This is a genomic window from Propionivibrio pelophilus DSM 12018 (assembly GCF_059569095.1).
This window is the reverse complement of the sequence record NZ_JCANUT010000028.1, coordinates 1-47,158: the sequence shown is the minus strand read 5'-3', so window position 1 is coordinate 47,158 and position 47,158 is coordinate 1. Positions and strand designations below refer to the sequence as shown.

Here is a 47,158-nt window from a genome sequence, read left to right as displayed (position 1 = left end):
AGAAGGTCTTCCTGATCCTCGACAACTTGCGTGTCCATCACAGCAAGCCGGTGAAAAAATGGGTGACCGAACACGCCGAGCAGATCGAACTGTTTTACCTGCCGAGCTACAGCCCGGAATTAAACCCCGAGGAACGATTGAATGCCGATCTCAAACAGGCGATGGGGTCAAAAGTCCCAGCCCGTACCAAAGCCAAACTCCGCTCCGCCGCGACCCAGCACATGACCGAACTTGAGCGTTCGCCTGAACGCATCAAGGCCTTCTTTCAGGACAAACAGGTTCGCTATGCCGCGTAAAAACTTATTCGGGCCTGATCAATAATAGCCACTCTACTGCCGGATGAACGCCAGCCCCTAAATAGCCGCCCCCATCGCCACTGATGTTTCCGTTTTTTTGAACCACCGTTCAATGCCGATAAACTGGTTTGGTATGAAAGGCCCAACTTATGGTGGCCTCACCGACCTCAGGAAGAGTCCGGTGAGAATGATGACCTTGGCTGTCGTATCGCTCGAAAGCACTACCGTTCGGTCCGACCGTCCTCAATGAGTTCCCTCATGTTCACGTTGTCCATCGGCTCGGCGTTTTGGATAAAGTCGTGCATCTCTTCTACCGCCGCACCGGCGTTGTCCAGTTCGGGCCTGGTTTTAGCGACTCCTCGTCGCAAGGCTTCAAGCTCAGCGCGCGCAGAGTCGCGCATGGCTTCTCGCGTTGGTGCAGTCGAATCGTCGTCGAATAGGTAATCAATCTCGATAGCGCCGGTGTCCATCGTATCAACTGCGTAGTCGAGCCACGATGCGTAACCTGTTGGCGGCGGTAGTATCTTTGGCGTAGTCATGGTGTGGTACGCGGCTGTTGATGACAGCTTAGTCTCTCATATCCGTGTTGCGATGGACCAGGCGGGGCTGTAGCGATTGGACCAAGAGGCTGCCCAAAGTATCCTCGACGAGGTACGCGACGCCATTGCAGGCTGCCGCACCGAGTCCGGGAGATTGCAGCTGCCCGCCGGCGAAGTGCAGCGCATGGAGTCCGTCATTCAGGCCTGAATCGGGAAACCTCTTGCTCGCATGAGCCCCGCAAGAGAAGAAAGAAGCGCCCCATCGGGATGGGGCGCTGAATCATTTTGAATCAGCCTATCGGCCTGCGTCAGTGAATGCTACCTGTGCTCGGGGACTCTGGTTCAACGAGATGAAACGGACCGTCGCGCTCAACACGTTCTCGCAAGTCCGACGGAAAAATGTACGAAACGCATACGTGACGAACTTCGAAACCTGAATCTATCGTCCGAAAGAGTTCCGGCTTCAACAGCGCGTCTATCAGCGATGACATCACAGCAACGACCTCGTTCGTATCAAACTCGGCTTGAACACGCATTGCGCTGAGCTCGGTCAGTGAAGAATTCGACCCCACGGTCAGCTGACTTACAATCGCATTGTCATTATCTCCGTCGGCCAGCGACACCTGCAACGCGTCGCCGCGACGCAATGACTCAAGAAATTCCTCGACGATACTGCCTACCATCGGCAAAATCATCCGCGATTGCCAGTCGCGACACTGTTGCACGACAACCATAAACTGGAGTCTATGGCCCGTGCCAAGCGGCAGCAGCAGCGTGTGAATTGCCTCCGTGGCGCAACAACTGAACATGGCCGGATGCGCTGTCCCGCAAAGAAACCAACCAGCCACTCTCGCATCCTTGGTAACGGCAGCGTTTTGCGCTTGAGCAGTCTCGTCCGGTGACATCAAACGCCCGCCCCAGAGCCGTTTTTCTTGAGTCGCACGAAGAAGGGTTTCAATCACGCCACGCTCGGTCTTGTCTTGCATAAGTTCCTCCTGAATTTCCGACGCTAAAAATGCGTCGTAACTTGTATAGGAACGAAGCAAAATCCCCCGGGGCAATGCTCTCTGGCGTGCGACAGTCTTCTGTCTCGAGGGCATCGTTGTTGCAACCGCTCGAATCGGCGCGACGCCGACCAGTCAGCGCTGGCCGGCGTTTTTCTACATTACGCCGCGGAACGTCGGGAGAAATCGACTCGCACGACGTTTGCCGCCAGCGCGGCCCCGGTATCGCTCTGGGACGCCGTATCGGACACGGGTATCTCTTTCGCAGTACGACGCCGGACGACGCGCACCAGTTTTCTGGCCTTCGGCAGGGCAGGAACCTGCGTTTCTACCGCAGGCATCGGTGCAGCAGGCGCTGGGACGTCGGGCGCTGGCTCGGTCGCATCCAGTGCCGCCAGCGCATCCTTTGTTGTCGGATTGACATACCGCTTTAACATGGAAAGTGATTTGTGCCCGGTAATAAGCTGCAGCAGGAAGATGTTTCCATTCAAGCGCTTCGCATGGCGCGTTGCTGACGTATGCCGCAAGTCATGAATGTGCAGATTCTCGATGCCCGCGCGCTTGCACGCACGCTCCCACGCCGAGTCAATCGCATTCTCGGTCACCGGAAAAATCGGCCCCGAGGTCCCGAAATTCGGCATGCTTTTCAGCAGGTTTATCGCAGCCCAGGTGAGTGGCACATCGCGTTTCCCACCTTTCGCGGTCGGGAGACGCACCACTCGTTCCTGCCAATCAACCATCTCCCATCGAGCGGTCTTCAACACCTCACCCTTGCGCATCGCGGTTTCGATGGAGAACCAGACGAACGGCGCGATGTACCGGTTGTCACACGTAGCGAGCGCGTTGGCGAGCGCCTCTTGCTCGCCCTGCGATAAAACGCGGTTACGCTCGTTGTTAACTTTTCGGTACTTGACGGCCGCACACGGATTGGGCAGCGGCGACCAGTTCCATACTTTGTTCGCGTAAACAAAAAACGGGCTCAAAATCGACAACTCGTTATTGATGCTCGAGTTGCTAAAGCGGTCATCTATCATCGCATTCTTCAGCGCCTCAATATCATGCGCAGCGATATCGCGGACGCGCATGGTCGCCAGCGCCTTGCGCTGAGCAGCGGTGCGAGGGCGCTTTTCGAGCCGCGCGGTGCGGTACGCGTCGAACGTTCGCGGCAGGCGACGTTCACTGACAGGCCGCTCGGTGATTTTGAACGCCAACGGGATGTCCTTGCCTTCCTCCGGGGGTATTTCTTCGGCGTGCAGCAATGCGAGCCCGGCACTTTCGAGGTACACGTTGACGCGCGAAACAACCGCCTTGCAGCCTTTCTGCGTGGCGACGCATTCTTTGACATAGTCCAGCAGCGCAAGCGCGAGGGGGGTATCGCGCCCCATGCCCCGGGGAGCCTTTTGTTCGTCAAGCTCGGTTTCCTGGTCGCGCGCCCATTTTTTTGCGCTCTTTTGCGAGTCAAAACCGCCCTTGTAGACGCTTTTCCCGTTCATGCGCACCCGCGCCGACCAACCGGCTCCCTCGCGATAAATGCTGGCCATGATTACTTCCCTCCCGGCACGGATAAACGCCGCATGAAGGCGAAGCCCGTCCCAAGCGGGGCCTGCGAGCAACGGTGCATAGAACGACGTGTGTGGACCGGCGCGCCGGTGTCCGGTGTAGCTACGAGGGGATTGACTGAATCTTGAATTTCGAGGGTCATACTCAACTCCAAAAAAATGAATCGGAGTTGAGTGAAGCGAGCGCGCTGGCCTATGGATTTTAGGCCCTTTAAACACCGCACTCGAGCGCAGTCAGTGGCGGTCATCCACGCTGACACACCGTCGCTGTGTCAGAAGCCGTGTCAGAGCGGACGCCTTCTGCCCATTTTTTACGCAAAAAAACAGGGGCCTGGTTGCCCAGGCCCCTGATTCTTTTGAGAAATCGTTGGTGGTGATGGGCAGAATTGAACTGCCGACCTATGGGTTATGAATCCATCGCTCTAACCAACTGAGCTACATCACCGTTAGGGCGCGAGATTATAAAGTCGCTTCCTGCGGAAGGTCAACTTCAATGGCACCCCATTCGCTAAAAGCTTGTTTATAATGCGCCGATGCCACTACCTGCATCCCTTGTTGCCTCCATCGTCAGCGCCGTCATCGAAACGGTCGTGCAATCGGCGGGTACCGTTTCGACGACGCAATACGATACGTACATCGCCAGGCGCACGCTGCCTCCCGAGGTAAAGCAGGGAATCATGCAGCCGCCCCCGGGCGATGGCACCGTCACCATCAGCGGCAGCACCCTCACCCTGTCGCCGGTCGCGCAGTTCCGCAACCAGCAGAACCTGATCGTCATGCCCATGGCCATTCAGCAAGCGACCGACGTGGTGTATCTCAACGACAACTTCGGCGCCGTGCATCGCATCTGGCTGATCAGCCAGGCAGAAGCCGATTCCCTGAAGAAAAACTGACTCCGCTCCAATGGTAAAAAAACTGTTCATCCGCACTTTCGGGTGCCAGATGAACGAGTACGACTCGGACAAGATGGCCGACGTGCTCGCTGCTTCTGAAGAAATCGTCAAGACCGACACACCCGACGACGCCGATATTATTCTCTTCAACACCTGCTCGGTGCGCGAGAAGGCGCAGGAACGCGTCTTCCACGACTTGGGCCGCGTGCGCCTGCTGAAGAAGGAGAAACCGGACTTGATCATCGGCGTCGGCGGCTGTGTCGCCAGCCAAGAGGGCGATGCCATCGTCGCCCGCGCGCCGTTCGTCGATGTCGTATTCGGCCCGCAGACGCTGCACCGCCTGCCGCAATTGATTGCTGACCGGCGCCGTGCCGGCAAGGCACAGGTCGACGTCTCCTTCCCGGAAATCGAGAAATTCGACAACATGCCGCCGGCCAAGGTCGAGGGCGCCGCAGCGTTCGTCTCGATCATGGAGGGCTGCAGCAAGTTCTGCACGTATTGCATCGTCCCCTTCACCCGCGGCGATGAGGTATCGCGCCCGTTCGACGACGTGCTGACCGAGGTTGCCGGACTGGCCGCGCAAGGCGTCGGCGAAGTCACGCTGCTCGGCCAGAACGTCAATGCCTACCGCGGTGCGATGACGGACAGTGAGGAGAAGGCGGACCTCGCGATGCTCATCGAGTACATCGCGGAGATCCCCGGCATCGAGCGCATCCGCTACACCACGTCGCATCCGCGCGAACTGACGCAGCGGCTGATTGACACCTACCTCACGGTGCCGAAGCTGGTTTCGCACCTGCACCTGCCGGTGCAATCCGGCTCAGACCGCATTCTCGCGGCGATGAAACGTGGCTACACCGCGCTCGAATACAAGAGCCTGGTACGCAAGCTGCGCGCCGCCCGGCCGGACATTTCGCTCTCGTCCGACTTCATCGTCGGCTTCCCCGGCGAAACGGCCGAGGATTTCGAGAAGACGATGAAGCTGATCGACGACATCGGCTTCGATGCCTCGTTCTCGTTCGTCTTCAGCCCACGCCCCGGCACGCCGGCAGCGGAGATGCACGACGACACGCCGCGTGAAGTCCAGATCGAACGACTGACACGCCTGCAGCGTCGCATCGACGAACTGGCACAGGCCGTCTCGCAATCGATGGTCGGCACCGTGCAGCGCGTGCTGGTCGAGGGCATCTCGAAGAAGGACGAGCACGAACTTGCCGGGCGGACCGACAACAACCGCGTCGTCAACTTCCAGGGCAACCCGCGCTTGGTCCACAAGTTCATCGACTTGCGCATCACCTCGGCCATGCCGCACTCGCTACGCGGCGAGGTCGTCACCCGCGAATCATGAAAACCCGATCTTCATCCGGCGCCCCCGCCAAACCGAAGGCCGTCGACCTGCTGCTCTCGCCGGTCAACAACAGCCAGCTGGCCAACCTCTGCGGCGTGCTCGACGAAAATCTGCGCCAGATCGAAACGGCGTTCGACGTTTCCATCGCCCGGCGCGGCGAACGCTTCACGCTGCGCGGAGAAAAGGAACAGACGGCGAAAGCGTCCGAAGCGCTGCAGCTGTTCTACGCCCGGGCGAAAAACACGCTGTCCGTCGACGAAATCCAGCTCGGCCTTATCGAACTGCTCAACCGCCCGGCGCGCAAGGACGTGGTGCGCGACGACGACATGCCGACGCTGATGACGCGCAAGGCGGAACTGCACGGCCGCACGCCGCGTCAGGTGGAGTACCTGCGCCAGATCCAGGAACACGACATCACCTTCGGCACCGGCCCCGCCGGCACCGGCAAGACCTATCTCGCCGTGGCCTCCGCCGTCGACGCCTTCGAGCGCGAACTGGTGCAGCGCATCGTCCTCACCCGTCCCGCCGTGGAAGCCGGCGAACGCCTCGGTTTCCTGCCCGGCGATCTGTCGCAGAAGGTCGATCCCTACCTGCGCCCGCTCTACGACGCGCTCTACGACCTGATGGGCTTCGACAAGGTCGGCAAGCTGTTCGAGCGCGGCGCCATCGAGATCGCGCCGCTCGCCTACATGCGCGGACGCACGCTGAACCACGCCTTCATCATCCTCGACGAAGCGCAGAACACGACGCCCGAACAGATGAAGATGTTCCTCACGCGCATCGGCATCGGCGCCAAGGCGGTGGTCACCGGCGACGTGACCCAGATCGACCTGCAGCGCGGGCAGAAGAGCGGACTGGTCGAGGCGCGCAAGATCCTTCGCGACGTGCGCGGCATCGCCTTCACCGAATTCCAGAAGGAGGACGTCGTGCGCCACCCGCTGGTCGCGCGCATCGTTTCGGCGTACGAGGCCTATACCGCCCAGGAGGAAAAGAATGGACACGCCGGCAGCAAGTAGGCGGCTCAACCTCAGCGTGCAATACGCCTGTAACACGGACGGTGTACCGTCCCGCCCGCAGTTTCGCGCCTGGGCGCGGGCCGCGCTTAATGCCGATGGAATGCGTGGTGGGCAGATCACCCTCCGTCTGGTCGAGGCCGACGAGGGGCAGACGCTGAACCGCGACTATCGCGGCAAGGACCTCGCCACCAACGTGCTGTCGTTTCCGTACGAAACCGAGCCCGTCGTCATCGGCGACCTGGTCATCTGCCATCCCGTCGTCGTCCGCGAAGCCGCAGAGCAGGGCAAGACGCTCGAAGCACATTACGCGCACCTGGTCGTGCACGGCTTACTGCACTTGCAGGGCTACGATCATGAAACCGGCGAGGCCGACGCGGAGACGATGGAAGACAAGGAACGCGAGATACTGGCATCATTGGGCTTCGCCGATCCGTACAACACAGGGAAAGCGTAGCCGCCCGGCCAAACTTTCCTCAAAACGACAATGGACCCAGACAGACCGACTTTCTTCGAACGCCTCTCTTCCCTTCTCCTGCGCGAGCCAGAAGATCGTGAGCAACTGATTCAGTTGCTGCACTCCGCCCACGAAAGAAACCTGCTCGACGCCGACGCCCTGTCGATCACCGAAGGTGCACTGGCCGCATCGGAAGTCGTGGTTCGCGACGTGATGGTACCGCGGGCGAAAATGGAATTCGTCGACATCGAGGATCCGCTGGAAAAGGTCATCGAGCAGATCAACCGCACGGCGCATTCGCGCTTCCCGGTGATCGACGACAACCGCGACAACGTCATCGGCATCCTGCTTGCCAAGGACCTGCTGCGCATCCGCAAGGAAAAGCTGTTCAGTCTGCGTGACTGGCTGCGTCCCGCCGTATTCATCCCCGAATCGAAGCGCCTCAACGTCCTGCTGCGCGAATTCCGCGTCTCGCACAACCACATGGCCGTGGTCGTCGACGAATACGCAGGCGTCAGCGGCCTCATCACCATCGAGGACGTCCTCGAACAGATCGTCGGCGAAATCGAGGACGAATACGACTTCGACGAAACCGAGGACAACATCCGCCAGGACCAGTTCGGCCGCTTCCGCGTCAAGGCGCAAACGGCGATCGAAGACATCAACGCCGAGTTCGGCACCAACTTCAGCGACGAGGAATACGACACCCTCGGCGGTCTCATCCTCAATCAGCTGGGCCGCGTTCCCCGGCGCAAGGAAGAGCTTGACCTCGACGACCTGCACATCCAGGTCCTGCGCGCCGACCGGCGGCGGTTGTACACCTTGCTCGTCACCCGACGTTCGCAGATGCCGGATGCATTGGACTGAATCTCCCCGGAGAGACCGGGCGATCGCCCTGCTGCTGGGCGCGGTGAGCGTTGCTGCCTTCGCCCCGTTCGGCGCGTTTCCTGTCCTCTGGTGTTCCCTCGCCGGGCTGTTCGCCCAGCTATCCCGACTCACTGACACGAACGCGCCCGCGCGCGACGGGGCGATCCTCGGCGGCTGTTTCGGCGCCGGCTTCTTTCTCGCCGGGGTCTCGTGGGTCTATGTCAGCCTCAGCGTCTTCGGCGGAATGCCCGCCCCGGTCGCCGGGCTCGCCACCCTGCTGTTCTGCCTCGGAATGGCGCTCTACCCGGCGCTGGCCGGCGCGCTGTTCGTTCGCTTCGCCCCCGATGGATGGCAGCGCGTGCTGTTCTTCGCCGCGGCGTGGGCGCTCACCGAATGGCTGCGCGGCTGGTTTCTCACCGGTTTCCCGTGGCTGGCCGCCGGCTATTCGCAAACGCCGCCCAGCCCGCTCGCCGGCTTCGCGCCGATCGTCGGCGTCTACGGCGTTTCCTGGCTGACGGCGCTCCTTGGCGGGCTGTTCGCCCTGGCAATCCGCCCAGCCACGCGCTGGAAAAGCCTCGGCGCGATCGCCGTAGTGATGCTCGGCGGCCATCTTTCTCTCCAATACCCATGGACCACGCCGCACGGCGAGCCGGTTCGCGTTGCCCTGCTGCAGGGCAATGTCGCCCAGGACCTCAAATGGCGGCCGGAAAAGTTCGAGGAATCGCTGCGCACCTACTACCACCTGATACATGACAACCCGGCGCAACTGACCGTGCTGCCGGAAACCGCGCTGCCGGTTTTCCTGAGCGAGGTTCCGCCGGATTACCTGGAGGCGCTGACCTCGCTGGCCGCCCGCCAACGCGGCGACCTGCTCTTCGGCATCGTCACCGGCGACCGCCACGAGTACGCCAACAGCGCCGTCAGCCTCGGCGCCTCGGGTAAGCAGCGTTACGAAAAGTCGCATCTCGTTCCCTTCGGCGAATTCATTCCGCCGGGCTTCGCCTGGTTCATGGCCATGGCGAGCATCCCGATGTCCGAGTTCACCCGCGGCACGGCAGAGCAGAAACCCCTGCGTCTCGCCGGACTGAACGCGGCGATCAATATCTGCTACGAGGACGCCTTCGGCGAGGAAATCATCCGCGCACTGCCGGAGGCCGACGTGCTGATCAACATCTCCAACGTCGCCTGGTTCGGCGATTCGCTGGCCCCGCCGCAGCACCTGCAGATCGCCCGGATGCGCGCGCTGGAAACCGGACGGATGATGCTGCGCGCCACGAACACCGGCATGACCTCGATCGTCGGCGCCGACGGCCGAGTGAATCACGTTCTCCCGCCATTCACCCGGGCGGCGCTGAGCGGCAACGTCCGCGCCTACACCGGCAGCACGCCGTATGTCCGCTGGGGCAACCTGCCGGTTGTCGTCCTGGCATTGTTGATCCTCTGTTTCATGCGACGGCGCAACGCGCTATCCTGACCGTCCTTGCCACACCGGATCGATTCCGCCATGAACGAACAACAACTCGAACAACAGCTTCTCGCCGCCGGCATCCGGCGCGTCAACTCCACCGAACTCTACCCGGCCCATCACCAACCCGGCGACGCCGGCCTGCCGATGCTGATCGTCGAGAATCCGCTCGGCCGGAGCGTCATCGCCCTGCACGGCGCGCACGTCATGTCCTTTCTGCCGGCGGGTGGCCGCGAGATGCTGTGGACCTCGCCGAAGACCCTGCTGCAGGATGGCGTGCCGATTCGCGGTGGCATCCCGCTGTGCCTGCCCTGGTTCGGCCCGGGGCCGGACGGCAAGACGATGCACGGCTTTGCCCGAATCAGGGAGTGGACCATCACGGCGGTGGAGCGACTGGACACCGGCGCCACCCGCCTGACGCTGGAACTGGCCGGCGACGAGACGACCAGCGCGCTGTGGCCGCACACTTTCGCCTTCCGTCTGGAGATCGAAACGGGAAGCCGCCTGACGATGACGCTGCGCGTCGAGAACCGCGGCATCACCCCGGCGCCGCTGGCCTTTGCCTTCCACACCTACTTTGCTGTCCCCGACGTCGCCCAGACCCGTGTTGCCGGCCTGGAGGGAAGCACATTCATCGACAAGATGAACAATTTCCTGAAGAAGCAGCAGAGCGGCGAAGTAACGATCGACAGCGTGACCGACCGCATCTACCTCGACGTGCCGAGACGGCAAACGATCACCGCGGGTTCGACGTACGTCGGCATCGAGTCCGAGGCTCGATGCGCCGTCGTGTGGAACGCCTGGAGCAACGACAGGAATATCCCCGACCTCGGCGAGGGCAACCATGTCGGCTACCTGTGCGTGGAACGCGGCGACGTCGCCGACCATGCGTTGACGCTGGCGCCGGGAGGCGTTTACACAACGTCGATGACGCTGTCCGCCTGACTCTTCCCGCGCTTTCTTGCCGGGGTGAAAAGCAAGTAAAATCGCGCTTTGTCACGTCTTTTTCACGTTTTTCCGAAGCCTTACATGCCCACATTTCAGGAAGTCATTCTGCGTCTCCAGAATTTCTGGGACAAACAGGGGTGCGCGCTGCTCCAGCCTTACGACATCGAAGTCGGTGCCGGCACCTTCCACACCGCCACATTCCTGCGCTCCATCGGCCCGGAGCCGTGGAACGCCGCCTACGTGCAGCCCTCGCGCCGGCCGAAGGACGGCCGTTACGGCGAGAACCCCAACCGCCTGCAGCACTATTACCAGTATCAGGTGGTACTGAAACCCTCGCCCGACAACATTCAGGAGCTCTACCTGCAGTCGCTCGAAGCGCTGGGCATCAACCTCCAGGAACACGACATCCGCTTCGTCGAGGACGACTGGGAATCGCCGACCCTCGGCGCCTGGGGCCTCGGCTGGGAAGTCTGGCTCGACGGCATGGAAGTCACCCAGTTCACCTACTTCCAGGAAGTCGGCTCGCTGACCTGCAAGCCGGTGCTCGGCGAGATCACCTACGGCCTGGAGCGGCTGGCGATGTACCTGCAGGGCGTCGAGAATGTCTATGACCTGGTGTGGACCAATGCCGGCGGCCGGGTTCTGACCTACGGCGACGTTTACCACCAGAACGAAGTCGAGCAGTCGAAGTACAACTTCGAGCATTCGAACGTCGAAATCCTTTTCCGCCACTTCGCCGACCACGAGTCGGAAGCGAAACGCCTGATGGGCCTCGATCTCGCCCTGCCCGCGTTCGAACAGGTGATGAAGTGCTCGCACTGTTTCAACCTGCTCGACGCGCATGGCGCCATCTCGGTCACCGAACGTGCCGCCTACATCGGCCGCGTCCGCGCTCTGGCCCGCGAAGTCGCCCAGTCCTACTACAACTCCCGCGAAGCGCTCGGCTTCCCGATGTGCAAGGGGAGCAAATAAGATGACAACTGCCACACTCCTCGTTGAACTCCTCACCGAAGAACTGCCGCCGAAGGCGCTTTCCCGCCTCGGCGAGGTCTTCGCCAAGCAGATCCACATCGGCCTGTCCGACCGCAACCTCGTCTCCGCAACGGGCAGCTACGAATGGTTCGCCACGCCCCGCCGGCTGGCCATCCTGGTTCCCGGCGTACTCGCCGTGGCGCCGGACGCCACCGCGTTCGAGAAGATCATGCCGGTTTCCGTTGCCCTGGACGCCAACGGCCAGCCGACCGCCGCGCTGAAGAAAAAGCTCGAAGCCAAGGGGATCCCGCTCGATGCCGTCGCGCAGTTCGAAAAGCGCATGGACGGCAAGTCCGAGACCTTCTTCTACAAGGCGACCGTGCAGGGCGCGAAGCTCGATGACGTGCTTGCCGGCATCGTCGCCGAGGCGCTGAAGAAACTGCCGATTCCGAAGGTGATGCGCTGGGGCGACTCCGACCACCAGTTCGTGCGCCCGGTGCATGGCCTCGTGCTGCTGCACGGCGCGCGTCTGGTTCCCGGCGAAGTGCTCGGCCTCACCAGCCGCAACATCACCCGCGGTCACCGTTTCCTGTCCTCGGGCGACATCGTCCTCGGCTCCGCCGACGCTTACGCTGACGCATTGAAGGCCCAGGGCAAGGTCGTCGCCAGCTTCGCCGAGCGCCGCGCCTCGATCGCCGCGCAACTCGACGCCAAGGCCAAGGAACTGAACGCCACGATCAACCCCTCCGAAGGCCTGCTCGACGAAGTCACCGCGCTGGTCGAATGGCCGGTGATCTACATCGGCGAATTCGAGGCCGAGTACCTCGACGTGCCGCAGGAATGCCTGATCCTGACGATGCAGCAGAACCAGAAGTACTTCCCGCTGCTCGACGCGTCGAAGAAGCTGCTCAACAAGTTCCTGATCGTCTCCAACATGCAGGTTGACGACCCGAAGCACATCGTCGGCGGCAACGCCCGCGTCGTCCGCCCGCGCCTCTCGGACGCTCGCTTCTTCTTCAACCAGGACCGCAAGGCGCCGCTCGCCTCGCGCCTGGAGAAGCTCGGCAACGTCGTCTATCACAACAAGATCGGCTCGGTACTGCAACGCGTCGAACGGCTGGAAGCGCTGGCCGGCAAGATAGCCCACCGCCTCGCGGCCAACGCTGAACTGGCCGCGCGCGCCGCGCGCCTGGCCAAGGCCGACCTCGTCACCGACATGGTCGGCGAGTTCCCCGAACTGCAGGGGATCATGGGCCGCTACTACGCGCTGCACGACGGCGAGGACAAGCAGGTCGCCGACGCCATCCAGGCACACTACCAGCCCCGCTTTGCCGGCGACGTGCTGCCGGCCGGCAACATCGCCTGCGCCGCCGCGCTGGCCGACAAGCTCGACGCCCTCACCGGCTTCTTCGGCATCGGCCAGATCCCGACCGGCGACAAGGACCCGTTCGGCCTGCGCCGCGCCGCGCTCGGCGTGCTGCGCATCCTGATGGAAACGCCGCTGCCGCTCGACCTCGCCGAACTGATCGCCGACGCGCAAGCCGGCTTCGCCGCCGGCGTGCTGACGCAGCCGGTCGCCGAGCCGCTGCTCGACTTCATGCTCGACCGCCTGCGCGGCCTGCTCAAGGACGCCGGCCACGGCCAGGACGTCGTCGAAGCGGTGCTGACCCAGCGTCCGACGCGCATCGACCTCGTGCCAGCCAAGCTCGCCGCCGTGCGCGACTTCCTGCACCTGCCGGAAGCGCTGGCGCTGGCCGCCGCCAACAAGCGGATCGGCAACATCCTGAAGAAGGCCGAAGGCAGCCTGCCCGAACCGGACGTCGCCCTGTTGCAGGAACCTGCGGAAAAAGCGCTGTTCGAACGCGTGGTGCTGATCGCCCCCGTTGTCAAGTCGCACGTCGCCAACGAGGACTACGCCGACGCGCTGAAGGTGCTCGCTTCGGTGCACGCCGAAGTCGACCGGTTCTTCGAGGACGTGATGGTCAACGTCGATGAGCCGCTGATCCGCGCGAACCGCCTGGGCCTGCTCAAGTCCCTGTTCGATCAACTCAATGCTGTAGCCGACATCTCGAAACTGGGCGTATGAAACTCGTCATCCTCGACCGCGACGGCGTCATCAACTTCGACTCGGACCACTTCATCAAGTCGCCTGCCGAATGGAAACCCATTCCCGGCAGCCTGGAAGCCATCGCCCGCCTGACCCAGGCGGGCTTCAAGGTCGTCGTGGCGTCGAACCAGTCGGGGATCGACCGCGGCCTCTTCGACATGGACACGCTGAACGCCATCCATGACAAGATGCATCGCGCCGTGAAAGCTGTTGGCGGGCGGATCGACGCGATCTTCTATTGCCCGCACTCGGCCGACTCGAACTGCAGTTGCCGCAAGCCCAAGCCGGGCATGTTCGAACGTATCGCGGCCTGTTTCAATGCCGACCTGAGCAACGCCTACGCGGTCGGCGACTCGCTGCGTGATTTGCAGGCAGCGGCGAGCGCCGGCGCCAAACCGGTTCTGGTGCTTTCCGGCAAGGGCAAGGGCACCCAGGCCGACGGCGGCATGCCCGAAGGCACGCTGGTTTTTGACGATCTCGCGGCCGTGGTCGATTTCATCCTCGCCTCATGATTGCCCTGCTTCGTTCCGCGCTCTTCCTCCTGCTCGCCACCCTGATCACCGCCCCGGCGGGGCTGCTCGTCACGCTGGCGGTCGTCCTGCCGATGCGCACGCGCTTCGCCATCATCGCCTTCTGGCGCGCCGGCTTCATGGCGCTTTGCGATCACGTGCTGGGCTTGCGCTATCAGGTCATCGGCCGCGAAAACATCCCGGCAACGCCGTCCGTCATTCTCTCCAAGCACCAGTCGGCCTGGGAGACAATCGGCTTGCAGGCCATCTTTCCGCCGCTTGTCTTCGTGCTGAAACGCTCGCTGCTGATGATTCCCTTCCTGGGCTGGGCATTCGCGGCGGTCAAGATGATCTCCATCGACCGTGCTGCCGGCAAGAACGCGCTAAAGCAGGTCGAGAAACAGGGCCGCGACCGCCTCGCCGCGGGCTACTGGGTAATCATCTTTCCCGAAGGCACGCGCATCGCTCCCGGCGAGACGCGGCGCTTCAAGACCGGCGGCGCACACCTCGCGGTTTCGGCGGGCGTTCCGGTCGTCCCGGTGGCCCACAACGCCGGCGAATTCTGGGCGAAAAACGCTTTCGTCAAGAAACCCGGACTGATCACCGTCAGCATCGGGCCGGCAATCGACACCCGAGGCAAGACCGCCGAGCAGGTCACGGCGATCGCCGAACAGTGGATCGAGGCTGAAATGCGCCGCCTTTCGCCGCACCGTTATCCCGACAGCGCCCATGCCGTGGCAAGCTGAGCTGCCGCTTGACCCAGCCCCATCAGCCGCCGGCGAGACACCCCGAACCATCGCCCTCGGCGACCGCATCGTACCCTACATCCTGCGACGCGCGCGGCGCCGCACCATCGGACTGACCATCGACCATCGCGGCCTGCGCGTCGGCGCGCCGCATCGGGCGCCGCTGATCGAGGTCGAAACGCTGATCCGCAAGCACGGCGACTGGGTCAGGCAAAAGCTCGACGAGTGGCGTAGCCGCCGCTCTCCGGAACCGCTGCGCCTGAGCGACGGCACGCGTCTGCCCTGTCTCGGCGGCGAGGTGGAAATCCGACTTGCCGAAGGCAACAACCGGGCCGTGTGGAACACCGACAGCACGCTGATGCTTTGCCTGCGCGCGCCCGACCATGCCGGCAGCGTCCTGCAGAAGGCGCTCAAGGCACGGGCGCTCGAACACTTCCATGCCGCGCTGACACATCACGCTGCCCGATTCGGCCTGGCGACACCGCCGCTACGACTCTCCTCCGCCCGCACGCGCTGGGGCAGCTGCAGCCAGCGCAGCGGCATTCGCCTGAACTGGCGGCTGATCCATTTCCCGCCGCAGATCATCGAGTACGTGATCGTGCATGAACTGGCACATCTGCGCGAGATGAACCACAGCCCCCGCTTCTGGGCCATCGTTGCGCACTATTGTCCGGATTTCCGGGCTGCTCGCGACCAGCTGAAGCAACTTTCCGCCACCGTGCCGACGTTCGCCTGAACGCCCGCTCTCACTCTTTCCCGAGGAACCGCCATGCGCATCGAACAGGACATCAAGCTCGACTTCAAGGACGTGCTCATCCGCCCGAAACGCTCCACCCTGACCTCGCGTTCCGAAGTCGACATCTCGCGCGACTATGTCTTCCTGCATTCGCAGAAAACCTACCACGGCATCCCGATCATCGCCGCCAACATGGACACCACCGGCACCTTCGAGATGGCCCGCGCGCTGGCCCGGCATAAGCTCGCCGTCGCACTGCACAAGCACTACGACGAGTCCGATCTGCTGTCCTTCTTCACCGAGCCGCCGGCGGGCGGCAGCACGTTCTATTCGATGGGCATTACCACGCCCGACTTCGAGAAGTTCCAGCGGGTGATGGATCAAGCCAACGGCACGATCGAAAACGTCTGCGTCGACGTCGCCAACGGCTACACCAAGGCGTTCATCAGCTTCATCCACAAGCTGCGCAGGGCGTTCCCGACGATCACCATCATGGCCGGCAACGTGGTCACCGGCGAGATGACCGAGGAGCTGATCCTCGACGGCGTCGACATCGTCAAGGTCGGCATCGGCCCCGGCTCGGTGTGCACCACGCGCAAGATGTCCGGCGTCGGCTACCCGCAGCTGTCGGCGATCATCGAATGCGCCGACGCCGCGCACGGCCTGCGCGGCCTGATCTGCGCCGATGGCGGCTGCACCTCGCCGGGCGACCTCGCGAAGGCCTTCGGCGCCGGCGCCGATTTCATCATGCTCGGCGGCATGCTGGCCGGACACGACGAATGCGCCTCGGAACTCGTCGAAGTCGATGGCGAGCGCAAGATGCGCTTCTACGGCATGAGTTCGCGCGAGGCGATGAACAAGTACGCCGGCGGCGTCGCCGGCTACCGCGCCTCGGAGGGCAAGGAAGTACTGCTCGACTACCGCGGCCCGGTCGAGAACACCCTGCAGGACATCCTCGGCGGCGTGCGCTCGGCGTGTACCTACGTCGGTGCCCGCAAACTCAAGGAATTGTCCAAGCGCACGACCTTCGTCCGCGTCACCCAGCAGCTGAACGAGGTATTCGGCGCTTCCTGATTCACCTCATTCAAGCTGCAATGCAGCATAAAGCATCAGCCGGTCGTCGATCCGCGCAAGATCGAGACCGGTAGTTTCACTGATCCGGCGCAAGCGGTAATCCAGCGTGTTGCGATGAATCCCCAAGTGCCGTGCGGAGGACTCCGCCAAGCAATCCTGCGCGAACCACGCGACTAGCGTGGCACGCAGGGTGCCACGCCCGTCCCCCGCAGCAAGGCGCTCCAACGGCAAGCGCAGTTGTTCCGCCTGCCATCCGGCACCAAGCCCGGACAACAGCACGGGGAAGCTCAGGTCGTAATAGGAAAACAGTCGGCCACTCCCGTCGCGGCTCCGGCCAACCCGGGCCGTCCGCTTCGCGCATTGATACGACAGGGGGACACCATCGATTCCGGACAGGGCCACCCCGATGCTCAAAATCACCGGACTCTGCAACGCGGGACGCATCGCCGCCTCCAGTTCGAACAGCCTCGTCTTTGCCCGCGCGGCAAGCCCGCCCGCATCATCGCCACCGACGATAACCGGCAACATCACCAGTTCACGCGGCGACACGGCCGACATCAACAATGCCGGTTCCGTCGCGGCCAGCTGCTGCTGGCAGCGTTGCAATTCGGCCATCGCGCGATCCGGAGCAATCGTCTCGTCGAGCAGTTCCAGCACCACGGCCGCGCGGCGTTCCCGAAAATCGACACCAAGCCGGCCACCCCAGCGCTCCAGGTCGGCGCGTGAAGTCGCCCCCGGCGAAATGAGCTGATCGACGAATTCCTCCCGGTAACGCTTCTCGTGCTGCAGTTCGCGCAGCAACTGCGCCTGTTCGAGGATCATTTCGGCCATCACCCGCACGAGTTCGCCGACCTGGCGCACCTCGTCGGGCGCACCGGAAACCCCGACCACGCCGCAGAGTTGGCCGCGCACCGCCAGGGGAATATTGACCCCCGGCTTCGCACCTTCCAGGCCGCGCGCCACCGCCACATCGACCTCCACCGTGCGCGACTGGGCCAGCGCCCGACGTGCGCCGGCATGCAGTTCGCCGATGCGCTCCGGGTTGCCGCTACCCAGGATGACGCCGTGGACATCCATCACGTTGACGTTGAACGGAACGATCTTCATCGTCCGCTCGACGATTTCCTGCGCCAGGGCGCGCTCCAGCAGAACCATGAGAATTCACGCTTAAAACGGGAGAAAACACAGCTTATACACGAAAAACGAACGATAAATTGTGCAATCGCACGATGAATCTTCCCCCCGTCCCCGCTACGATAGGGCACTTTTCCAGGGAGGCTATCGTGCAAATTATCGTCGCACCGGATTCATACAAGGGCAGCGTTTCGGCCATCGGCGTCGCGGACGCCATGGAACGTGGTATTCACAAGGTTTTCCCGCAAGCGACGGTCAGGAAGATCCCGATCGCCGACGGCGGTGAAGGCACCGTCGAGCCGATGGTCAGCGCCACCGGCGGCGAAATCCGCTACGCGGAGGTCACCGGCCCGCTGGGCGATCGCATCAGGGCCCACTGGGGCATCCTTGGCGACGGGAAAACGGCGGTCATCGAAATGGCGGCCGCGTCCGGCCTGCCGCTCGTGCCGAAGGACAAGCTCGACGCGCGCAACGCCACTTCCTACGGAACCGGCGAACTGATCCTCGCCGCGCTCGACGCCGGATTGCGCCGGATCATCATCGGCATCGGCGGCAGCGCCACCAACGACGGCGGTGCCGGCATGGCGCGGGCGCTCGGCATCCGCTTCCTCGACGCCAACGATCAGGAACTCGCACCGGGTGGCGCGGCGCTGGCGCAACTGGCAAGCATCGAGATGCAGGGACTGGATACGCGCATTGCGGATGTCGAACTGATCGTCGCCTGCGACGTAGACAATCCGCTGTGCGGGCCACGCGGCGCCTCCGCGGTATTCGGTCCGCAAAAGGGGGCCACGCCGGAAATCGTCGCCGAACTCGACGGAAAGCTGGCGCACTTCGCCAAAATCGCGAAGCAGACCACCGGCCGCGACGTTGCCGAATTCCCCGGCGCCGGCGCGGCGGGCGGACTCGGCGCCGGCCTGATGTTCTTCACCCCGGCGAAATTGCGCCCCGGGGTCGAGATCGTTCTGGAGGCCGTCGGCTTCGCCGATGTCGTCAAGGACGCCCTGTTCGTGATCACCGGCGAGGGGCGGACCGACTTCCAGACCGCCTACGGCAAGGCGCCGGTCGGCGTGGCCAAGGTCGCCAAAACGTTCGGCGTGCCGGTTTTCTGCCTGTCCGGCGGGCTTGGCCAAGGCGCCAACGACGTCCTCGAGCAGGGGATCGACGCGGTCATGAGCATCTGCGACCGGCCGCTCTCGCTCGAAGAATGCATGCGTGACGGCGCAACGCTGATCGAGGCCGGCACGGAGCGCCTGTGCCGGATTCTCAAGGCAGCGCCTGCCCTGCGCTGAACCAACGATCAAAAACAGAAGGGGCGCGTCGTTATCCACGACGCGCCCCTTCTTTTGAACTTCGACTGCAGGGACGTCAGGTGTTCTGCACCACGATGTTCGGGAACTTGCTGCTCATGTCCTTGGCCCGCTCGGCGATCTTGACGCCGACGCGGCGGGCGATCGCCCGGTAGATCTCCGCGGCGCGGGAATTCGGCGCACCGACGACGGTCGGCTTGCCCGCATCGGTCAGTTCACGGATCTCCAGTTCCAGCGGCAGGGCGCCCAGCAGTTCGGCACCGTAGTCCTGCGCCATGCGCTCGGCGCCACCGTGGCCGAAGATGTGCTCTTCGTGCCCGCACTTCGAGCAGATGTGGATGCTCATGTTCTCGACCAGGCCGAGGATCGGGATGCCGACCTTCTCGAACATCTTGAACCCCTTGCGCGCGTCGATCAGCGCGATGTCCTGAGGCGTGGTAACGATCACGGCGCCGGTCACCGGCACTTTCTGCGCCAGCGTCAACTGCGTATCGCCGGTCCCCGGCGGCATGTCGACGACCAGATAATCAAGATCCTGCCAGTTGGTCTGGCTGAGCAACTGCTCCAGCGCCTGCGTGACCATCGGGCCACGCCAGACCATCGGCGAATCGATGTCCACCATGAAGCCGATCGACATCGCCTGCAGGCCGAAGGCCTGCATCGGCTCCATCGTCTTGCCGTCTTCCGACTCCGGTTGCTGACCGGTCAGCCCGAGCATCTGCGGCACCGACGGGCCATAGATGTCGGCATCGAGCAGACCGACCTTCGCGCCTTCGGCGGAGAGTGCCAAGGCGAGATTAACCGCCGTCGTGCTCTTGCCGACACCGCCCTTGCCCGAAGCGACGGCGATGATGTTCTTCACGCCCGGCAGCGGCTTGAGATTGCGCTGCACCGCGTGCGCGACGATCTTCACGGAAACGTTGGCCTCGACACCGGTCACGCCCGGCACCGCCTTCACGGCATCGACGACAGCCGACTTGATCAACTCGATCTGCGTCTTCGCCGGGTAACCCAGTTCGATGTCAAACGAGACCTTGCCGTCCTCGACCTTGAGGTTCTTGACCGCGCGGGTCGAAACGTAATCCTTCTGTGTATTCGGATCAACGAAGCTGCTGAGCGCCGCCTGGACGGCCTCGACGGTAACTGCCATTTTGAGACTCCTTGCTGAGATACCCGAGTAATTTTGTCCAGTTTACCCGAAAACGGGCAGGGCTGCACTTTGCTAGAATGCTCATTTTTCCGCGTTTCGCCGAAACCCAACAAAATCAAGGACCGCAGCCCATGTCCCGCAAAATTCTCGTCACCTCCGCCCTGCCCTATGCCAATGGCGCCATCCACCTCGGTCACCTCGTCGAATACATCCAGACCGACATCTGGGTGCGCTTCCAGAAGATGCAGCCGAAGGACAAGGTTGCGGAGTGCTGGTACTGCTGCGCCGACGACACGCACGGGACGCCGATCATGCTGCGCGCCGAGAAAGACGGCATAACGCCCGAGGCCCTGATCAATCGGGTGCACGGCGAACATTCGCGGGATTTCGCCGGCTTCCACGTCGCCTTCGACAATTTCTACAGCACGCATTCGCCCGAAACGCAGGAATGCTCGAACACCATCTACGGTCGCCTGAAGGATGCTGGCCTGATCGAGAAGCGCACGATCGAGCAGTACTTCGACCCGGTCAAGCAGATGTTCCTGCCCGACCGCTTCATCAAGGGCGAGTGCCCGAAATGCGGCGCCAAGGACCAATACGGCGACAACTGCGAGTCCTGCGGCGCAGCGTACACGCCCAACGAGCTGAAGAACCCGTACTCCGCCGTTTCCGGCGCAACGCCGGAACTGCGCAATTCCGACCACTATTTCTTCAAGCTCTCCAGCGAGACCTGCCAGAGCTTCCTGCGCCGCTGGACGCGCGAACCGGGACGCCTGCAATCCGAAGCCTCGAACAAGATGCAGGAGTGGCTCGGCACGGAGGGCGAGAACAAGCTGACCGACTGGGACATCTCGCGCGATGCGCCCTATTTCGGCTTCGAGATCCCCGATGCGCCGGGCAAGTACTTCTACGTCTGGCTCGACGCGCCGATCGGCTACATGGGCTCGTTCAAGAACCTCTGCGGCAAGCAAGGGCTCGACTTCGACGAGTACTTCAAGCCGGACAGCCAGACCGAGCTGTATCACTTCATCGGCAAGGACATCCTGTACTTCCACGCGCTGTTCTGGCCCGCCGAGCTGCAGCACGCCGGCTACCGCACGCCGAGCGGCCTGTTCGTGCATGGTTTCCTGACCGTCGACGGCGCCAAGATGAGCAAGTCGCGCGGCACCTTCATCACCGCCGAGAGCTACCTGAAGACCGGGCTCAACCCGGAGTGGCTGCGCTATTACTACGCCGCCAAGCTGAACGCCACGATGGAGGACATCGACCTCAACCTCGACGACTTCATCGCCCGCGTCAATTCCGACCTCGTCGGCAAGTACGTCAACATCGCCAGCCGTTGCGCCGGGTTCATCGGCAAGAAGTTCGACGGCAAGCTCGCCGCCACGGACGCCGAGTGGCTGAAGCCGCTGCGCGAAGCCGCCGCGTCGATCGCCCAGGCCTACGAGGCGCGCGAATTCAGCCGCGCCCTGCGCGAAATCATGGCGCTGGCCGACACCGCCAACGTCTTCGTCAACGACAGGAAGCCGTGGGAACTCGCCAAGCAGGAAGGCAAGGAGGCCGAACTGCACGCCGCGTGTTCCGAAGCCATCGAAGCCTTCCGCCTGCTTACGCTGTATCTCAAACCGGTGCTGCCGAAAGTTGCCGAAGCCGTCGAAGCCTTCCTCAATATCGCGCCGCTGACCTGGACCGACGCGGTGACGCCGTTGCCGGCCGGCCACACGATCAACGCCTACAGCCACCTGATGACGCGCGTCGATCCGAAGCTGATCACCGCGCTGGTCGAAGCCAACAAGATCTCCCTGGCCCCGGTGCCGGAGGCCGCACCGCAGAAGCACGCCGAGAAGCAGGAGAAGGCCGCCGAAGCCGCCAAGGCAACAGCCGAAGCGGGCCCGCACATCTCGATCGACGACTTCATGAAGGTCGAGCTGAAAGTGGCGAAGATCATCGACGCCGGCCACGTCGAAGGCGCCGAGAAGCTGATCCGCCTGTCGCTCGACGTCGGCGAGGAAAAACCACGCCAGGTCTTCGCCGGCATCAAGTCGGCCTACGACCCGGCGACACTTATCGGCCGCCTGACGGTGATGGTCGCCAACCTCGCGCCGCGCAAGATGAAGTTCGGCATGAGCGAAGGGATGATCCTCGCCGCGTCGGACATGGACGGCAAGACGCCGGGCATCTTCCTGCTCGCCCCTGATTCCGGCGCCCAGCCGGGGATGCGCGTGAAGTAAAGCGCCATGCAAGCGCCACCATCCTTCCGACCGCGACTGACATTGCCGATCCTGGCCTTCGCCGTCGTCGATATCGCGGGGATGGTGCTGCTCGCCACGGGCGCCATGTGGTTCGCGCACGGCCAGCCGCTGTTCATCCCCGACTTTCCGACCGGCCCGCTCGGGGCCGGCGCGGCCATTGCCGGCGGGCTGCTGCTGATGTTCTGGGCTGCGGCGCGCATCCTGCGCGAGCTGCTCCGCAACGCAAACCGCCACTAGCCCCCATGTCCGACCCGGCCCCTAACGCCATCACTCGCCGGATCGTCATTCATGGTCGCGTGCAGGGCGTCGGTTTCCGCTGGTCGCTGATGGAGAAGGCGGGCGAACTCGGCCTCGACGGCTGGGTGCGCAACCGCGCAGATGGCAGCGTCGAGGCCCTGATCAGCGGCCCCGCCGAGGCCGTCGATGCACTCACCGCCTGGGCACACCGCGGCCCGCCGCACGCCCGCGTTGACCGGGTCACCTGGCAGGACGAACCAGACGCGCCGGACCAACCCGGCACGGGGAATTTCATCCAGAAACCGACGTACTGACCCCAGCCCCCTGACCCCAACGCCGGCCGCCGCGGCCGAACCTCTCCCATGAACGCCGACACTGATCGCCTCTCCCCCGTCTTTCGCGGCATGCTGTTGATGCTGACCACCGTCATGCTGTTTACCTGCATGGACACCATCGCCAAGTACCTGTCGCGTTTCTACCCCGTCAGCATGATCCTGTGGTCGCGCTTCCTGATCCACGTCATCCTGTTCATTGCGGTTGTCGTACCCAGGCGCGGGCTTGCGGGCCTGCGTACCGCCCGGATGTGCCTGCAGTTCCTGCGCGGCCTGCTGCTTTCCGGAGCCAGTTTCTGTTTCGTCACCGCCATCTCCTACATGCCGCTCGCCGAAGCCACGGCCATCGCCTTTCTGGCGCCGGTCCTGCTCACCGTGCTCGCCGCACTATTTCTCAAGGAAAAAGTTGAAACCGGCCGCTGGGTCGCGATCCTGTTCGCCTTCGGCGGCGTCCTGCTGATCATCCGCCCGGGCAGCGACGTCTTCACCTGGGCCGCCCTACTGCCGCTGCTCAACGCCGCCTTTTTCGCCTCTTACCAGGTGATGACACGCCAGCTGTCCGGCCAGGACAGCCAGTACGCCATGCTCTTCTACCCGGGCCTGGTCGGCCTGCTCGTTTTCTCGCTGGTCCTTCTACTTCCGACCGGCGGCTGGGTTACTCCGCGCGATCCGTGGCATCTGCTGCTCCTCGGAGCGGCCGGCCTGCTCGGCGCGTGCAGTCATCTGATCATGATCCGCGCCTTCACCCTCGCCCCCGCGTCACGCCTGGCGCCGTTCAGCTACACGCAGCTGATCTGGGTGACGGTGGTGGGCTATGTCGTCTTCGGCAATTTTCCCGACCGCGTCTCGCTCGCCGGCATCGCCATCCTGCTGATCAGCGGCATCTATTGCGCTAACCACCAGCGCCTCTCAGAAAGGGAATCGCGACGCCTCCTGAGCGACACACCAGGCGGCGATTGAACCTCCCACCACGGTGCGCTGTCTCGTTGATAGTTCCAAGCATTTTTCGTCGGATCCGCACTAAAATGAAGCAGTTACTCGTTATGCGGCGCCACTCGCCCATGTCGCCGCGACCAAGGGAGAGCGAGGAAGCGCATGACCCCGGACGAAGCGACGCAGCGCGCCAGACAGGCATCCCAGGCGGCAAAGGCAGCCGGCAAGCTGGTGGCCACCTACGCGGTTTTTTCGTTTCTCTGGATTCTTTTTTCCGACAAGGCCGTCGGACTTCTGTTCGCTGATCCCGACACCATCGTTCTGATCAGTCTGCTGAAAGGCTGGCTATTCGTCGCCGTCACAACGCTGTTGCTCTATCTCCTCGCGCGCCGCTTGTTCACCGAGATACAGACGCATGCGCTGAGCGCACGAGAGGCACAGACAGAGCGCCAGCGTACCGACCAACTGCTCGCGGCAATCGTCGACAGTTCCAGCGACGTCATCTTCGCCAAGGATCTCGCCGGCCGTTACCTGCTCTGCAACCGGGAAGGCGGACGCACTGTCGGCAGGGATCCGGACGACATCCTCGGCAAGGACGACTATGCGGTGTTGCCGCCGGAGCAGGCCGCACAGCTCCGATCACAAGACCAGGAAGTCATCAGCCAAGGCCGGTTGTGCGCCTTCGAAAGCACGCTCGGAACCGGACAGAGTGAGCAGATTTATTCCGTAACCATGGGGCCGCTGCGCGACGTGGCTGGCCGGATCACTGGCGTCTTCGGCATTTCGCGGGACATCACCGAACGAAAACGGATCGAGAACGAACTGCGGAGCAACGAGGCGAATCTGCGCAAGCTGTTCGACGACAACACCTCCGTCATGCTGCTCGTCGACCAATCCAGCGGCAGGATCCTCGACGCGAACATGGCCGCCAGCCGGCTCTACGGCTATCCGCGCGAAAGACTCCTGCAGATGGGCATCGAGCAGATCAATATCCTCCCTCCAGAACGTATCGCAGAGGAACGTCAGCGCGCCGCCTGCGACGAACGAAAAGTGTTCTATTTCTCCCATCGCCTCGCCTCGGGCGAAATTCGTGACGTCGAGGTCCATACGACGCCGCTCGAACGCAACGGCCGGCCGATTCTTCTCTCGATCATTCACGACATCACCCAGCGCGAGCAAGCGGAAGAAAAACTGCGCGAGAGCGAGGAACGGTTGCGCTTGGCGTTTACCGCATCCAATCAGGGCTGGTTCGACGTAAATCTGCGCAGCGGCGACGTCACCGTCAGCCCGGAGTACGCGCACATGATCGGCTACGAGACGGAGGAATTGAACAGTGACCTGCAGAACTGGCTGGCACACGTTCACCCCGACGAGCGCGATGCCTTGCTCGCCGCGCTGGAAGGCTGCATCGCCGGAAATGCGCCATGCTCGATGGAATACCGTCGGCGCACCAAAGCAGGCGATTGGCGCTGGATCCGCTCGGTCGGCAAAGTCGTGCAATGGGATGACAAACAACGTCCGCTACGCATGATCGGTATTCATACCGACATCACCGAACGCAAGGAAATGGAAGAGCAGATCCGGCAACTGGCCTTTTTCGACCCGCTCACACGGCTGCCCAACCGTCGTTTGCTCAACGACCGGATGAGCCGCGCCATGGCCGCCAGCAAGCGCAGCGGCCGCTATTGCGGGCTGATGTTTGCCGATCTCGACAATTTCAAGCCGCTCAACGACAAGCATGGTCACGAAGCGGGCGACCTGCTGCTGATCGAAGTCGCCGAACGCCTGACCAAGTGCGTGCGCGAAGCTGACACCGTCGCCCGCTTCGGCGGCGATGAATTTGTCATCATGATTGGAGAACTGGATGCAAACCGCGACGAATCCGCTTCGCAAGCCCGCGCCGTCGCCGAAAAGATCCGCACCGCTCTCGCGCGTTCCTACGTGATTGCCGCCCAAGCGGACGACGGGGGACTAAAAACCATTGAACACCGCTGTTCGGCTAGTATCGGCGTCGCGCTGTTCATCAATCACGAGGCGTCACAAGGCGAAGTGCTCAAGATGGCCGACATCGCCATGTATGCTGCCAAGCAATCAGGCCGCAACCGGATCTGTTTCTACGAAGAGGGGAACTCAACGGTCATTCGACCTGACTAAACGCGCGAGCCGTTTCACCGGATGCTCTTCTGCCGGCTAGCGTTAGCTGTTTTTTCACAACAACCGATTCAAGGAGATAAACATGGCTGTTCTCGTTGGAAAACCCGCCCCTGATTTCACCGCCAATGCCGTAATGGGCGACAACACGATTCGCAGTTTCACGCTCTCCAAGGAAATCGAGGGCAAATACGCGGTGATCTTCTTCTACCCGCTGGATTTCACCTTTGTCTGTCCGTCGGAACTGATCGCCTTCGACCACCGCCTCGACGAATTCAAGAAGCGCAACGTCGAAGTCATCGGCGTGTCGATCGATTCGCAATTCACCCACCTCGCGTGGAAGAACACGACGGTAAACCAGGGTGGGATTGGCCAGGTCCAGTATCCTCTGGTTGCCGACGTCAAGCATGAAATCTGCCGCGCCTACGACGTCGAATTCAGCCCGGCCGGTGTAGCCTTCCGTGGCTCATTCCTGATCGACAAGGCCGGCACCGTGCGCCACCAAGTAGTGAACGACCTGCCGCTGGGCCGCAACGTCGATGAAATGCTGCGCATGGTCGACGCACTGCAATTCACCGAAGAGCACGGGGAAGTCTGCCCCGCCGGCTGGAACAAGGGCAAACCGGGGATGAAAGCCTCGACGGCCGGCGTGGCCGAATACCTCGCGGCACACTCCAAGGAACTGTAAGCGCCCGACTCAGTGCGCCAAAAAATCGGCCACGGAAATTCCGTGGCCTTTTTTTGCTGACGGGTTTGCCGCCTGAAACCCGCTACTTGAGATTCTTTGCCGCATGAAGGATAACCTTGCCCGCTGCAAAGTTCACGTTGATTCCTTTTTCTTCGTCGCCCCAGAAGCAAACACGCACACCCAGAGCCTCATCGCAGCGTGACGGATCACCGAGCAGCGCCTTCACTTCATCGAAGGACTGGCCTGCGCGCAGCTTGTTGTAATTCTCGAGACTGACCTTGCTGCTGCAAGCCGAAACAAGCAGAACAGCTACGAACAGCGCACATCCCCGCCAAAGATTGCTCATCAACATTAGCCTCCCGGTTCCCGTGACATGAATCAGTTGTAATCGACCTTGACGTTTTCGCTGCTCAGCCAGTCACCCAGCGCCACTAGCAGTTCATCCTCCAGCCGCACGCGGCAGCTGTCGCCAAGCGCCAGCTCGCAGGTCGCCTCGGCGTTGCGATAGGCCAGGCGCACCGGACAGTTGCCTGGCGTGTACGGCGCCAACAGGGCCTGCAGCCTCTGGGCGGCATTGCGGGCATTGGCGCCGCTGGCCTGCCCGTTCAGCGACAGACGCAGGTGCCGGGCGAACCGCCCGCGCGCCTCGGCGAGCGTCAGCAGCCGCTCCGCCACGACGCGCACCTTGCCCTCTCCCGCGAAGTCGTCGCGCTGCACCTTGCCCTCGATGATCAGCACCTCGTCCTCGCGGATCTTCTCGCGCTCGGCCTCGAACGTCTCGTTGAACACCGAAACCTCCAGCGACGTCGAACCGTCGTCGATCTGCACGAAGGCCATCTTGCCGCGCGAGGTGATCTTGGTGCGCACGCCGACCACCAGACCGGCCAGCATTTGCGGCTCCTTCCGCGGCTCCAGCGACGACAGCGGCTTGCGCGCGAAGCGCGATACTTCGCGCTTCACTTCGTTGAACGGGTGACCGGAGAAGAAGAAGCCCAGCGCCAGCTTCTCCTCTGCCAGCTTCTGCCGCTCCTTCCAGGGCGGCACCTCGACATATTGCGCCTTGTGCTCCTCCGCCGCGTCGCCGTCAAAGACATCGAACAGGCTGACCTGCATGGCATTGCGCTCGGCCTGCTCGGCGGCCTCGATGGCAATGCCGACCGAAGCCATCAGTTTGGCGCGGTGGTCATCGATAGAATCGAAGGCGCCGGCACGGATCAGCGCTTCGATGGTGCGGCGGTTGACCATGCGCTTGTCGACACGCTCGCAGAAATCGAACAGATCCTTGAACGGACCGCCTTCGTTGCGCGCCTTGAGGATCACGTTGACCGCCTGCTCGCCGGTCCCCTTTACCGCGCCGAGACCGTAGCGGATGGTCTGGCGATCGACCGCCACGAAGCGGTAGTCGGAAGCATTGACGTCTGGCCCGAGGACGGTCAGCTTATTGAAGAGGCAATCGTCGTAGAAGATCTTCACCGTATCGGTGTTGTCCATGTCCGACGACAACGTCGCCGCCATGAACGCCGAGCAGTGATGGGCCTTCAGCCAGGCCGTCTGATAGGTGACCACGGCATACGCCGCGGTGTGCGACTTGTTGAAGCCGTACTCGGCGAACTTGGTCATCAGGTCGAACAGCTGTTCGGCCAGCGCCGGATCGTAGCCCTTCTTCTTCGCGCCCTCCGCGATCGTCTCGCGGTGCTTGGCCATCTCGTCGGCCTTTTTCTTGCCCATCGCCCGACGCAGCATGTCGGCGCCGCCGAGCGTGTAGCCACCGATGATCTGCGAGATCTGCATCACCTGTTCCTGATACACGATCACGCCGTAGGTCGGTTCCAGACAGCCCTTCAGGTCGTCGTGGAAGTAGTCGATCTTCTGCTGGCCTTTTTTTCGCAGGATGAAGTCGTCCACCATCCCCGAGCCGAGCGGGCCGGGACGGTAGAGCGCGAGAACGGCGATGATGTCCTCGAAGCGGTCGGGCGCCAGCTTCTTGAGCAGTTTCTTCATCCCTTCAGATTCGACCTGGAAGATCGCCGTGGTGTTGGCGTCCTTGAGAATCTGGTAGGCCCTGGGATCGTCGAAAGTCAGCGCGTCGAGGTCCGGCCGCTTGCCGGTCAGCCTTTCGACGTAATCGACGGCCAGCCGGATGATGGTCAGGTTGCGCAGGCCGAGGAAGTCGAACTTCACCAGGCCGACCTTCTCGACGTCGTCCTTGTCGTACTGCGAGACGACCGAGGCGCCGGCGTCGGCCGAATACAGCGGGCAGAAGTCGGTCAGCTTGCCGGGCGCGATCAGCACGCCGCCGGCGTGCATGCCGACGTTGCGCGTCAGGTCTTCGAGGCGGCCGGCCAGTTCGAACAGCTCCTTGACCTCCTCTTCCTCCTCGATGCGCTGCTTCAGCTGCGGCTCGGCCTCGATGGCCTTGGACAGGGACAGCGGCTTGTTCTGCTCGACCGGGATCAGCTTGGAGAGCTGGTCGCAGAAGTTGTACGGCATGTCGAGCACGCGCCCGACGTCGCGAATCACCGCCTTCGACGACATCGTGCCGAAGGTGGCGATCTGCGACACGGCGTCCTTGCCGTACTTCTCGCGCACGTACTCGATCACCCGCCAGCGGTTATCCTGGCAGAAGTCGATGTCGAAGTCGGGCATCGACACCCGTTCCGGGTTGAGAAAGCGTTCGAACAGCAGGGCATATTCCAGCGGATCGAGGTCGGTAATCCCCAGCGAGAAGGCGACCAGCGACCCGGCACCGGACCCCCGCCCCGGCCCGACCGGCACGCCGTTGTGCTTGCCCCAGTTGATGAAGTCCGCCACGATCAGGAAGTAGCCCGGGAAGCCCATCTGGACGATGGTCTGCGTCTCGATCTTCAGCCGCGCGTCGTAAATCGGGCGCTGCTTTTCCAGTTCGGCCGGATCGGGGTAAAGCTGCTTCAGCCGCCGCTCCAGCCCCTTCTCGGCTTCCATGATCAGGAAATCGTCGAGCGAGACCCCCTCCGGCGTCGGGAACAACGGCAGGTAGTTTTTATAGAGGCCGATCTGCAGGTTGCACCGCTTGGCGATCTCCACCGAGTTCTCCAGCGCCTCTGGCAGGTCCGAGAACAGTTCGACCATCTCGTCGGGCGACTTGAAGTACTGCTCCTCGGAATACAGGCGCGGTCGCCGCGTATCGCCGAGCATATAGCCTTCGGCGATGCACACCCGCGCCTCGTGCGCCTTGAAGTCGTCGCGATCGAGAAACTGGATCGGGTGCGTCGCCACCAGCGGCAGTCCGGTATCGGACGCCAGCCGGGCCGTCGCCGCGACCAGCGACTCCTGCGCCGACTGACCGCGCGGATGCGGCCGCTGCACTTCGAGATAAAACGCCTGCGGGAACAGCTCGGCCCAGTACGCCGCGCGCACTTTCGCCTGCGCCAGGTTGCCCTGCTGCAACGCCTCGCCCACATCGCCGTGCGCTGCGCCGGACAGCGCGATCAGCCCGTCGACGCCCACCTCGGTGAGCATCGCCCGGGTGATTTCGGCGCGGCCGCGCACGCGCGGCTGCAAATAAGCGCGCGTCAGCAGTTCGCAAAGCTGCAGGTAGCCTTGTCGCGAACGGCAGAGCAGCAGCATCCGGTACGGCCGGTCGGGATCGACCTCGTTGGCCAGATGAATGTCGCAGCCGAGCACCGGCTTGACCCCCTTGCCACGCGCCGCCAGATAGAACTTGACGAGTCCGAAGGCGTTGGCCAGATCGGTCAGCGCCAGCGCCGGCATGCCGTAAGACACGGCGCGAGCAACCGCGTCGTCGAGGCGCGTGATGCCATCGGTGACGGAATACTCGCTGTGCAGGCGGAGGTGGATGAAGCGGGGATCGGACATCGCGCCATTTTACCGCGAGCGGCACCCCGGCGAGGCCATCGCGCGCATCGCAACCAGAGGTGGCGAAACAATCCTTTACACATCCTTACCACCCGGCCAAACCTGCACCGGGGGACAGGGCTACGCTTCAGCCATCACGACACAAGGAGATCACATCATGAAAAAACACTTCGCAGCCATCCTCGCCCTCTCGGCCGGCCTGCTTTCCGCCAGCGCCGCGCAAGCCAACGACACGGTGCTCGGTGCCGTCATCGGCGGCGGACTGGGGGCCGTGGTCGGCAACCACGTCAGCGGCCGCGACGGCGCACTCATCGGCGGCGCCGTCGGCGCCGCGGCTGGCGCGGTCATCGCCAGCGACAACGACCGGCATTACCGTCCGCGCCCGGTCTATGTCGCTCCGGCTCCCGTCCGGATTTACAGGCCTGCCCCGGTGTACGCACCCGCTCCCGTCTATGCGCCGGCACCGGTGTATTACGCGCCACCGCCCGTCCGCGTAGTGCGCGCCCCGGTAGTTTATGTACCGGCGCATCCGGCCAGGAAACACTGGCGGCAGCAGCACCGCCATTACGACCGCAACGGCGGCTGGCGTTAAGAACGCTTATCGCTCGAGCCACTCCAAGATCGGGCGCCATTGCTCGACGTCACGCCCGACGCGCGACTCCGGCAGATCGAACAGCGTCATGCCGCTGGCGGCCAGTTGCACGTAGAGCTGGCTGTCACGGACATGACCCAGCACCGGCAGATCCCACGACGCGAGGAATCGCTCCAGTTCGCCGGCAGCTCGCGTGCGCGCATCGACCCGCATGCCGACCACGGCGACGAAGGTCTTTTCCTTGCGCACCGATTTTTCCTGCAGCAAGGCCTCCAGAAATTCGCGCGTCGCGAGAATATCGAACAATGACGGCTGCACCGGCACGATGACCTTGCTGACCAGCCTCAATACCTTTTCCAGACCCTTGCCGTGCAGGCCCGCGGGCGTATCCAGCACGACGTGCGTCGTGTCCTTCGGCGGGCGTAGCGGCTGGTCCTTCTCAGCCGACCAGCCGCGGATCGGCGGCAATTCCTCCGACCGGATTTTCAGCCACTCACCCGCCGATTGCTGCCGGTCGATATCGCCAAGCATCACCCGGCGACCGCTCTGTGCGAAGTAGCCTGCCAGATTGGTCGCCAGGGTGGATTTGCCGGAACCGCCCTTGGGGTTGGCGATCAGAAACGACTTCATGCCACCTCCCTTGGCATCCACCCTCCGATCACGGAATCAGGACCGTCGAACCGGTCGTCTTGCGCGCCTCGAGGTCGCGATGCGCTTGCGCCGCGTCGGCCAGCGCATAAGTCTGGTTGACTTCGATCTTCACCTTGCCGGAGAGCACGACGTCGAACAACGCGCTGCCGAGCGCCAGCAACTCCGCGCGCGTCGTCGAGTAGTGATCGAGCACCGGCCGGGTCACGAACAGCGATCCCTTTTTCGACAGCAGCAACGGGTCGAACGGCGGCACGGCGCCCGAGGCGTTGCCGAAGGTCACCAGCAGGCCGCGGCGGCGCAGGCTGTCGAGCGACCCCATGAAGGTATCCTTGCCGACCCCGTCATAGACCACGGCAACGCCCTCGCCGGTAATTTCGCGGACGCGGCTGGCCACATCTTCCTGTGTGTAGAGAATGACGTGGTCGCAACCGTGTTTCCGGGCGAGTTCGGCCTTGGCCTCGCTCGACACGGTACCGATCACCGTCGCGCCGAGCGCCTTGGCCCACTGGCAGGCGATCAGGCCAACGCCGCCGGCCGCCGCGTGGATCAGCACCTTGTCGCCGGGCTGGACAGGATAGGTATGCAGCAGCAGGTAGGCGGTGGTCATCCCCTGCAGCATCATCGCCGCCCCGGTCTTGAAATCGATGCCGTCCGGCAGCTTGTGCAACTTGTCCGCCGGCATGCAGCGGACTTCGCTGTACGCTCCCAGCGGGCCGGTGCCGTAGGCCACGCGGTCGCCCGGCTTGATGTCGGTGACGCCGTCGCCGACGGCCTCGACGACCCCGGCTCCTTCACGGCCCAGCCCCGACGGCATGGGCAGCGGATACAGCCCGCCGCGGTGATAGGTATCGATGAAATTCAGCCCGATCGCCTCGTGCCGGACACGCGCCTCGCCCGGCGCGGGATCGCCAACGGCGACCTCCTCCCAGCACAGGACTTCCGGACCGCCGGTTTGATGGAAACGGATGGCATGCGGCATGTTTTTCTCCTGGACGATAAATAACGAAAGATGGTACTCCGCCACGGGGCGCGCCGAAAAGACGGCGCTACCCCTTGAGCAGTTTTTCCTCGGCCAGCGCCAGCGCCTCCGACACCCCGAGCAGGACGACGACGTCACCGGCCTCGAACAGGGTATCGACCGACGGTTCCTGCGTCTTGATGTCGCGACGGCGTATTGCGGTGACCTCGACCCCGGTTCCGGCAATGGCCAGATCGCCGAGCGTCCGCCCGACGGCAAAGGCGCCGTCGTCCAGCGAAACGGAACGCAGGCGCGGCTCTTCGCTCTCGCGCTCATCTTCGTCGAACACGCTCTCCCCATGGAAGAAGCCACGCAGCGTGCGATAACGCGCCTCGCGAATCAGGCGGATGCGCTTGAGCACGCGATTGATCGGCACCCCGGCATGGATCAGCGCGTGCGACGCCAGCATCATCGCCGACTCCAGCGTTTCCGGCACCACCTCGGCCGCGCCGGCACGTTCCAGCGCATCGAAATCCTTCTCGTCGACCGTGCGCACGACGATCGGCAGGCTCGGCGCGATATCCCGGACATGCCGCATAACCCGCTCGGCCGCCCGATTGTCGGCGAACGAGATGACCAGCACACTGGCCCGCCCGACTCCGGCGGCGACCAGCGTCTCACGCCGGGTGACGTCGCCATAGACCACGTTCTCGCCCGCTGCCGCCGCCTCGCGCACGCGATCCGGGTCGAGATCCAGCGCCAGGTAGGAAACGCCTTCGCCGGCCATGAAGCGCGCCAGTTGCTGCCCGTTGCGCCCGAAGCCGCAGATCACCGCGTGTTTCTCGGTACGCATCGCCTTGGCCGCCAGCTTGGTCAGTTGCATGGAGCGCAACAGCCATTCGCTGGACGCAAAACGCAGGACCAGCCGCTCGCTGTACTGCACGATGATCGGCGCCAGCAACAGGGAGATGACCATGGCGGCCAGCACGCTCTGCACCACCGACGGCGGCGCAACCTCCGACTGCTGGATCAAGGAGAGCAGCACCAGCCCGAATTCTCCGCCCGCGCACAGCCAGAGGCCGCTGCGCATGGCGTTGCCCGGCGTGGCGCCGAACAGCCGCGAAGCGCCAAAAACCAGCGCAAACTTGACGACCAGCAGCCCGACAAGGATCGCCAGCACCACCCACAGATTAGCCAGCACCAGCGGCAGATCGAGCATCATCCCGACGGTCACGAAGAACAGCCCCATCAGCACGTCGCGGAACGGCTTGATGTCCTCCTCCACCTGATGCCGGAATTCCGTCTCCGAGATCAGCATCCCGGCGATGAACGCCCCCAGGGCCAGCGACAGTCCGGCCATTTCGGTCAGATACGCCAGCCCGAGCGTGACCAGCAGCACGTTGAGCATGAACAGCTCGGCGGATTTGCCACGCGCCACGACAACGAACCAGCGGCTCAACACCCCTTTGCCGAAGTGCAGCACCACGAGCAGCATCGCGGTGGCCTTCAGCACCGCGATCGCCATCAGCCAGGCCATCGTTTCCGGCGCCTGCGTGAACGACGGGATCAGGATCAGCAACGGCACCACGGCCAGATCCTGAAACAGCAGGACGCCGATGACCTCGCGGCCGTGCGGCGCGTCGAGCTCCAGGCGTTCGCCGAGCAGTTTGGTCAAGATGGCGGTCGACGACATCGCCAGCGCACCGCCGATCGACACGCCGGCCTGCCACGGTGATCCGGCCAGCATGGCAACTCCGGCGATGACCAATAAGGTGGCAAACACCTGCACCGCCCCCAGCCCGAAGACGATGCGCTTCATGGCGAACAGCTTGGGCAGCGAAAACTCAAGGCCGATCGAGAACATCAGGAAGACGATGCCGAATTCGGCGAGATGCTGCACGTCGGCCACGTCGGTCACGATGTTGAACGCCTGCGGGCCGACCAGCGTCCCGACGAGCAGATAACCGAGAATCGGCGGCAGGTTGATACGCCGGAAGATGATGACCGACACCACCGACGCACCGAGCAACATCAGAACGAGCGGAAGTGTCTGCATGAAATCGATACGCTCCAGAACCTGTAAACGCCCGCAAACCCGGATGGAACGGGGCTTCTGCTATACTCCGCGCAATCATAACCGCTACCTTTCCATGAGCCAAATCCAGCCTTCCGACCAAGCCCTCGAACTCGCGCGGCAAGTGCTGCGCATCGAGGCCGACGCCGTCCTGGCGCTGTCCAGCCGGATCGATGGCGCCTTCCTGCAGGCGCTTGCGCTGATCCTCAATTGCCGCGGCCGGGTCATCGTCAGTGGCATGGGCAAATCCGGGCACATCGGGCGCAAGATCGCCTCGACGCTGGCCAGCACCGGCACCCCTGCGTTCTTCGTGCATCCGGCGGAAGCCAGCCATGGCGACCTCGGCATGATTACCGAGGACGACGTGGTGATCGGCATTTCCAACTCCGGCGAAAGTGCCGAACTGCTGAACATCGTGCCGTCGATCAAGCGCCAGGGCGCCAAATTGATCGCCATGACCGGCAACGCCAAGTCCACGCTGGCGCGCGACGCCGATGCGCATCTCGATGCCGCGGTAGCCCACGAAGCCTGCCCGCTCAACCTCGCCCCGACGGCCAGCACCACCGCCGCGCTGGCGCTGGGCGATGCCCTGGCCGTCGCGCTGCTCGATGCTCGCGGCTTCGGTGCCGAAGACTTCGCCCGCTCGCACCCCGGCGGCTCGCTCGGGCGCCGCCTGCTTACCCGCATGCGCGACGTGATGCGCACCGGCGAGGCAATACCGGTTATCGCGCCGGAGGCATCGATCGCCGAAGCCATCCGCGAAATCACCCGTGGCACCATCGGCATGGCAGTTGTCATTTCGCCCGAACGCAAGGTGCTCGGCATCTTCACCGACGGCGACCTGCGCCGCGCGGTGCTCAAGCATCCTGATCTGTCCCTTCTGGCCGTCCGCGACGTAATGACCGCCAACCCGCGCGTGATGAGTCCCGACAAGCTCGCCGCCGAAGCGGTCGAAATGATGGAAAAGTACAAGATCAACCAGATTCCCGTCGTCGACGAGGCCGGCAGCCTGATCGGCGCCCTCAACATGCACGACCTGTTCCAGGCCAAGGCCATCTGATGAAACCGATTGAAGATTGCAAAGCCCGCGCCAGCCGCCTCAAGCTGATGGTGTTCGACGTCGACGGCGTACTTACCGACTGCTCGCTTTACTTCACCGACGCGGGCACCGAAATCAAGGCCTTCAACGCCCGCGACGGGCATGGCATGAGCATGCTGCAGAAGGCCGGCGTGACGCTGGCGATCATCACCGGCCGCGACGCCGAATGCGTCAACTGGCGGATGAAGAACCTGGGCATAAAGCACGTTTATCAGGGCATCGGCCACAAGCTGTCGACCTTTCACGAACTGCTCGCCAAGGTCGGCGTCGAGGCGCACGAAGCCGGTTTCATGGGCGACGACGTGATCGACCTGCAGGTCATGGGCGCCTGCGGCTTTTCCGCCGCCCCGGCCGACTGCCACGACCTGAACCGCCTGCACGCCGACTACATCGCCGGCAAGCCCGGCGGCCACGGCGCCGTGCGCGAGGTCTGTGAGTTCATCCTCGCCGCCCAGGGCAAGCTCGACGCGGCACTCGCCCCCTACCTTCCCGTATCCCCCGTATCGCGATGAAACACTGGGGCAGCGCGCTTTTTCCGCTGAGCATCCTGCTGGCGCTGACCTTGCTGACGTTCTGGCTGCGCTACGCGACGGAACTCGACGAGCCGGGGCGCGACGGCAAGCACCGCCACGACCCGGACTACATCGTTTCCGACGCCGTGCTACGCAAGCTCGATGCGAACGGCCAGCTGAAATACACGCTGCGCGCCGATGACGTGCGCCATTTCCCGGACGACGACACGACCGACCTGCGCAAGCCGCGCCTGACGCAACAGTCTAGTCAGCCCGAGAAGAAGGCACCGGTCACCGTGAGCGCGGACAAGGGACGCCTCAGCGATGACAACAAGCGCGTCGACCTCACCGGCAACGTCTTCATTCGTCGCCCCGCCGCCGGGCGCGACGAGGAACTGACCGCCTCGATGCCCGACCTGACCGTCTTCCCCGACGACGAGCGCGCCTTCACCAAAAGCCCCGTCGTGCTGACCAAGGGCAGTTCCTGGGTCAAGGGCGTCGGAATGCAAGTCGATAACAAGGCCCAGACCTATCTCCTGGAATCCCAGGTCACCGGACTGCTGGGCCGAAAACCCGCCAGGAAAACCAAGCCATGACCGCTCTTCGCCCCCTCCTCGCCGCCGCGCTGCTCGGCGCCGCGCTGTTCGGTGCCACCTCCGCCGCCCACGCCGAAAAGGGCGACCGCGACAAGCCGATCAACCTCGAAGCCGACCGCGTGAGCATCGACGACATCAACAAGGTGCAGGTCTTCGAAGGCAACGTGGTAATGACCCAGGGGACAATGCAGTTGCGCACCAGCAAGCTGGTCGTCACGCAGGACGCCGACGGCTTCCAGAAAGGCGTCGCGACTGGCGGGGTCAATGGTCTGGCGCGCTTCCGGCAGAAACGCGATGCCCGTGACGAGTACATCGAAGGCGAGGCCGAGCGCATCGTGCACGACTCGCGCAACGAGAAGACGGAATTCTTCGTACGAGGCTGGGTGAAGAGCGGCCTCGACGAAGTCAAGGGACACTACATCTCGTACGACGCGACAACCGAAAAATACGTCGTCACCAACGACGGTTCGACGAAATCGGCGACGGGCCAGTCGCAGGCCCGCGTGCGCGCGATCATCCAGCCGCGCAGCAAGGCCGCGCCTACCGAGGACAAAGCGGCGCCGCTGCCGCTGCGTCCTGAGCAGAGCGTCACGCCGCGCTGACGCGCCCCGGGATCAGATTCGCAGCCCCTGGTCCCGCCAGGACCAGGCGATCCCGCGCTGCTCGATTTCCTGGCGGATTTCCTCCATCGCCAGATCCACCCGCGCCTCGCTGCCCTCGACGCCAAGTTCCAGATGCTTGCGCTGCCCATCCGAACCAACCGACGGCAGGCTGAACAGGCGCAGATCGGGATAGGCGGCGACGATACGCTCCATCAACCCGAGCAGCGCGCTTTCGTAGGCGTTCGGGCCAGTCAGCAGAAACGCCTTGTCGATCACCGGCCGCTGGTTGAACAGGTGCGAGTAATAGGTGTCGAGCACCCACTCGGCCATCGGATGCGCCATCTGCGGAAAGCCGGGCAGGAAATAGTGGTCGCGTACGGCAAAGCCGGGAATGCGGTTGAACGGATTCGGCACGATGGCGACGCCGCGCGGGAAGGTGCCGAGCAACAGGCGCTGCGGCGTAATGTCGTCGGAGAAGCGGCCGCGAATCTCCCGTTCGGCCCCCGGATGCAGGACCAGATCGACGCCCAGCGCTTCCGCCGCCGCCTGCCGCGTGTGGTCGTCAGGCGTGTTGCCGATGCCGCCGAAGCTGAACACCACATCGCCCGCGGCGAAGCTGCGCTTCAGCGAGTCAACAAGACGTGGCCGTTCGTCACCGAGATACTCCACCCGTGACAGACGAAGCCCGCGCGCCGAAAGCAGACCGGCAATCTTGGCGAAATGCTGGTCGATACGCTTCCCCGAAAGGATCTCGTCACCGATGATGAGGGCTGCAAAACTCATTTCCGACTCCCGGGAGATGGAATGCTGACCACCGCGCCTTGCCGCACGCGGCGCAGGGATTCAAGGCAAAAATGGATGTAGGCCAGCGCCGAAAGCGACGGCGCCAGCAGGCCGAGGAACGGCACGTGCGTCAGCGCGGCCGTGGCGAAGCCCAGCAACAGCAACGGCATCGCCTGCCGCTTGCGCAGTTCGCGCCACTCCTCCGTAGTCGCGTGTTCGGCCAGCGAATCGTAGGCGAAGGTGCGGCGGTTGAGCCAGGCCATCCAGAACAGCGGCAGGAACAACCCGAGCCCGGGAATCAGCCACAACGGCAGCGTCACCACCCAGCCGACAACGAACAACAGGGCTGCCCAGACGCTGTTCCACGTTGACGCGACAAAATTCTCCTTGCCCTGTCGGGCGAGCTCAGGATAGTCGCGGGCGGCAAGGTGATTGAGCATCAGCGGCAGCACCAGCACCGCAGTGAGCAGCATGGCCACCAGATAGCTGGCCGAGAGGATCACCAGCCAGCCACCCAGCACCGCCAGCGACTGCGCCAGCCACGACCACCCCCACTCGTTGATCCAGCTCATCGGTGGCTGCTCGATGAAGAGCTGGATCAAATAGTTGAGAAAAGCGGCCGATACACCGACCATGAACAACACCGCCGCCAAAGCGGGACCGAGGATATACAGCCACACCTTGCCGCTTCCCAGCGAGGCGAGGCTGCGCTGCAACGCCAGCATCATTCCGGACAAAGGATTCTCCCGATAGTCACCCGAAGCGAAGGTTATAGCGCAAAACACGCAGTCCAACCACCGCCCTGCCAACTCTCCCCACCACGCATTAGAATTCGACCTTCACCCAATCCCACGGTCGCCACCATGTCCGCCATCCTGCTTCTTTATTCGACCGTCGACGGCCATACACTGACGATCTGCCAACACATCCGGCGTGAGCTCGAAGCCGAAGGAAACACCGTCACACTGAGCAAGATCGAGGACGCCGGCGACACCGACCTCGACCCGTTCGACAAGATCGTCCTCGGCGCCAGCATCCGCTACGGCAAGCATCGGCCGTCGGTATTCGAATTCGTCGACAAGCATCGGGAACAGCTCGACGGCAAGCCGAGCGCCTTCTTCACGGTCAACATCGTCGCCCGCAAACCTGAAAAAAACCGCCCGGAGACCAATCCGTACCTGAAGAAATTTCTTCAGCAATCGCGCTGGCGCCCCCGGCTGCTCGACGTTTTCGCTGGCCGGCTCGACTACCCGCGCTACCGACCTCTCGACCGGCTGATGATCCGTTTCATCATGCTCATCACCAAGGGGCCGACCGATCCGGCCAGCGTCGTCGAATTCACCGACTGGCAGCGCGTCGATGCGTTCGCGCGGGCGGTCAACGCCCTGGACTGACAAGGCCGGTCATGCTCGCTCTCAAACTGTTGCTGGTTCCGGCCTTCCTCATCCTCATCACCCTGGCCGGTCGGCGCTGGGGCCCCGGCGTCGCCGGCTGGCTGGCCGGGCTGCCGGTGTCCGCCGGACCGATCCTGTTCATTGTGGCGCTCGAACAGGGGCCGGTGTTCGCCGCGCCCGCCGCTGCGGCCTCGCTCGCCGCCGTCGCCTCCACCATCATTTTCTTGGCCGTCTATTCGCACGCCAGCCAGCGCTTCACCTGGCCGGGCACGTTGGCGATCACCGCCACCGTGTGGCTCGGGGCGGTCAGCCTGCTCGCCCGGCTGCCGACGTCGACACCACTGTCGCTGGGTCTTGCCGCCAGCGCCCTGCTCGTCGCACCGACCCTTTTCCCGGCGCAAAAGGAACTCGTTGCGGCGCGCCACATGTCGATGCTCGAACTGGGTCTGCGTGCCCTGGCCGGCGCCCTGCTCACCCTGGCCGTCTCGCTCAGCGCCGCGCGCATCGGCAGCGCCTGGAGCGGTCTGCTCACCACCTACCCGGTACTCGGCTCGGTACTCGCCGTCTTCTCGCACCGCAACCACGGCGCGACGTTCGTCACCGTTCTTTTGCGCTCGATGGCCACCGGCATGTACTCGTTCGCCACTTTCTTCCTCACCCTGGCGCTGCTGCTGGACAAGTACGGCACGGCGGCGTCCTTTTCGATCGCCGCCGTCACCGGGCTGGGGGCACAACTGGCGACGCTGAAGTTCAAGACGCTGCGCCGGGGAGCGTAGTACCGCCCATCCGGCGCCCCCTCCGCTTCACTCGTCGAGCGTCGTCGTGTCGCCTTCGTCCTGCCCGAGCGCCCGCGCCTTGAGCACCCGGCGCATGATCTTGCCCGAGCGGGTCTTCGGCAGCTTCTCGGAAAAATCGATCCAGTCCGGCTTGGCGATCGGGCTCAGGTGGATCGCGACGTGCTTGCGCAGATCCTCGGCCAGTTCCGGACTCGGTTCGTGGCCGAGGCGCAGCACGACAAAAGCGTGGATCGCGTGGCCCTTTACCTCGTGCGGCAGACCGATCGCCGCCGCCTCGGCAACGGCGGGATGCGACACCAGCGCCGACTCGACCTCGGCCGTACCCAGGCGGTGGCCGGAAACCTTGATCACGTCGTCGGTCCGCCCGATGATCCAGAAGTAGCCATCCTTGTCGCGCCGCGCCGAATCGCCGGCCAGGTACTTGCCGGGATACTTGCTCCAGTAGGTCTTCACGTAGCGCTCGTCGTCCTTGTACAGCGTACGCAGCATCGCCGGCCACGGGTTCTTCAGCACCAGAAAACCCTCCTCGCCGTCCGCCACCGGCTTGCCGGCCTCGTCGAGAATCTCCGCCTCCTGCCCGAAGAACGGCTTGCCGCCCGAACCCGGCTTGAGCGGCATCGACGGCGTCGGGCAAATCTGGAACATGCCGGTCTCGGTCTGCCACCAGGTGTCCATGATCGGGCATTGCCCCTTGCCGATGACGCTATGGAACCAGTGCCAGGCCTCGGGATTGATCGGCTCGCCGACCGAGCCGAGCAGGCGCAGGCTGGACAGGTCGTGCCGGTTCGGCCAGGCCTCACCGAAGCGCATCAGCGAACGGATCGCCGTCGGCGCGGTGTAGAAGGCGGTGATGCCGTAGTACTCGATCAACTGCCACCAGCGGTTCGGATACGGATAGGTCGGCCCGCCCTCGAACATGAAGGCCGTCGCGCCGGTCAGCAACGGACCGTAAACGAGATAGGAATGCCCGGTGATCCAGCCGGGGTCGGCGGTGCACCACCAGCGGTCCTCGTCGCGGATGTCGAATACGTATTTCAGCGTCGTGTAGGTGCCGACCATGTAGCCGCCATGCGTGTGCAGGATCGCCTTCGGCTTGCCGGTCGAGCCGGAGGTGTAGAGGATGAACAACGTGTCCTCGGCATCCATCGGTTCCGTGGCGCACGGCCCCTTGGCGATCGGCAGCGCGGTCAGGTCGTGGTACCAGTGGTCGCGCAGCGGGTCCATCGTTACCTCGTGCCCCGTGCGCCGGACGACGATGACGTTCTCCACGGTCGGACTGAAGCGCAGCGCCTCGTCGACGATGTCCTTCAACTTGAAGACACTGCCGTTAACCCACGAACCGTCGGCGGTGATGACCAGCTTCGACTCGGAATCGCCGATGCGATCCTGCAGCGCGTCGGCCGAAAAGCCGGCGAAGATCACCGAGTGGATCGCCCCGAGCTTGGCACAGGCCAGCATGGCGAAAACCACCTCGGGAATGCGCGGCAAATAGATCGTCACCCGGTCGCCCTTGCCGACGCCCATCGCCTTCAACACGTTGGCCATCTTGGTGACTTCGCGGTTGAGGCTGAAGTACGAGAAGGTCTGGTGATCGGTGCCGTTCTCGCCGACCCAGATCAATGCCAGCTTGTTGCGATAGGGCCCTGACAGGTGGCGGTCGATGCAGTTGTGGACGATGTTGGTGCTCGCCCCGGTGAACCACTTGAAGAACGGCGCGTTCGAGTCGTCGAGCACCTTGTCCCACGGCTTGTACCACTCCAGCTCGGCCGCCCGGTCGGCCCAGAAGCCTAATGGATCGGCTGCCGCCGCGATCCGCAGCGCCTCATCGTCGGGAACGTGCGCCGCTGCCGCGGCGACGGGGTCGGGATAAAAAACCTCGCCTGACAACTTGCTCGACTCGCTCATGACGCCTCCATTCGTTGTTGTAGGTCTGCAACATGAAGTCGGTCTAGACTGAGCGAACGAGCTTTCGTTCCCGGCGTTGCCTACGCCGCCGATGCCGTCAAATGGTCTCCCACATTTTCTGCAGCCGCTTGACCGACACCGGCGCCGGCGTGCGCAATTCCTGCGCGAACAGCTGCACGCGCAATTCCTCCAGCATCCAGCGGAACTGCTCCACCTGCGGATTGGCCACGCCTTGCTTCGCCAGCAGGATCGCGCGGCGCTCGTAGTTGGTCCATAGCGGCGCGTACTCGGTCATCAGCTGCGCATCGCGCGACGGATTGCTGCGCAGCTTGTCGAGGCGCATCGCCACCGCCTTGAGGTAGCGCGGGAAGTGCTGCAAGCGCTCGAACGGTGTCTCGGCGATGAAGCGCTTGCCGATCAGGCGGCCGAGCTGCTTCTCGATGTCCTGCACGGCCGTAGCGTGAACCTTGAACGCCGGCAGTTTCTTCTGCACGGCCTGCCATTCCGTGAGAACCAGCCCGACCAGGCGGCAGATTTCCTGCGCCAGCAGGCCAAGGCGCGGCTTGGCTTCGGCGCAACGCTGCTTGAAGCTTGCCGCATCAGTCGGCCACGGCTCGACGAGGCAGGCGCGGGCGAAGGTGAGGTCGAGCAACTGCTTGCGCAGATCATCGAGCGAGCCGAGCGCCATGTACTGCATGGCCATCTGGGTCAGCCTCGGCAGGTTCTTCTCGAAGTACTTGAGCTGCTCCTTGAACTGCAACCGGAACAGGCGGAGCAGGCCGGTGGCGTGCACCTCCTGTGCTTCCTCCAGCGTATCGAAGACGCAGAGTGACACCGAATCGCCGTCGTCGTGCAGACCGGGATAGCCGATCACCCGCTGCCCGCCGCCGACATCGACTTCCATCAGCTCCGGCAGCTCACCGAAAGACCAGTCTGTCATTCCCGCATACTCGGCCGGCGTTTCGTGCAGGTCGGAAAACTCCTGCTTCGCCTGCCCACCCCACTCACCGCGCAATTCGGCAAGATTGCGGCTCATGCCCAACTGCCGACCGTGCTCATCGACCAGCTTGAAGTTGAACGAGAAGTGCGCCGGCAAGACGTCCGGGCGGAAGGCATCCGGCGTAATTTCCCAGCCACGCGTGTTGAGGCCGCGCGTTTGCAGGATGTAGTGGATCAGCGCGGGAACCAGTCCTTTGTCAGAAGGCTGTACAGCAGAAACAAAGTCGGCGGCGAACTGCGGCACCGGCACCAGCTTCGAGCGGATCTTCTGCGGCAGCGTTTTCACCAGCTGCACGACCTTCTCCTTGAGCAGCCCCGGTACCAGCCACTCGCAGCGCGCCACCGGGATCTGGTTGAGCTGCGCGAGCGGCACGGTGATCGTCACGCCGTCCTTCGGCGATCCCGGTTCGAAGTGATACGAAAGTTCGAATTCGATACCGCCGAGCTTGAGTTCGTGCGGGAACGCCTCGGTCGTCACCCCGGCCGCCTCGTGGCGCATCAGGTCTTCGCGCTGGAGGTGGAGCAGCTTCGGATTTTCCCGCTCGGCCTCCTTGCGCCACTTGTCAAAGTCCGCGCCGTTGGTGACGTCTTCCGGGATGATCCGGTCGTAGAAGGCAACGATCAGTTCGTCATCGACCAGCACGTCCGGCCGGCGCGACTTGTGTTCGAGCGTCTCGATATCGAGCATCAGCTGGTGGTTGTGGTTGTAGAACGCCCAACGCCGCGCATACTCCTCGGCGATCTCGCCAGCCACCAGGCCTTCGCGGATGAACAGCTCGCGCGCTTCAAGCGGGTTCATCGGCCCGTAATTCACCCGCTTCTTCGGATTGACGACGATGCCGTACAGGGTCGAACGCTCGAAGGCGACGGCCTGCATCGGCTTCTTCTCCCAGTGCGGATCGAAATAGCTCTTCTTGAGCAGATGCCCGCCGACCTTCTCCAGCCACTCCGGCTCGATGCGCGCGACGCAACGGGCGAAGAGTTTCGACGTCTCGGTGATCTCGGCGGCGGCGATCCACTTGCCGGCCTTCTTGTTCAGCGGCGAACCGGGATGGATCAGGAACTTGATACCGCGCGCGCCGAGGTAATGCCCAGAGTCTTCCGACTTGCAGCCGATATTGCCCAAGAGCCCCGAAAGCAGTGCGCGGTGAATAGCGTCGTAATTGGCCGGAATCTGGTTTTCTTTCCACTCGTGCTCATTGGCCAGACCCAGCAACTGGCTGTGAATATCGTGCCATTCGCGCATGCGCAGCGCCGAAAGGAAGTTGGCGTGGCAGGCCTGCACCAGCTTGCGCTGCGACTTCTTGTGCTCCAGCTCGCCCTCGTACCACTGCCAGAGCTTGAGCCAGGAGAGGAATTCCGACTTCTCGTCGGCGAATTTCTTGTGCGCCGCGTCGGCGGTACCCTGCTTCTCCTGCGGACGCTCGCGCGGGTCCTGCACGGTCAGCGCGGCGGCGATGACCAGCATTTCCTTCAGACAGCCCTCGTCACGCGCGGCGACGATCATTCGGGCGACGCGCGGATCGAGCGGCATCTTGGCGAGCTCATTGCCGACCGGGGTGAGCGCTCGCTCTTCCGTCACGGCGCCAAGTTCCAGCAACAGCTGGTAGCCGTCGCTGATCGCCTTGGGCGGCGGCGCCTCGATGAACGGGAATTTTTCCACGTCGCCGAGCCGCAGCGACTTCATGCGCAGGATGACGCCGGCCAGCGACGAACGCAGGATTTCCGGATCGGCGAACGGCGGCCGCTTGCTGAAATCCTCCTCGTCGTAAAGCCGGATGCAGACGCCCGCCGACACCCGCCCGCAGCGCCCGGCGCGCTGGTTGGCCGAGGCCTGCGCGATCTTCTCGATCTGCAACTGCTCGACCTTGTTGCGGTACGAATAGCGCTTGACCCGCGCCAGCCCGGTATCGACCACGTAGCGGATGCCCGGCACGGTCAGCGATGTTTCGGCGACGTTGGTCGCCAGGACGATGCGCCTGCCCTGATGCGGCTTGAAGATGCGCGACTGCTCTTCAGCAGAGAGGCGAGCGAAGAGCGGCAGGATTTCCGTCTGCGCGCCACCACGACTGAAGGTGTGCTTGCGCAAGGCTTCGGCGGCGTCACGAATCTCGCGCTCGCCGGGCAGGAAGACCAGAACATCGCCCGGGCCGATGCGATTCAACTCATCGCAGGCATCGACAATCGCGTCGTAGAGGTCCCGCTCGTCATCGTCCTCCGCCTCTTCCGTCTGCACCGGGCGATAGCGAATATCGACCGGGAACATCCGCCCGGACACCTCGATCACCGGCGCTGCTTTTCCGTTGACTGCGAAGTGCTGCGAGAAACGCTCCGCATCGATCGTCGCCGAGGTGATGATAACTTTCAGATCCGGCCGCTTCGGCAGCAACTGCTTGAGATAGCCGAGCAGGAAGTCAATGTTCAGGCTGCGCTCGTGCGCCTCGTCGATGATCAGCGTGTCGTACTGCGCGAGCGGCGGATCACCCTGCGTCTCAGCAAGCAGAATGCCGTCCGTCATCAACTTGATGTACGACTGCGGCGACGTGCGGTCGGTGAAGCGGATCTTGTAGCCGACCACCTTGCCAAGCTCGCTTTCCAGCTCCTGCGCAATGCGCGCCGCCGTCGACCGGGCGGCGATGCGGCGCGGCTGCGTATGGCCGATCAGGCCGGTCGTGCCGCGCCCGAGTTCGAGGCAGATCTTCGGCAACTGCGTCGTTTTGCCCGAGCCGGTTTCGCCGCAGACGATCACTACTTGGTGTTTGGCGATCAGCCCGGCGATTTCGGCGCGGCGCTCGTTGACCGGCAACTCGGCCGGGAATTTCGGCTTCGGCAGGGCCTCGCGGCGGGCGGTGACGATCGCGCGGGATTTTTCCAGCAGCCTGTCGTGCTCGGCCTGCAACGCTTCCTGCTTTTTGCCGTAGAGATGGCGCAGGCCGCGCCGCATCGACGCCAGACGGCGGGAATCGGCCGCGAGAACATCACTGGCCACGGGTTGGCGTTCTTGCGGCGTCTTTTTGCGGGCAGGGGCCTGTTCGGCGGATTCAATCTTGTGGGTGATCTCGTTCATCGCGCAATTATCGCGCAGCCTGGCTGCATCACTGCTCACCGGCATTGAAAATGCGAGGCCAATAACAGCCCTCTTGCCGACATCACGCTACCGGGAAAGGAATGCGGCTTCATGGGAGCCCCAGCTATTTCACAGGAACCGTTTGGCGAAAAAATCCACTGCAGCACCAACCTCCATAAAATTCCGCAAGGACATATGCTGGTGTCAAGTTTGAAGCGCAACACTAGAATTGATGCTGTAGGCATCAGGTGTTTGAGGCGTCAAGCTGTTCATCCGCGAGCAGTTTAGCGAAGACCTCTCTGGGGGTCTGATAGCCGAGGATGCGGCGAGGACGCTCGTTCAGGCGATAGGCAATGGCATTGAGTTCATCCTGTGATGTACCGGACAGATCGGTGCTTTTGGGGAGATACTCGCGGATCAGGCCGTTGGCATTTTCATTGCTGCCCCGTTGCCACGGACTGTGAGGATCGGCGAAATAGACCTGGATGCCAGTGGCGGTAGCCAGATCGCGGTGGCGGGCCATTTCGCTGCCCCGGTCGTAAGTCATCGTCTTG

The 47,158-nt window shown here is 63.4% G+C and carries 43 protein-coding genes and 1 tRNA gene; 28 read left to right on the top strand and 16 right to left on the bottom strand.

Annotated elements, in window-relative coordinates:
• A partial coding sequence (locus tag BO74_RS12430) for a transposase (RefSeq protein ID WP_496442688.1) occupies nt 1–296 on the top strand: 296 nt, incomplete at its 5' end.
• A gap of 221 nt (nt 297–517) precedes the next feature.
• Here the strand turns inward: BO74_RS12430 and BO74_RS12425 are convergent.
• The 4 genes from BO74_RS12425 to BO74_RS12410 all read right to left on the bottom strand — a co-directional run bounded on the left by BO74_RS12425 (nt 518) and on the right by BO74_RS12410 (nt 3,843).
• Complete coding sequence (locus tag BO74_RS12425; protein WP_496442687.1) at nt 518–766, bottom strand: hypothetical protein; 249 nt, start codon at nt 764–766, stop codon at nt 518–520.
• A gap of 377 nt (nt 767–1,143) precedes the next feature.
• Nucleotides 1,144–1,821 carry a hypothetical protein gene (locus BO74_RS12420; protein ID WP_496442686.1) on the bottom strand — a complete coding sequence of 226 codons (678 nt, stop codon included), beginning with the start codon at nt 1,819–1,821 and terminating at the stop codon, nt 1,144–1,146.
• A 179-nt stretch (nt 1,822–2,000) separates the two neighbouring features.
• A complete protein-coding gene (locus BO74_RS12415; RefSeq protein ID WP_496442685.1) occupies nt 2,001–3,380 on the bottom strand; it encodes a site-specific integrase in 1,380 nt (459 codons plus the stop codon).
• Between the two features lie 386 nt (nt 3,381–3,766).
• Nucleotides 3,767–3,843: transfer RNA gene (locus tag BO74_RS12410), tRNA-Met, on the bottom strand.
• 88 nt (nt 3,844–3,931) lie between these two features.
• On the opposite strand from BO74_RS12410, the gene BO74_RS12405 reads away from it, so the two are divergent.
• The 13 genes from BO74_RS12405 to BO74_RS12345 all read left to right on the top strand — a co-directional run bounded on the left by BO74_RS12405 (nt 3,932) and on the right by BO74_RS12345 (nt 16,533).
• On the top strand, nt 3,932–4,291 hold the full coding sequence (locus tag BO74_RS12405; RefSeq protein WP_496442684.1) for a hypothetical protein: 360 nt from the start codon (nt 3,932–3,934) through the stop codon (nt 4,289–4,291).
• 10 nt (nt 4,292–4,301) lie between these two features.
• Complete coding sequence (miaB, locus tag BO74_RS12400; RefSeq protein ID WP_496442683.1) at nt 4,302–5,639, top strand: tRNA (N6-isopentenyl adenosine(37)-C2)-methylthiotransferase MiaB; 1,338 nt, start codon at nt 4,302–4,304, stop codon at nt 5,637–5,639.
• A complete protein-coding gene (locus BO74_RS12395; protein ID WP_496442682.1) occupies nt 5,636–6,655 on the top strand; it encodes a PhoH family protein in 1,020 nt (339 codons plus the stop codon). Before miaB ends, BO74_RS12395 begins: the two co-directional genes overlap by 4 nt.
• Entirely contained in the window at nt 6,633–7,109 is a 477-nt protein-coding gene (gene ybeY / locus BO74_RS12390) for an rRNA maturation RNase YbeY (protein ID WP_496442681.1), read from the top strand. The genes BO74_RS12395 and ybeY overlap by 23 nt, the downstream gene beginning before the upstream one ends.
• 30 nt (nt 7,110–7,139) lie before the next feature.
• A complete protein-coding gene (locus BO74_RS12385; RefSeq protein WP_496442680.1) occupies nt 7,140–7,976 on the top strand; it encodes a CorC family transporter in 837 nt (278 codons plus the stop codon).
• Nucleotides 7,963–9,450, top strand: coding sequence for an apolipoprotein N-acyltransferase (lnt, locus tag BO74_RS12380; protein ID WP_496442679.1), 1,488 nt, complete (start codon nt 7,963–7,965; stop codon nt 9,448–9,450). Before BO74_RS12385 ends, lnt begins: the two co-directional genes overlap by 14 nt.
• A 30-nt stretch (nt 9,451–9,480) precedes the next feature.
• Nucleotides 9,481–10,386, top strand: a complete 906-nt coding sequence (locus BO74_RS12375) for a D-hexose-6-phosphate mutarotase (RefSeq protein ID WP_496442678.1) — start codon at nt 9,481–9,483, stop codon at nt 10,384–10,386.
• Nucleotides 10,387–10,470: 84 nt separating this feature from the next.
• The gene (glyQ, locus tag BO74_RS12370) at nt 10,471–11,361 is read left to right on the top strand and encodes a glycine--tRNA ligase subunit alpha (protein WP_496442677.1); all 891 of its coding nucleotides are present in this window, start codon (nt 10,471–10,473) and stop codon (nt 11,359–11,361) included.
• A 1-nt stretch (nt 11,362) separates the two neighbouring features.
• On the top strand, nt 11,363–13,447 hold the full coding sequence (glyS, locus tag BO74_RS12365; protein ID WP_496442676.1) for a glycine--tRNA ligase subunit beta: 2,085 nt from the start codon (nt 11,363–11,365) through the stop codon (nt 13,445–13,447).
• Nucleotides 13,444–13,980, top strand: a complete 537-nt coding sequence (gene gmhB, locus BO74_RS12360) for a D-glycero-beta-D-manno-heptose 1,7-bisphosphate 7-phosphatase (RefSeq protein ID WP_496442675.1) — start codon at nt 13,444–13,446, stop codon at nt 13,978–13,980. The genes glyS and gmhB overlap by 4 nt, the downstream gene beginning before the upstream one ends.
• Nucleotides 13,980–14,723 carry a lysophospholipid acyltransferase family protein gene (locus BO74_RS12355; protein ID WP_496442690.1) on the top strand — a complete coding sequence of 248 codons (744 nt, stop codon included), beginning with the start codon at nt 13,980–13,982 and terminating at the stop codon, nt 14,721–14,723. The genes gmhB and BO74_RS12355 overlap by 1 nt, the downstream gene beginning before the upstream one ends.
• Nucleotides 14,707–15,459, top strand: a complete 753-nt coding sequence (locus BO74_RS12350) for a M48 family metallopeptidase (RefSeq protein ID WP_496442674.1) — start codon at nt 14,707–14,709, stop codon at nt 15,457–15,459. Before BO74_RS12355 ends, BO74_RS12350 begins: the two co-directional genes overlap by 17 nt.
• 33 nt (nt 15,460–15,492) lie before the next feature.
• Nucleotides 15,493–16,533, top strand: coding sequence for a GMP reductase (locus BO74_RS12345; protein WP_496442673.1), 1,041 nt, complete (start codon nt 15,493–15,495; stop codon nt 16,531–16,533).
• Nucleotides 16,534–16,539: 6 nt separating this feature from the next.
• Here the strand turns inward: BO74_RS12345 and BO74_RS12340 are convergent, their stop codons facing one another.
• The gene (locus BO74_RS12340) at nt 16,540–17,688 is read right to left on the bottom strand and encodes a sugar diacid recognition domain-containing protein (protein ID WP_496442672.1); all 1,149 of its coding nucleotides are present in this window, start codon (nt 17,686–17,688) and stop codon (nt 16,540–16,542) included.
• A 128-nt stretch (nt 17,689–17,816) separates the two neighbouring features.
• On the opposite strand from BO74_RS12340, the gene BO74_RS12335 reads away from it, so the two are divergent.
• On the top strand, nt 17,817–18,959 hold the full coding sequence (locus BO74_RS12335) for a glycerate kinase (protein WP_496442671.1): 1,143 nt from the start codon (nt 17,817–17,819) through the stop codon (nt 18,957–18,959).
• A 76-nt stretch (nt 18,960–19,035) separates the two neighbouring features.
• On the opposite strand, the gene apbC is transcribed toward BO74_RS12335, so the two are convergent.
• Nucleotides 19,036–20,127: an iron-sulfur cluster carrier protein ApbC gene (gene apbC, locus BO74_RS12330; RefSeq protein ID WP_496442670.1), complete on the bottom strand. Its 1,092-nt coding sequence runs from the start codon at nt 20,125–20,127 to the stop codon at nt 19,036–19,038.
• A 131-nt stretch (nt 20,128–20,258) separates the two neighbouring features.
• Here apbC and metG point away from each other — a divergent pair, with 131 nt between their 5' ends.
• The 6 genes from metG (at nt 20,259) to BO74_RS12300 (ending at nt 26,720) form a co-directional block, all read left to right on the top strand.
• On the top strand, nt 20,259–22,358 hold the full coding sequence (gene metG / locus BO74_RS12325; protein ID WP_496442669.1) for a methionine--tRNA ligase: 2,100 nt from the start codon (nt 20,259–20,261) through the stop codon (nt 22,356–22,358).
• Nucleotides 22,359–22,400: 42 nt separating this feature from the next.
• Complete coding sequence (locus BO74_RS12320; RefSeq protein ID WP_496442668.1) at nt 22,401–22,616, top strand: hypothetical protein; 216 nt, start codon at nt 22,401–22,403, stop codon at nt 22,614–22,616.
• A gap of 5 nt (nt 22,617–22,621) precedes the next feature.
• Nucleotides 22,622–22,930: an acylphosphatase gene (locus tag BO74_RS12315; protein ID WP_496442667.1), complete on the top strand. Its 309-nt coding sequence runs from the start codon at nt 22,622–22,624 to the stop codon at nt 22,928–22,930.
• A gap of 48 nt (nt 22,931–22,978) precedes the next feature.
• Entirely contained in the window at nt 22,979–23,908 is a 930-nt protein-coding gene (locus BO74_RS12310; RefSeq protein ID WP_496442666.1) for a DMT family transporter, read from the top strand.
• Between the two features lie 135 nt (nt 23,909–24,043).
• Nucleotides 24,044–26,035 carry a sensor domain-containing protein gene (locus BO74_RS12305; protein ID WP_496442665.1) on the top strand — a complete coding sequence of 664 codons (1,992 nt, stop codon included), beginning with the start codon at nt 24,044–24,046 and terminating at the stop codon, nt 26,033–26,035.
• Between the two features lie 82 nt (nt 26,036–26,117).
• The gene (locus BO74_RS12300) at nt 26,118–26,720 is read left to right on the top strand and encodes a peroxiredoxin (protein WP_496442664.1); all 603 of its coding nucleotides are present in this window, start codon (nt 26,118–26,120) and stop codon (nt 26,718–26,720) included.
• Nucleotides 26,721–26,802: 82 nt separating this feature from the next.
• Here BO74_RS12300 and BO74_RS12295 read toward each other — a convergent pair whose 3' ends face one another.
• Both BO74_RS12295 and dnaE read right to left on the bottom strand, forming a co-directional pair.
• Nucleotides 26,803–27,066, bottom strand: a complete 264-nt coding sequence (locus BO74_RS12295; RefSeq protein ID WP_496442663.1) for a hypothetical protein — start codon at nt 27,064–27,066, stop codon at nt 26,803–26,805.
• Between the two features lie 32 nt (nt 27,067–27,098).
• On the bottom strand, nt 27,099–30,575 hold the full coding sequence (gene dnaE, locus BO74_RS12290) for a DNA polymerase III subunit alpha (protein WP_496442662.1): 3,477 nt from the start codon (nt 30,573–30,575) through the stop codon (nt 27,099–27,101).
• Between the two features lie 157 nt (nt 30,576–30,732).
• Between dnaE and BO74_RS12285 the strand changes: the two genes are divergently transcribed.
• Complete coding sequence (locus tag BO74_RS12285) at nt 30,733–31,167, top strand: YMGG-like glycine zipper-containing protein (RefSeq protein ID WP_496442661.1); 435 nt, start codon at nt 30,733–30,735, stop codon at nt 31,165–31,167.
• A 6-nt stretch (nt 31,168–31,173) separates the two neighbouring features.
• Here the strand turns inward: BO74_RS12285 and BO74_RS12280 are convergent, their stop codons facing one another.
• From BO74_RS12280 to BO74_RS12270, 3 genes are all read right to left on the bottom strand, one after another.
• Nucleotides 31,174–31,797, bottom strand: coding sequence for a nucleotide-binding protein (locus BO74_RS12280; RefSeq protein WP_496442660.1), 624 nt, complete (start codon nt 31,795–31,797; stop codon nt 31,174–31,176).
• 28 nt (nt 31,798–31,825) lie between these two features.
• On the bottom strand, nt 31,826–32,797 hold the full coding sequence (locus BO74_RS12275) for a quinone oxidoreductase family protein (protein WP_496442659.1): 972 nt from the start codon (nt 32,795–32,797) through the stop codon (nt 31,826–31,828).
• Between the two features lie 67 nt (nt 32,798–32,864).
• A complete protein-coding gene (locus tag BO74_RS12270; protein ID WP_496442658.1) occupies nt 32,865–34,832 on the bottom strand; it encodes a monovalent cation:proton antiporter family protein in 1,968 nt (655 codons plus the stop codon).
• A 94-nt stretch (nt 34,833–34,926) separates the two neighbouring features.
• Between BO74_RS12270 and BO74_RS12265 the strand changes: the two genes are divergently transcribed.
• Genes BO74_RS12265 through lptA form a run of 4 tightly spaced genes read left to right on the top strand, consistent with a single transcriptional unit; the run spans nt 34,927 to nt 37,659 of the window.
• Nucleotides 34,927–35,910: a KpsF/GutQ family sugar-phosphate isomerase gene (locus BO74_RS12265; protein ID WP_496442657.1), complete on the top strand. Its 984-nt coding sequence runs from the start codon at nt 34,927–34,929 to the stop codon at nt 35,908–35,910.
• Complete coding sequence (locus BO74_RS12260) at nt 35,910–36,461, top strand: KdsC family phosphatase (RefSeq protein WP_496442656.1); 552 nt, start codon at nt 35,910–35,912, stop codon at nt 36,459–36,461. The genes BO74_RS12265 and BO74_RS12260 overlap by 1 nt, the downstream gene beginning before the upstream one ends.
• Nucleotides 36,458–37,057: an LPS export ABC transporter periplasmic protein LptC gene (gene lptC, locus BO74_RS12255; RefSeq protein WP_496442655.1), complete on the top strand. Its 600-nt coding sequence runs from the start codon at nt 36,458–36,460 to the stop codon at nt 37,055–37,057. Before BO74_RS12260 ends, lptC begins: the two co-directional genes overlap by 4 nt.
• Nucleotides 37,054–37,659, top strand: a complete 606-nt coding sequence (lptA, locus tag BO74_RS12250; protein WP_496442654.1) for a lipopolysaccharide transport periplasmic protein LptA — start codon at nt 37,054–37,056, stop codon at nt 37,657–37,659. Before lptC ends, lptA begins: the two co-directional genes overlap by 4 nt.
• A 12-nt stretch (nt 37,660–37,671) precedes the next feature.
• On the opposite strand, the gene BO74_RS12245 is transcribed toward lptA, so the two are convergent.
• Both BO74_RS12245 and BO74_RS12240 read right to left on the bottom strand, forming a co-directional pair.
• Nucleotides 37,672–38,442, bottom strand: a complete 771-nt coding sequence (locus tag BO74_RS12245; RefSeq protein ID WP_496442653.1) for a competence/damage-inducible protein A — start codon at nt 38,440–38,442, stop codon at nt 37,672–37,674.
• Nucleotides 38,439–39,170 carry an EI24 domain-containing protein gene (locus BO74_RS12240; RefSeq protein WP_496442689.1) on the bottom strand — a complete coding sequence of 244 codons (732 nt, stop codon included), beginning with the start codon at nt 39,168–39,170 and terminating at the stop codon, nt 38,439–38,441. Before BO74_RS12240 ends, BO74_RS12245 begins: the two co-directional genes overlap by 4 nt.
• A gap of 135 nt (nt 39,171–39,305) precedes the next feature.
• Here BO74_RS12240 and hemG point away from each other — a divergent pair, with 135 nt between their 5' ends.
• Both hemG and BO74_RS12230 read left to right on the top strand, forming a co-directional pair.
• Nucleotides 39,306–39,836, top strand: coding sequence for a menaquinone-dependent protoporphyrinogen IX dehydrogenase (gene hemG, locus BO74_RS12235; RefSeq protein ID WP_496442652.1), 531 nt, complete (start codon nt 39,306–39,308; stop codon nt 39,834–39,836).
• A gap of 11 nt (nt 39,837–39,847) precedes the next feature.
• Complete coding sequence (locus BO74_RS12230; RefSeq protein WP_496442651.1) at nt 39,848–40,612, top strand: hypothetical protein; 765 nt, start codon at nt 39,848–39,850, stop codon at nt 40,610–40,612.
• A 27-nt stretch (nt 40,613–40,639) separates the two neighbouring features.
• Here BO74_RS12230 and acs read toward each other — a convergent pair whose 3' ends face one another.
• The 3 genes from acs to BO74_RS12215 form a co-directional block, all read right to left on the bottom strand.
• On the bottom strand, nt 40,640–42,538 hold the full coding sequence (gene acs, locus BO74_RS12225) for an acetate--CoA ligase (RefSeq protein WP_496442650.1): 1,899 nt from the start codon (nt 42,536–42,538) through the stop codon (nt 40,640–40,642).
• A 97-nt stretch (nt 42,539–42,635) separates the two neighbouring features.
• On the bottom strand, nt 42,636–46,604 hold the full coding sequence (hrpA, locus tag BO74_RS12220; RefSeq protein WP_496442649.1) for an ATP-dependent RNA helicase HrpA: 3,969 nt from the start codon (nt 46,602–46,604) through the stop codon (nt 42,636–42,638).
• 244 nt (nt 46,605–46,848) lie between these two features.
• The coding region (locus BO74_RS12215) for an IS30 family transposase (RefSeq protein WP_496442648.1) at nt 46,849–47,158 on the bottom strand (310 nt) is incomplete at its 5' end.

What these genes read in the sequence shown, in the direction of transcription:
- acs (WP_496442650.1), bottom strand. Translation starts at nt 42,538, where the DNA reads ATGAGCGAGTCGAGCAAGTTGTCAGGCGAGGTTTTTTATCCCGACCCC.
- BO74_RS12280 (WP_496442660.1), bottom strand. Translation starts at nt 31,797, where the DNA reads ATGAAGTCGTTTCTGATCGCCAACCCCAAGGGCGGTTCCGGCAAATCC.
- BO74_RS12385 (WP_496442680.1), top strand. Translation starts at nt 7,140, where the DNA reads ATGGACCCAGACAGACCGACTTTCTTCGAACGCCTCTCTTCCCTTCTC.
- BO74_RS12265 (WP_496442657.1), top strand. Translation starts at nt 34,927, where the DNA reads ATGAGCCAAATCCAGCCTTCCGACCAAGCCCTCGAACTCGCGCGGCAA.
- lnt (WP_496442679.1), top strand. Translation starts at nt 7,963, where the DNA reads ATGCATTGGACTGAATCTCCCCGGAGAGACCGGGCGATCGCCCTGCTG.
- BO74_RS12405 (WP_496442684.1), top strand. Translation starts at nt 3,932, where the DNA reads ATGCCACTACCTGCATCCCTTGTTGCCTCCATCGTCAGCGCCGTCATC.
- hrpA (WP_496442649.1), bottom strand. Translation starts at nt 46,604, where the DNA reads ATGAACGAGATCACCCACAAGATTGAATCCGCCGAACAGGCCCCTGCC.
- dnaE (WP_496442662.1), bottom strand. Translation starts at nt 30,575, where the DNA reads ATGTCCGATCCCCGCTTCATCCACCTCCGCCTGCACAGCGAGTATTCC.
- lptA (WP_496442654.1), top strand. Translation starts at nt 37,054, where the DNA reads ATGACCGCTCTTCGCCCCCTCCTCGCCGCCGCGCTGCTCGGCGCCGCG.
- BO74_RS12230 (WP_496442651.1), top strand. Translation starts at nt 39,848, where the DNA reads ATGCTCGCTCTCAAACTGTTGCTGGTTCCGGCCTTCCTCATCCTCATC.
- hemG (WP_496442652.1), top strand. Translation starts at nt 39,306, where the DNA reads ATGTCCGCCATCCTGCTTCTTTATTCGACCGTCGACGGCCATACACTG.
- BO74_RS12345 (WP_496442673.1), top strand. Translation starts at nt 15,493, where the DNA reads ATGCGCATCGAACAGGACATCAAGCTCGACTTCAAGGACGTGCTCATC.
- BO74_RS12340 (WP_496442672.1), bottom strand. Translation starts at nt 17,688, where the DNA reads ATGGTTCTGCTGGAGCGCGCCCTGGCGCAGGAAATCGTCGAGCGGACG.
- BO74_RS12300 (WP_496442664.1), top strand. Translation starts at nt 26,118, where the DNA reads ATGGCTGTTCTCGTTGGAAAACCCGCCCCTGATTTCACCGCCAATGCC.
- BO74_RS12245 (WP_496442653.1), bottom strand. Translation starts at nt 38,442, where the DNA reads ATGAGTTTTGCAGCCCTCATCATCGGTGACGAGATCCTTTCGGGGAAG.
- BO74_RS12285 (WP_496442661.1), top strand. Translation starts at nt 30,733, where the DNA reads ATGAAAAAACACTTCGCAGCCATCCTCGCCCTCTCGGCCGGCCTGCTT.
- BO74_RS12415 (WP_496442685.1), bottom strand. Translation starts at nt 3,380, where the DNA reads ATGGCCAGCATTTATCGCGAGGGAGCCGGTTGGTCGGCGCGGGTGCGC.
- BO74_RS12375 (WP_496442678.1), top strand. Translation starts at nt 9,481, where the DNA reads ATGAACGAACAACAACTCGAACAACAGCTTCTCGCCGCCGGCATCCGG.
- BO74_RS12240 (WP_496442689.1), bottom strand. Translation starts at nt 39,170, where the DNA reads ATGATGCTGGCGTTGCAGCGCAGCCTCGCCTCGCTGGGAAGCGGCAAG.
- ybeY (WP_496442681.1), top strand. Translation starts at nt 6,633, where the DNA reads ATGGACACGCCGGCAGCAAGTAGGCGGCTCAACCTCAGCGTGCAATAC.
- BO74_RS12275 (WP_496442659.1), bottom strand. Translation starts at nt 32,797, where the DNA reads ATGCCGCATGCCATCCGTTTCCATCAAACCGGCGGTCCGGAAGTCCTG.
- miaB (WP_496442683.1), top strand. Translation starts at nt 4,302, where the DNA reads ATGGTAAAAAAACTGTTCATCCGCACTTTCGGGTGCCAGATGAACGAG.
- glyS (WP_496442676.1), top strand. Translation starts at nt 11,363, where the DNA reads ATGACAACTGCCACACTCCTCGTTGAACTCCTCACCGAAGAACTGCCG.
- BO74_RS12425 (WP_496442687.1), bottom strand. Translation starts at nt 766, where the DNA reads ATGGACACCGGCGCTATCGAGATTGATTACCTATTCGACGACGATTCG.
- BO74_RS12260 (WP_496442656.1), top strand. Translation starts at nt 35,910, where the DNA reads ATGAAACCGATTGAAGATTGCAAAGCCCGCGCCAGCCGCCTCAAGCTG.
- BO74_RS12315 (WP_496442667.1), top strand. Translation starts at nt 22,622, where the DNA reads ATGTCCGACCCGGCCCCTAACGCCATCACTCGCCGGATCGTCATTCAT.
- gmhB (WP_496442675.1), top strand. Translation starts at nt 13,444, where the DNA reads ATGAAACTCGTCATCCTCGACCGCGACGGCGTCATCAACTTCGACTCG.
- BO74_RS12420 (WP_496442686.1), bottom strand. Translation starts at nt 1,821, where the DNA reads ATGCAAGACAAGACCGAGCGTGGCGTGATTGAAACCCTTCTTCGTGCG.
- glyQ (WP_496442677.1), top strand. Translation starts at nt 10,471, where the DNA reads ATGCCCACATTTCAGGAAGTCATTCTGCGTCTCCAGAATTTCTGGGAC.
- metG (WP_496442669.1), top strand. Translation starts at nt 20,259, where the DNA reads ATGTCCCGCAAAATTCTCGTCACCTCCGCCCTGCCCTATGCCAATGGC.
- apbC (WP_496442670.1), bottom strand. Translation starts at nt 20,127, where the DNA reads ATGGCAGTTACCGTCGAGGCCGTCCAGGCGGCGCTCAGCAGCTTCGTT.
- BO74_RS12270 (WP_496442658.1), bottom strand. Translation starts at nt 34,832, where the DNA reads ATGCAGACACTTCCGCTCGTTCTGATGTTGCTCGGTGCGTCGGTGGTG.
- BO74_RS12395 (WP_496442682.1), top strand. Translation starts at nt 5,636, where the DNA reads ATGAAAACCCGATCTTCATCCGGCGCCCCCGCCAAACCGAAGGCCGTC.
- lptC (WP_496442655.1), top strand. Translation starts at nt 36,458, where the DNA reads ATGAAACACTGGGGCAGCGCGCTTTTTCCGCTGAGCATCCTGCTGGCG.
- BO74_RS12305 (WP_496442665.1), top strand. Translation starts at nt 24,044, where the DNA reads ATGACCCCGGACGAAGCGACGCAGCGCGCCAGACAGGCATCCCAGGCG.
- BO74_RS12350 (WP_496442674.1), top strand. Translation starts at nt 14,707, where the DNA reads ATGCCGTGGCAAGCTGAGCTGCCGCTTGACCCAGCCCCATCAGCCGCC.
- BO74_RS12310 (WP_496442666.1), top strand. Translation starts at nt 22,979, where the DNA reads ATGAACGCCGACACTGATCGCCTCTCCCCCGTCTTTCGCGGCATGCTG.
- BO74_RS12295 (WP_496442663.1), bottom strand. Translation starts at nt 27,066, where the DNA reads ATGAGCAATCTTTGGCGGGGATGTGCGCTGTTCGTAGCTGTTCTGCTT.